Below are 56190 nucleotides of genomic sequence, written 5' to 3'. Positions count from 1 at the left end.
CATCGCCTCGGCCTCGGACAGGTCCTCGGCGTGCACCAGTTGGTCGAGCAGCGCGTTGATGGTCATCCGCAGTTGCATCTTGAGCTGCTGCAACCGCACCGGCAGGCCACCGAAGCCGAGCCCCACCATCAGCTCCTCCGCGTACACCGCCCAGCCCTCGATGAACGGGCCGGATTCGGCCAGTGCCCGGACCCGGGTGCCGCCGACGTAGCGGCGGGCGTGCGCGAGCTGGAGGAAGTGCCCCGGCATCGCCTCGTGCACGGTCAGATTCTTGATCATGTGGTTGTTGTATTCGCGGTAGAACGACTCGACCCGGTGCGCCGGCCAGTCCGCCGGGGTGGGCGCGATGCAGTAGAAGGTGGGCACGTCCGCGGTCTCCAGCGGGCCGGGCGAGTCGCAGTAGGCCACCGCCACACCTCGCGCGAACTCCGGCATCTCCTGGATCACGCACCTGTCGTCGACGAGCGTGACCAGGTCGTGTGCGCGGACGAAGTCGGTGGCGTCGTCCAGGGTCACGCCGGCCAACTCGACGATGGTCGCGTCGTTCGGGTGCTCGGCGGCGAGCAGGTCCAGCGCCTGGCGTACCGCCGCGTCGTCGGCCCGACCACCGACCAGCTCGACGGCCGCCTCGCGGATCTCGGCGGTGACCCGCTCCAGGTTGGCCCAGGCGCGGCGCTGGATCTCGGCGGCGCCCAGCTCGGTGTCCAGGGTGTGCCAGAGGCGGGCCTCCCAGCGGCGCCGGCCCAGTCGCGGGTCACGGCCGGGGCCGGAGTCGGCGGCCAGGCCGGCCCGCAGCCAGGCGACGAACTCCTCAACCGCGGCGATCGCCGCGGTCGCCGCCGGCTCGACCCGGTCGAGTTGGCTGGGCGCCTGGGCGAGCAGCGCCGGCAGCTCGTCGCGGATCAGCGCCGCAGTGCCGGTGAACTGCCCGACCGCCGTCTCCGCGTGGATCCGCGGCATGTCCCGCAGCGTCGCGCGGGCGGTGGCGAGAGCGTCCGGTACGGCGGCGAGCCGGCCAGCGAGTTGGGTCAGCCGGACCTCCGCCGGGGCGTACGGGCGGGCGAGCAGCGGATGCAGCAGTTGGCCGGGGTTGTGGCGCAACGGATCCCACTCGTGCGACCGGATCTCGGTCAGCTCGAAGAGCTCCCGATCCACGAATGAGGTGAGCAGCGCGTGGTCGACCTGCTCGTCGACGTCGAGCGAGTCCGGATCCAGTTCGGACAGCGCGTTGGCCGCGTCGGAGAGCATCGCCCGATCGGCCGTGAGCGCGTCGGCGGAGAGATCCGGCAGCCGGTCGTCGAACCGGTGATCCCCCGCCGAGGTGGCAACCCCCGGCCGTGACTCCAGCAGAGCCTCGACAACCCGCTCAGCCAATACCCCAAACGCTTCCACCGACCCACCCTACCGACAGTGCCCGCTGACCTCGGTTGATCATGGAGTTATTGCCACCCACCTCGGCGTGTCGCGGCAATAACTCCATGATCAACGCGGGTCCGCGGGTGGGGGTGGGGCGGCGGGTGGGGGTTCGGGTTCGGGGTTGGGTTCGGCTTTGCGGATGACCTCGGCGTAGGCGAGGGTGGTGCGGCGGAGGGCTGCTTCGGGGTCGATTCCTGCCTCGCGGGCCGCCGCCACCGCGGCCAGCAGGCTGGCACCGAGTCTCGCTTCGGCGTCCACCTCGGCGTCGGCCACCGGGAGTGGGACCTCGATACCTCGGCGACCGGCGCGATCCAGGATCTGCGCGGCCAGGGCCAGCGCGGGCTGGCTCAGGGCCACACCGTCCACCACCGAACTGCGGGCCTTCTCCGCGCGCTTGATCCGCTCCCAGTTCTCGGTGATCTCCTCCAGCGTGCCCGTCTCCGCCCCGGCGAAGATGTGCGGGTTACGCCTGATCATCTTGTCGACCAGGCCACCCGCCACGTCGTCGATGGTCCACCGCTCGTCCTCGGGCAGCTCCTCGGCGAGCCGCGCGTGCAGGACCACCTGCAACAGGACGTCGCCCAACTCCTCGCGCAGCGCGTCGGTGTCGTCGGCGCTTATCGCGTCGTACGCCTCGTAGCTCTCCTCCAGCAGATAACAAGCGAGGCTGCGGTGCGTCTGGGCCCTCTTCCACGGGTCACCGCCCGGCGAGGCCAATCGGTCCATCACGGCCACCGCGTCGAGCAGCCTGGCGCCCGGTGGGTCCCACGAGCCGTACATCAGCTCCATCTCGGCCAGCCCCGGCTGCCGGGCCAGCCGCAGGCCCAACTCCCGGGCCAGCGCCTCGTCGCCGGCCGGGCCGGCCAGCCACACCACGGTGCCGTGCGTCGCCACCGCATCCAGCAGCGGCTGCGTCGCCGGACCGTCCACAACTGTCACCTCGGCGCCCGCCTGGCGCACGGCCGTGGTCATCTCGCTCTCCGCACCTGTCAACACCGGGTGCCGGCGTACGACGTCCCAGGCCGCGGAGGTCAGCAGGCCGGCCGGGAGCCGGGGTGAGGTGACCAGCAGGACGATCCGTGCCGTCATGCTCAGCTGGCCGTGCCCTCGGTGCCCGGGCCGGTGTCGGGGCCAGCGCCCGGACCGGCGTCCGGGCCAGCGCCCGGACCGGCGTCCGAGTCGGCGGTCGACGGCACGGGCTCCGGGGTGGAGATGTCGGTGACCGGGCCGTCCTCGTTGATGAACGGCAGCGAATAGAAGATCAGCGACTGACCGTTACTCACCACCGACGGCACCCCGACGGCCCGGTAACGCGGGTTGATCGACACGTCGACCCGATCCGCCTCCGCCTCCAGAGCGGTGCTGAGGGCGGTGGCGCTGCGCACGAAGCCACCGTCGCCGAACGCCTTGCGGACGTCGGCCACCGACATGCCGCGGTCGATCGCCCCGGCCTTCGCTAGGGCGTTGTAGACGGCCATCAGCGAGTCGTCACTCAGGTCGGCCGGCGGGAGCTGCTGGTTGAGCACCTGGAGCATGTCGATCCACTCGCCCCAGAGCGTGGCGTACTCGGTGCTGGCCGGCACCCGCAGGTTCTGTTCGAGTTGCTGCGGGGTGATCTCGTCGGGCACCTGCACGTTCTTCGCCGCCACGACCCGCTTGCCCAGATCCAGGCTGACCAGCAGGTCGACCACGTCCTGGCGGGTGATCTTGGAGCGCAACTGCTCCGCTGACGGCGACGCACCCGCCTGGACCGCCTGCTGCCGGACCACCTCGCCGTACTTCGCCTGCACGTCGGCGTAGATCGCGTCGACCCGGTCCAACGAATAGGTGGTGTCACCGACGTACGCGGCGACGTCCGGCGCGGACCTACCGCAGGCAGCGAGGGAAAGGACACCCAGGGCCGCGACGCTGGCGGCGGCGATCACACGGCGAGCACGCATGCCCGTCACTCTCTCATGCCCACGTCCGTGCGGTGACGGCCCCCACCGCACACCGACCTCCGCCGCACATCGCCGCGCCCCGCCCCTGCTGGCTCCCGCCTCACCCCGCCGCGACGGCGAGCGGGGCGGGAGCACCAAGCACATCGGAGAGCAACTGCGCGCACCACTGGAGCAGCGCCTGATCACGCAACGGCTCGCCACCGACCCGACGGGTGCTCGGCCGGGGCACGCTGACCTGGTCGGTCGCCTGCTTGTAGACGGCGTCCGGGTGGTAGCGCTTGAGCCGCATCTGCTTGGAATCCGGCAGGGGCAGCGGGCCGAACCGCACGTGCTTGCCCTGCATGGACACGTCGGTCAGGCCGTACCGGCGGGCCAGCAGACGGAACCGGGCCACCTCCACCAGGTTCTGCACAGGTGCCGGCGGCTCGCCGTACCGGTCGGTCATCTCGGCGATGACCTCGGTCAGCCGCTCGGAGTCGCGTGCCTCGGCCAGCTTGCGGTACATCTCCAGGCGCAGCCGTTCCACGCTCACGTAGTCGTGCGGCAGGTGCGCGTCGATCGGCAGGTCGATCTTGACATCGGGCTCCTCCTCCGACCGCTCACCCTTGAACGCGGAGACCGCCTCGCCGACCATCCGCACGTACAGGTCGAAGCCGACACCCTCGATGTGCCCGGACTGCTCGCCGCCGAGCAGGTTGCCGGCGCCCCGGATCTCCAGGTCCTTCATCGCCACGTACATGCCGGCGCCCAGCTCGGTGTGCTGCGCGATGGTCGCCAGCCGCTCGTGGGCGTGCTCGGTGAGCGGCTTCTCCGGCGGGTAGAGGAAGTACGCGTACGCCCGCTCGCGGCCCCGGCCGACCCGACCCCGGATCTGGTGCAGCTGGGCCAGGCCGAGCAGGTCGGCACGCTCCACGATCAGGGTGTTGGCGTTCGGGATGTCGATGCCCGACTCCACGATCGTGGTGCAGACCAGGACGTCGAACTCCTTCTCCCAGAAGCCGACCATGACCTTCTCCAGGGCGTCCTCACCCATCTGGCCGTGCGCCACCGCTACCCGCGCCTCGGGCACCAACTCCCGCAGCCGCCGTGCGGCCCGGTCGATCGACTCGACCCGGTTGTGCAGGTAGAAGACCTGCCCGTCGCGCAGCAACTCACGGTGGATGGACGCGGCCACCTGCCGGTCGTCCTGCGCGCCGACGAAGGTGAGCACCGGGTGCCGCTCCTCCGGCGGGGTGGCGATCGTGGACATCTCCCGGATGCCGGTGATCGCCATCTCCAGGGTCCGCGGGATCGGGGTGGCCGACATGCTCAGCACGTCGACCGACGCGCGCAGCGTCTTCAGGTGCTCCTTGTGCTCGACACCGAAGCGCTGCTCCTCGTCGACGATCACCAGACCGAGCTGCTTGAACCGGGTGGCCGTCTGCAACAGCCGATGGGTGCCGATCACGATGTCGACGGTGCCGTCGGCGACCATCTCCAGCGTGCGCTCGGTCTCCTTCGGGGTCTGGAACCTCGACAACTGCCGGATCTGCACCGGGAACTGGCTCATCCGCTCGGCGAACGTGTTGTAGTGCTGCTGCACCAGCAACGTCGTCGGCACCAGCACCGCCACCTGCTTGCCGTCCTGAACGGCCTTGAACGCCGCTCGTACCGCGATCTCGGTCTTGCCGTAGCCGACGTCGCCGCAGATCAGCCGGTCCATCGGGACGGTCTGCTCCATGTCCCGCTTGACCTCGTCGATCGCGGCGAGCTGGTCCGGCGTCTCCTGCCAGGGAAAGGCGTCCTCCAGCTCCCGCTGCCACGGGGTGTCCGGGCCGAACGAGTGGCCCTTGGACGCCTTGCGCGCGGCGTACAGCTGGATGAGCTGCGCGGCGATCTCCCGGACCGCCTTGCGGGCCCGCGCCTTGGACTTCTGCCAGTCCGAGCCGCCCATCTTGTGCAGCGTCGGCTGCTCGCCACCCACGTAGCGGGAGAGCTGGTCGAGCTGGTCCGTCGGCACGAACAGGCGGTCGCCGGGCTGGCCCCGCTTGCTGGCCGCGTACTCGATGACCAGGTATTCGCGGCTGGCGCCGTTGACGGTGCGCTGCACCAGCTCGACGTACCGGCCGATGCCGTGCTGCTCGTGCACCACGTGGTCGCCGGCCTTGAGCTCCAGCGGGTCGATGGTGTTGCGTCGCCGGCTCGGCATCTTGCGCATGTCCCGCGTCGAGGTGCCCCGACCACCTGTCACGTCGTTGCCGGTGAGCAGCACGAAGCGGGACGCCTCGTCGACGAACCCACTGGTCAGCGCGCCACAGGTCACCACCAGCTCACCCGGGACGGGCGCGGTCGGCACCTCCTCGGTCAACCGCGCGCCCAGGCCGGCGTCGCGCAGCACCTCCACCGCTCGCTGGGCCGGGCCGTGCCCCTCGAAGACCAGCGCGATCGACCAGCCCTCACCAGCCCAGCGCTTGAGGTCGTCGACCACCCGCGTGGTCTCACCGTGGTAGAGCGGAGCCGGCTGGGCGGACAGGGTCACCGCGATGGCGTCGTCCGGGGTGACGACGGCCTCTTCCGGCGCGTCCTCCCAGGGCTGCCGAGCCTCGGTGGTCTCGGTCTCCACCAGACCGAACGGGGACAGCGTCCACCACGGCTGGCCGAGCTGGCCGGCGGTGGCGCGCACCTCACCGAGGGTGCGGAAGGCAGCGGCGCCGACGTCCACCGGGGCCTGGCCGCCGACCGCGGCGGCGGCCCAACTGGCCTGCAAAAACTCCTCCGAGGTACGCACCAGGTCGTGCGCCCTCGTGCGGATCCGCTCCGGATCGCAGAGCAGCACGTGGGTGCCGGCCGGCATGGCATCCAGCAGCAGCTCCAGCGAGTCGGGGCCGACCAGCACCGGCGCCAGCGACTCCATGCCCTCCACCGGGATGCCCTCGGCCAGCTTGTCCAGGATTTCGGCCAGCTCGGGGTGCTGCTCGGCGAGCGCGGCGGCCCGGTCCCGGACCGCCGGGGTGAGCAGCAGCTCACGGCAGGGCGGTGCCCAGAGCAGCGGAACCTGCTCGATGGTCCGCTGGTCGGCGACGGCGAAGGTGCGGATCTCCTCCACCTCGTCGCCCCAGAACTCGACCCGGGACGGGTGCTCGTCGGTGGGCGGGAAGACATCCAGGATGCCGCCGCGCACCGCGAACTCGCCGCGCTTGGTGACCAGGTCGACCCGGGCGTACGCCATGTCGACCAGACGGTGGGCGACCTCCTCCAGGTCCGCCTCCTCGCCTGCGGCGAGCTGCACCGGCTCCAGGTCACCGAGCCCCTTGAGCTGCGGTTGGAGCAGCGAACGGACCGGGGCTACGACCACCCGCAGCGCCCCGGTGCCGCCGTGCGCGTCGGTCGCCTCCGGGTGCGCCAGCCGGCGCAGCACAGCCAGCCGCCGACCCACAGTGTCCGAGCGTGGGGAGAGCCGCTCGTGCGGCAGCGTCTCCCACGATGGGAAGACCACCACCTGCTCCGCCGGCAGCAGCCCACCCAACGCGGCGGCCAGGTCGTCGGCCTCGCGGGTGGTGGCGGTCACGGCGAGCACCGGCCGCCCCGCACCGTCGTTGTCCGCGGCGACCGCCGCGACGGCGAACGGGCGCAGCGCGGCGGGGGCGGTGATGTCGAGGCCGTCGACCTGGGCGGCACCGGAGCGCGCCAAGTCACGCGCGCGGGTCAGCCCCGGGTCGGCCAGGGCGGCGGAGAACAGACCGGTGAGCAAGGGAAACCTTCCAGGGGAGTGGACGCACACGACGGCGGCCCCGCGTCCAGCCGGACGAGGGGTGCACGACGACAAGCCTATCCCCGCGCACCGACACACAACCCCTTCCGCCGTGGTCCGCGTCGCGTCGCACGCCCACCCGCCCACGCGCCTCCTCCACCCAGGTCCGCGCCACACCCCCACGCCCAACGCTCCCGCGCCTCCACGCAGTTCAACACCTCAGGCGCAGCCCCCGCGTCCAGCCCCGCGCGGGGCGCACGGGGCGCCTCTCGCCCGCCCCAAGATCCGCGCAACTTCTCGGAAATTGCTGCTTCCGGGGCGCGGGAGGCAGCAGTTTCCCCGAAGTTGTGCGGATCTTGACGACGAGCGCACACGTGGCCGCCCGGGGAGCGCACACGTGGCCGCCCCGGGGCGGGGAGGGGCCGCTCGCAGTGCCGTTCCCGCGTGCCGCCTCAAGATCGTGCTCGATCCAGGATCTCAACGCCGTTGCGTTAGGTGAAACGGCTGTTCGTCAACCAGCACTGCCTCGCCGATCATGGAGTTGTGGTGGGTGACAGAACGCCCGTAAAGCCCCCAAGGTCGGCACCACAACTCCATGATCGCCAAGCCGGGCCCCACCCGCTCCCCGATCGGGCACTTCCTGTCCCGGGTTGACCTGCCGGCTAAGCGTGGATCTTGACCGGTGGGTGGTGTCTGTGGTCGGGTTTCGTGATGGGGCAGTGGCGGGCACAGTTCGACGCGCAGGTGAGCTTCGCCAACGGCGGCGGGCTGCGTACCGAGGAGTTCCGGCTGGACATTCCGGCTCCGGAGATCAGCGACGACGACCTGGCGGCGTTGTTCGTCCGGCACCTCGGGCTGCTGATGGTCGCCGAGGTCCGGATCAGCGCGAAGACGATCATCGAAGAGCCACACAAGGGTGGCCGGGGCGTCGCCGTCGAGGAGTCCGGCTCCGATCGCCGGCTTGTCGAGCTGAGCCATGTGATCAGCGATGGGATGATCACGCTGCCTGGCTGGCCGGCACCGCGCATCAGTGACTGGCTGACCTTCGCGGCGTCCCGGGCGAACTACGCGCCGGGCACCGAGTTCCACGTGGCCCGGATCGACATGATCGCCAACACGGGCACGTACCTGGACACCCCCGCCCACCGCTGGGCCGGCGGCGACGACCTGACCGGGGTGCCGCTGGACCGGCTCGCCGACCTACCGGGCGTGGTGGTCCGAGTGCCGGCCGGGACGCGGGCCGTGGACCGGCTGCTGCTGGCCCCGTACGAGGTGGCGGGATGCGCGGTGCTGCTGCACACGGGGTGGGACGTGCACTTCGGCACCGAACGGTACGGCGCGCCGGAGGCGCCCTACCTGACCGGGGACGCCGCCCAGGCGCTGGCCGACGCTGGTGCCGCACTTGTCGGCATCGACTCGATCAACATCGACGACATGAGCCGGGCGGCCGGCGGCGTACGCCCCGCGCACAGCACCCTGCTCGCCGCCGGCATCCCGATCGTGGAGCACCTGACCGGCCTGGACGCGCTCCCGCCGAGCGGGTTCCGGTTCACGGCGGCCCCACCGAGAGTGGCCGGCATGGGCACCTTCCCGGTCCGCGCCTTCGCCCTCCTAACCCCCTGAACCCCCGAAAACCCCAAGCCCCAAGCCCCAAGCCCCAAGCCCCAAGCCCCAAGCCCCAAGCGATCTTGCACTTTCTGTCCCGACACACGTGGCATATGCGCCCAGGTCGGCGACAGAAAGTGCAAGATCGCGGAGGTTGTGTCGGAGCAGACGGACCGAGCGTGAGGTACGCCCCCGCGGGCGCGTGGCTGGGTCGACTGGTCAGGATCCGGCCTGGAGGTGGCGCAGCACCGCGATGACCCTGCGGTGGTCGCTCTCGGACGGGGGCAGGCCGAGCTTGGCGAAGATGCTGGTGATGTGTTTCTCCACAGCCCCCACACTGAGGAACAGCGCCGCGGCGATCGCCACGTTCGACCGCCCCTGGGCCATCAGGGCCAGGACGGTCCGTTCCCGCTCGGAGAGGCGGCCCAACTCCTCGCCACCGCGGGCCGCACCGAGCAGTTGGGTCACCACCTCCGGGTCGAGCACCGTCGCCCCGGCGGCGACCCGGGTGAGCGCGTCGACGAACTCGCCGACCTCGGCCACCCGGTCCTTGAGCAGGTAACCGACGCCCCCGGCACCGCCGGCGAGCAGCTGCGCCGCGTACCGGGTCTCCACGTACTGGGAGAAGAGCAGCACCGGTGTGCCGGGATGGACCGCGCGGACGGCGAGCGCCGCCCGCAGCCCCTCGTCGGTGTACGTGGGCGGCATCCGGATGTCGATCACCGCGATGTCCGGGTGGTGCTCGTCGACGGCGGCCCGCAGCGCCTCCGGATCCGCCACGGCGGCGAGCACCCGGTGCCCCCGGTCGGTGAGCAGGTAGGTGAGCCCGTCGCGCAGGATCCCGGAGTCCTCGGCGAGGACCACTCGCAGCCCGGTCATGGGCGTACCGGGAGGTCCACTGTGACGAGCGTCGGCCCGCCGGGTGGGCTGTCTATGCGCATGGTGCCGTCCACGGTACGGGCCCGGTCACGCAGCCCGGCCAGCCCGCCGCCGGGCAGGGCGTGGGCCGTCGAGCCGATGCTGGCTCCGCCGCCACCGTCGTCGGAGACCCGCACCCGCAGCAGGCCGCCCTCCTGGCGTACCTCGACCGCCGCCCGCCGGGCGGTGGAGTGTTTGGCGACGTTGGTGAGCAACTCGGCGACGCAGTAGTAGACGATCGTCTCCACCGCCGGCGAGGGCCGCTCGCGCAACGCGACCCGCAACTCCACAGGTACGGCGCCCCGGGCCGCCAGGGTGGCCAGCGCCGCCTCCAGCCCGTTGTCGAGCATCGGCGGGTGAATGCCCCGGGCCAGGTCCCGAAGGTCGGTGATAGCGGTCTTCGCGTCCCGGTGCGCGGTCTCCACGAGTGCCCTGGCTTCCGGCCCGGCGCCGTCGGCGAGCTTCTCCTTGACCATGCCCAACTTCATCGCCAGCGCGACGAGTTGCGCCTGGGTGCCGTCGTGCAGGTCGCGTTCGATGCGGCGCAACAGCGCGGCGGCGTCGTCGACGGCCAGGGCGCGGGTCCGTTCGAGGGTGTCGACCCGCTCGTCGAGGCCGCTCGGGCCGAGCAGGCCGCGGATCAGCAGCTCGTCGGAGAACAGTACGGCGCGCAGCAGCCAGGGACCGGCGAGAAGCATCCCGGCACCGATCCCGGCCAGCAGGAACGATCGGGGCCAGGTGTCGAAGAAGAAGTCCCCGAGTTGCAGGGCGGCGCGGTGCGGCCGGCCCGTGCTGTCGGTGTTGACCGGCTGGACGAACTTCCACCAGAGCGGGTGGCTGACCAGGAACACCGGGTAGCAGAGGAAGACCGCGACCACCGCCGCCGCGAGCACTGTCACCGGCAGCTTGACGATCAGATAGGCCATCGCCCGCCACCCCGTGGCATCGCCCAGGCCGGTGCGGACGTACCCCACCGGGCCGGGCCGTCGGCGGACCGGGCGTGGCGCGTCGACCCGCAGCCCGAGCGCCGCCCGGGCGAGAGCGCGGTGCAGCCGGCCCCAACCGCGGGCGCCGAGGACGCCGGAGGACAGCAGGGGCAGGCCGAGCAGCGTCAGCGAGAGCAGGCCGCCGACCACGACAGTGAGAGCGGCGTACGCGAAGCCGACGACCGCCAGCGGCACTGCGACAAGCACGTACCCGACCTGGTGGCGGAGTTGCCGCAGACGCGTCATCTGATCCTCCCGACCTGCCGGACGACACCACGGCGGACGAGACCGTGCCGGTCAACACGACGCCGGACGCCATCGTGCCGGCTGATGTCGCGCCGACTCGTACCGGATCAGCATGCCGGGGCACGAGTCACCCGCCCAGCCGGTCAACCCGTCGTGATCTGTCGGGTTAACCCCACCCGACCGGCGGGAGATCCGCATTCACCCACGCGCCGCGGTTCGACAGGGTCGACGGGGACAGACGTCGTAGCGTCGAGGGGAGCAGGGTCATGAAGCGTTCACTGTGGGCGGTGGTGGTGTCGGTCGGCTCGTTGGTCGCCACACTCGCCGTCGTGCCCATGCCGGCTCGTGCCGGCCAACCAGGTGCGGAACGCCAGGCGATGGTGGCCGCGCTCGACCAACTGGTCGCGGACGGTTTTCCCGGTGCGGTGGCGTACGGCCGGGTGGACGGCCGACGGTGGCAGGTGGCGGCGGGGATGGCCGACCGGGCCACCGGGGCGCGGGCGCGGCCGGACGACCGGTTCCGGATCGCCAGCAACACCAAGGCGTTCGTGTCGACGGTGCTGCTACAGCTGGTGGGCGAGGGTCGGTTGACCCTCGACGATCCGATCGAGCGGTGGCTGCCCGGGGTCGTCCGGGGCAACGGCAACGACGGTTCGAGGATCACCGTCCGGCAGTTGCTCAACCACACGAGCGGCGTCTGGGACCCGACCGGCGAACGGGGCTTCTGGGCGCCGTACCTCGACGACCACGACTGGGACCGGGTCATCGCACCCCGCACGGTGATCGCCCTGGCGGTGGCTCACCGGCCGGACTTCGCCCCGGGCACCTCGTGGGGCTACTCGAACACGAACTACCTGCTGGCCGGTCTGATCATCGAGGCGGTCACCGGCCGGGACGCGGCAATCGAGGTGCGGCGGCGGATCATCGGCCCGCTGGGTCTGCGGCACACCTCGTTCCCGGTCACCGACCCGGAGATCCACGGCCGGCACCTGCACGGCTATGACCTGGCCGGGCGAGACGTGACAACGTTCAGCCCGTCCTACGACTGGACCGCCGGGGCGATGATCTCGACGGCGGCGGACCTGGCGCGGTTCCACCGGGCGCTGTTCGGCGGGCGACTGCTCGCGCCGGCACAGCAGCGCGCGCTGGAGACGCTGGTGCCCACCGACGACGGGCCGGACGGGTACGGGCTGGGCGTGCAACGGATGACGGTCCCCTGCGCCGCGGGCCCGACGTCGGTGTGGACGACCGACGGCGGTGGGCCGGGCTTCACCAGCCTCGCGGCGACCAGCCTGGACAACTCCCGGCAGTTCGTCCTCGCCGGCAACGTCTACGACATCGACGCAGACGTTCGGGGCCTGCCGCCGGTGCCGGCGAGCGCTGGCGCCCTGGCCGCGCTGCGGTCGGTCCTCTGCGCGACCGACTGACACCTGCGGATGCCGGTGCACGCACCTCCCCAGGGGTGCGTGCACCGCGCGCAGGTGCCGTCAGTAACGCACCAAGACCCGGGTGGTCGGATACTCCACCGGCTCCGGTCCGAACTCCTCGCGCAGCCGGCGCAGCCCCAACTCGTACACGTGGGGGAAGATCGCCGGTAGGCCGGCGGACGGTGAGACGACCGCGACCCGGTCGCCCGGACGCGGCTTGGGCGGGTAGCGCAGCGGCACCATGATCAGAAGCTGATCGACCAGCCAAGCGGTTTTCGCCAGATAGACGGCGAACCGCCCGGGCCAGCGCGAGCCTGGTTCGGAGCCGCCGGGTCGCCGCCGGGCCCGCCCCGGCCCCGGATCAGCCACGGGCGGCCCCGGATCGGCCCGGCACGGTGGTTGAGATCACGCCCGAAAACACCACCCCAGGGGCAGTGGATCACCCGGGGGTCTCCAGACATACGGTGGGCGCGGATACCATCCAGTGAGTCGGACAGCGCTGTCCTTCGCATCCACGTGAGGGAGCGCACCGTGACTGACCAGCACGACCACGACGGCCCCGACGCCGCGCTGCGTGCCGACATCCGCCGACTCGGCACCCTGCTCGGTCAGACCCTGGCCCGCCAGGAGGGTCGCCCGCTGCTCGACCTCGTCGAGGAGATCCGCGCCCAGGTCCGCACCGACGCCCCGGCGGCCGCCCAGCGCCTCGGCGGGCTCGACGTGACCACCGGCACCAAGCTGGCCCGCGCCTTCTCCACCTACTTCCACCTGGCCAACATCACCGAGCAGGTGCACCGCGCCCGGGATCTGCGCCGCCGTCGCGCGGTGCAGGGCGGCTGGCTGGACCAGGCGGCCAAGATGATCGCCGAGCGTGGGGTGCCGGCCGAGGAGATCGCCAACGCGGCACGCCGGCTGGCGGTCCGCCCGGTCTTCACCGCCCACCCGACCGAGGCGGCCCGCCGCTCGATCCTGTCCAAGCTGCGGGCGATCGCCGACGAGTTGGACACCGAGACCGCCAACGCGATCCTCTACGGCGCCAGCGACGAGGGCCCGGCCAACCGCCGCCTGGCCGAGTTGCTGGACCTGATGTGGCAGACCGACGAGCTGCGCCTCGACCGGCCGGACCCGACCGACGAGGCCCGCAACGCCATCTACTACCTGCGCGACCTCTACGCCGAGGCCGCCCCGCAGGTGCTCGACGATCTTGCCGACACGCTGCGTACCCTCGGCGTGGAGACCTCGCCCACGGCCCGGCCGCTGAGCTTCGGCACCTGGATCGGCGGCGACCGCGACGGCAACCCGTTCGTCACCCCGGCGGTCACTCGCGAGGTGCTGACCATCCAGCACGAGCACGGCATCGCGGCCACCGAGAAGGCGATGGACCACCTGATCAACGAGGTTTCGGTCTCCCGTCGACTGCGCGGCGTGTCGCTGGACCTCTCCGCCAGCCTCGCCGCCGACCTGGACGCCCTGCCCGAGGTGGCGACGCGGTTCCGGCGGGTCAACGCCGAGGAGCCGTACCGGCTCAAGGCGCGTTGCGTGAAGGCGAAGCTCGCCAACACCCGGCAACGCCTGCGCCAGGGCACCGCGCACGTGCCGGGCCGGGACTACCGGGGCTCCGCCGAGCTGATCGCCGACCTGGACCTGCTGCGCGCCTCGCTGGCCCGCAACTCCGGGCAGCTCACCGCCGTCGGCCGGTTGGCCTCGACCATCCGTACCGTCTCCGCGTTCGGCCTGCACCTGGCCACAATGGACGTCCGGGAGCACGCCGAGGCGCACCACGCGGTGCTCGCCCAGCTCTACGAGGCCGTCGGCGAGGTCTCCGACTATCCGGCGCTGAGCCGACTGGATCGCACCAAGCTACTCGCCGACGAGCTGACCGGGCGGCGACCGCTGTCCACCCTCGACACTCCGCTCTCCGAGCCCGCCCGCAAGACGTTCGACGTGTTCGGCACCATCCGGGAGGCACAGGACCGGTTCGGCACCGAGGTCATCGAGTCGTACATCATCTCGATGACCATGGGCATCGACGACGTGCTGGCCGCGGTGGTGCTGGCCCGCGAGGCCGGCCTGGTGGACGTGCACAGCGGGCGCGCCCGGATCGGGTTCGTGCCGCTGCTGGAGACCCCGGCCGAGCTCAACGCCGGCGGCGAACTCCTCGACGACCTGCTGTCGCTGCCCGCGTACCGGGCGCTGGTGCGGGCTCGCGGCGACGTGCAGGAAGTCATGCTCGGCTACTCCGACTCCAACAAGGAAGCCGGCATCACCACCAGCCAGTGGTCGATCCACCGGGCGCAGCGCGCGCTGCGCGACGTGGCCGCCCGACACGGTGTGCACCTGCGGCTGTTCCATGGCCGGGGCGGCACTGTCGGGCGCGGCGGCGGGCCGACGCACGAGGCGATCCTGGCCCAGCCGTACGGCACGCTGGACGGCGCGATCAAGGTGACCGAGCAGGGTGAGGTGATCTCCGACAAGTACACCCTGCCGTCCCTGGCCCGGGAAAATCTGGAGCTCACCCTCGCCGCGGTGCTCCAGGCCACCCTGCTGCACACCGCGCCCCGACAGCCGGCCGAGATGCTGGAACGCTGGGACGCGACGATGGACAAGGTTTCCGAATCGGCGTTCCGGCGCTACCGATCGCTCGTCGAGGACCCGGACCTGCCGGCGTACTTCTGGGCGTCCACCCCCACCGAGCTGCTCGGCGCGCTCAATATCGGCTCCCGGCCGGCGAAGCGTCCGAACACCGGCGCGGGGCTGTCCGGCCTGCGGGCCATTCCGTGGGTGTTCGGCTGGACGCAGACCCGGCAGATCGTGCCGGGCTGGTTCGGCGTCGGCTCCGGGCTGGCCGCCGCCCGCGAGGCCGGTCTGGCGGACGTGCTCGCCGAGATGCACCGCAACTGGCACTTCTTCCGCACGTTCCTGTCGAACGTCGAGATGATGGTGACCAAGACCGACCTGAGCATCGCCCGCCGGTACGTCGAGACCCTGGTCCCGAAGAAGCTGCACCCGATCTTCGAACAGATCGAGCAGGAGTACGAGCTGACCAAGCGGGAGGTGCTGGCGGTGACCGCCTCACCCGCCCTGCTGGAAAACTCGCCGGTGCTCCAGCGCACCCTCGCCGTCCGTGACACCTACCTGGAGCCGCTGCACCATCTCCAGGTGGCGCTGCTGCGGCAGTACCGGGAGTCCGGTGCCGCCGGGCGGGCGATCGCCACCGCTCCGGGCGGCCGACGCGCACCAAGTGACGGCACCGCCCTGGAACGCGCGCTGCTCACCACTGTCAACGGCATCGCCGCCGGCATGCGCAACACCGGCTGACCAGGCCGAACGCGGAACGGGCCCCGGTCGGTGCGACCGGGGCCCGTTTGCGTGGGTCTGAACGACGGTCAGAAGTCGCCGCCGCCGAAATCCCCACCCCCGAAGTCCCCGCCCCCGAAGTCCCCACCGGCGTAGTCACCGCCGGCGTAGTCACCGCCGTAGTCACCGCCCTGGTCACCGCCGCCGTAGTCACCGCCCTGGTCACCGCCGAAGTCGCCGCCCTGGTCGACGCCGTCGCCGAAGCCCTCCTGGTAGCCGGCGTCGTAGCCGTACCCGGGGTCGGCGAAGGCGGGCGAGAACAGCGCGTCGGCGATCAGGATGCCGCCGAGCACACCGGCGCCGGCGCCCAGCGCGGTCTTCCACCACGGCGTCGAATACCAACCGGCCGGCACCGGTCGACCCTGATACCGCCCACCGGGGTAGTAGTAGGGGGTTTCCCGGCCGGGTTGCGGGCCGGCCCGGAAGGTCTGCCCCTGCACGTCGACCTCGCGCTCCTTGGTGAGCTGCCCCACGCCGCGCGCGGCGGCAAGCGTCGGCACCTCCGGACCCGGATCGATGCCCAGCGCGGTACGCGCCGCCCGGATGTACGCCAGCCCCTCCAGCGCGGTCTCCCGCGCCAGCCCGAACTGGTGCGGCGTACGCGCCTGCTCCAACTGCGAGCCGGCCGCGTTGTACCGCTCACCGGCATCGGCCAGCGCCTGGCGTACCGCCGGGTCGTCGCCGTGCAGGTTCAGCAACTGGCCGCCGAGGCGCTCGTACCACCGTTGCGCCTCCGCGCGGGCATCGCCGAGCGCGGTGCGCTGCCGGGCGTTGGCCTGGGCGCGGACGAGCGCCGCGGCACCCAGCCCGCCGACCACCACCACGGCGAGGCACAACACAAGTTCCATGCCATCGAACGTACCCCCGGCTGTCTCGTCGTACCCGTCTGGCAAGCTCCGGTGATGGACGTCTCGACCCTGCTCGTGGTGATCGTGTGCCTCGGTGCCGGCGGGGCGGTGGGCTGGCTCGCGGCGCGGTCCCGCTCGGCGGCCGACATCGCCCGCCTCGACGCCACACTGGCCGCCACCCGGGAGGGTGAGGGTCGGCTGGAGCAGTCGATGCGGGCGCTGAGCTACGAGGCCACCGCACAGTCCCAGGAGGCGGTGGCCCGGGCGGTCGCGCCGCTGCACGACACCCTGCGCCGCTACGAGCTGCGGGTGGCCGAGCTGGAGCACGACCGGGTCGACGCGTACGCCGAGCTGCGCGAGCAGGTCCGTTCGATGACCGCCGTCTCCGGCGAGCTGCGCACCGAGACCAAGCAACTGGTGGCGGCGTTGCGCGCGCCGCAGGTGCGAGGCCGTTGGGGCGAGCACCAGCTACGCCGGATCGTCGAGGCGGCCGGCATGTTGGAGCACTGCGACTTCTCCGAACAGGTCACCGCCGCCACCGACCAGCAGGTCGTCCGACCGGATCTGGTGGTCCGGCTGCACGGCGGCCGATCGGTCGTGGTGGACGCCAAGGCGCCGTTCGACGCGTACCTGACGGCCATGGAGGCCCGCGACGAGCGCGGCCGGGACACCCACCTCGACGCGCACGCCCGCCACCTGCGGGGGCACGTCGACGCGCTGGCCGCCAAGTCCTACTGGTCGGCGTTCGACAACTCACCCGAGTTCGTGGTGCTGTTCATTCCGGCCGACACGTTCCTCGACGTCGCGCTCCAGCGTGACCCGACGCTGCTGGAGCACGCGTTCACCCGCAACGTGGTGCTGGCCACGCCGGCCACGCTTGTCGCACTGCTCCGGACCGTCGCGTACTCCTGGCGGCAGGAGGCGCTGGCCCGCAACGCGCTCGCGGTGCACACCCTCGCGCGGGAGCTGTACGGTCGGCTCTCCACGCTCGGCGACCACGTGGGCAAGCTCGGGTCGTCGCTGGCCGGGGCGGTGACCGCGTACAACCGGGCGGTCGGGTCGTTGGAGGCCCGGGTGCTGGTCAGCGCGCGCAAGCTCGCCGAGTTGGGCGTCTCGGACGACGAGTTGGCCACGCCCGCGCAGGTCGAGTTGACGCCCCGGCAGCCGCAGGCGCCCGAGCTGGCCGATCCGGCCGACGACGAGGTCACGACCCGTTAGGGCCGGTGTTCAGGACCGGTTGGCGTTCGACACCACGAATGGGGTGCCCTGCTGGCAGGTGCTCATCATGCCGGGTTCGGCCCGGCCGGTGACCTCCACCCGCGCACCCGGGGTCAGCACGTCCCGTGGCCCCCCGAGGAGCAGGTAGCCGTCGAGCAGTACGCAGTTGGGCTCCACCCCGCCCTGCACCACCCCGGACAGGGTGGTGGCCCGGACCCCCGGGGGCGTGCTCGGACCGCCCGGCTTCGGGCGCGAGGGCAAGCCGGTCGGCGCGGGGTCGACGATCGACGGCGTGCCGGTCGGCGCGGGGTCGACGGTCGAGGGCATGCCGGTCGGGTCGGGCGTGGGCTGGCTGGTCACCGGCGGCGTTCCGGTCGGCATCGGCGGGGGGTTGCCGCGTCCGGCGCCCTGGCTGCCGCAGGCGCTCAGCGCCACGCAGACGGTCAGCGCGGGGACGACGAGCCGAAAGGTCCTCATGCCGAATCTGACGTACGCCGGGCCGGGTTCGTTCCCGTGTTCAGCCGCGCGCCGCCGCGGCCTTCATGTCCCGCTTCAGCTCCTGCGGGAGCGAGAACGTGAGCCGCTCGTTGGCGGTGGTGATCTCCTCGACGTCGGCGAAGCCCCGCTCCGCGAGGTAGGCCAGCACCTCCTGGACCAGGTCGTCCGGGACGCTCGCGCCGGAGGTCAGGCCCACCGTGTTGGCCCCCTCCAGCCAGGCGTCGTCGATCTCGTGGGCGAAGTCGACAAGGTGGCCGGCGCGGGCACCCGCGTCCAGGGCGACCTCGACCAGACGGACCGAGTTGGAGGAGTTCGTCGAGCCCACCACGATCACCACGTCGCAGTCGGCGGCGATCTCCTTGACCACGTGCTGCCGGTTGGAGGTGGCGTAGCAGATGTCGTCGCTGGGCGGGGACTGTAGCAGCGGCAGGCGCTGCTTGAGCCGGGCCACAGTCTCCAGCGTCTCGTCGACGGAGAGCGTGGTCTGGGAGAGCCAGACGACCTTCTCCGGATCGCGGACAGTGATCTTGTCGGCGCCGTCCGGGCCATCGACGAGTTGGATGTGCGCGGGGGCCTCACCGGCGGTGCCGATGACCTCTTCGTGCCCCTCGTGACCGATGAGCAGGATGTCGTAGTCCTCGGCGGCGAACCGCTTCGCCTCGTGGTGCACCTTGGTGACAAGCGGGCAGGTCGCGTCGATCGCCTTCAACGAGCGCGCCTTGGCCTGCTCGTAGACCTCGGGGGCGACGCCGTGCGCGGAGAAGATGACGGTGGCTCCCTCCGGCACCTCCTCGTTCTCCTCCACGAAGATCGCGCCCTGCGCCTCCAGGGTCTGCACGACGTGCTTGTTGTGCACGATCTGCTTGCGCACGTAGATCGGGGCACCGTAGAGCTTCAGTGCCTCCTCGACGGTCTGCACCGCGCGGTCGACGCCGGCGCAGTAGCCGCGGGGCTTCGCCAGGAGCACGCGCTTGCCGGTCCGGGGAGTCGCCTCAGCCTCAGTCACCCCCACATCGTACGTGCCGACCCCCTCCAGACCTGTTGATCATGAGGTTATTGCTGCGACACGCCGACACCAGGGGCAATAACCTCATGATCAACGGGACAGGCGGTGGGGGTCCGTAGGGTGGGCGGGTGAGTGAGGGGCGGGTGGGCGGGTGAGCGAGGGGGCGGGGGCGCGGAGCAGCGCGGAGGAGCCTTGGCCGGTGCGGGTGGTCAGCCAGAAGGTGGGGGCGTGGATCGCCAAGCTCGGCTGGGTGTGGGTGGACGGGCAGGTGGCGCAGATCAGCCGCCGACCCGGGGCCAGCACTGTCTTCCTCACCCTGCGTGACCCGTCGGCCGACCTGAGCCTGACCGTCACCACCAACCGGGACGTGCTGGACGCCGGGGCACCGGAGCTGCGCGAGGGCGCCCGGGTGGTGCTGCACGCCAAGCCGGAGTTCTACGCCGCCCGGGGCACCCTGAGCCTGCGCGCCGACGAGATCCGCCAGGTGGGGCTCGGTGAGCTGCTGGCCCGACTGGAGAAACTCAAGAAGCTGCTCGCCGCCGAAGGGCTCTTCGACCGCGCCCGCAAACGCCGACTGCCGTTCCTGCCCGGCCGGATCGGGCTCATCACCGGCCGCGCGTCGGCCGCGGAGCGGGACGTGCTGACAAACGCCCGGCGACGCTGGCCGGCGGTGGAGTTCCGCACGGTGAACGTGGCAATGCAGGGCCCGTCCGCGGTGCCGCAGATCGTCGACGCGCTCAAGGTCCTGGACGCCGACCCGAGCATCGACGTGATCATCATCGCTCGGGGCGGCGGCGGCATCGAGGATCTGCTGCCCTTCTCCGACGAGGCGCTCTGCCGCGCGGTGTTCGGTTGCCGTACCCCGGTGGTCAGCGCGATCGGCCACGAGACCGACGCGCCGCTGATCGACTACGTCGCCGACGTCCGCGCCTCCACCCCGACCGACGCGGCCAAGCGGGTCGTCCCCGACCTCACCGAGGAGGTACGCCTCATCGGCCAGGCCCGGCACCGCCTGGAACGGGCGGTGCGCAACCTGGTGGACCGGGAGACGCACCGACTCGACGGGTTGCGTTCCCGGCCGGTGTTGGCCCGACCGCAGGTGATGGTGGAGCATCGCGCGACCGACCTCACCGCGTTGCGCCAGCGGGCCGGCCGCTGCCTGGAACACCGGCTCGCGGCCGCCGACGACGACCTGCGCCACACCCTCGCCCGGCTGCGTGCGCTCTCCCCCGCCGCCACCCTCGACCGGGGGTACGCGATCGTGCAGCGTGCGGACGGCCACGTCGTCCGCGCGGCGTCCGACGTCGGCAAGGGCGACCCGTTGCGGGTACGACTGGCCGACGGCGAACTGGCCGCCACTGTCGACGGCTGAGTGGCGACGCGGTGACCCGGCGGGCGATGTGCTGAGATGGGTGCGATGACTGACGACACGAAGGCCGGGCCGGACGAGCGGCTCAGTTACGAGCAGGCCCGCGCCGAGCTGGCCTCGGTGGTCGAGCGACTGGAGGCCGGCGGCACATCCCTGGAGGAGTCGCTGGCGCTCTGGGAGCGCGGCGAGGCGCTGGCGGTGATCTGTCAACGCTGGCTCGACGGCGCGCGGGCACGGATCGACGCCGCCCGGCAGGAGCCCGCTTCCTGACCGACCGCCGGTGGGGCGGCCGGAGCCGCCCCACGCGCGTACGTCAGTTGAACAGGCTGTACAGCTCGGCTGGCGCCTCGACGACCTGGTCCGCCGGCGGCTTCTGGGCGGCGGTGGCGGCACCGTAGTCGGAGTACGTCATCTTGATCTCCTGGGCGGCGGTCTGCCCGGCTGCCGGCAACTGCAACGCCAGCTCACTGAGGCGGCCCTGCGCGTCGACCTTCGCGGTGAAGGGAACGGTCTTCGCCTGGGTGCCCAACGCGGCGATCGTGGCGGCGTTCAACGAGCCCGCCTCGGCGGCCTTGGTGACGTCGATGGTGCCCGCGTACGCGCCGGTGCCGGTGCTGCGGACCTCGGTGATGCCCTGGGTCAGCACCGCGCTGCCGGCCGGGTCGACCTTGTCGAAGTCGAAGCCGAGACTGCGGTTGCCCTTGATCCGGGCCTGGTCCAGGTGCTGGTACTTGCCCAGGTTGAGCTGCTTGATGGCGGGCAGGCTGTCGGCGGTGGGGCCGGTCAACTCCAGCTTCACCCAGCTGTCCGGCTTGTAGTGGATCACGTCGAGCTTCATGGCGAGGTCGGACGAGGGGCCGCCGATGGCGAACTTCATCGACGCGCTCTGGCTCGGCTGGTGCACCTGACCCTCGGCCGTCGAGCCGGCGCCAGCGAGAGTGAACCGGAAGTTGCCGCTGCTGATCTCCTTGGTGGAGTCGAGCAGGGCCTGCTTGGCGTCGCCCGCCGCCGGAGCGCCGGACGCGCTCGCCGTGCCGGACGCGGTCACCGTCGGGGTGGCGGTCGATCCGGCGGTGCCGGTCGAACCGTCGCCGCAGGCGGCCAGCGCGGGCGTGATCAGGGCAGCGGCTAGCAGGCCGGCGCCGAGTCGTCGGACAGTCATACGTGTCTCCCAAGAGGGTCACCCGACGGCCTGGACGGCGCCGGAAACCGGGCGACGCGGCAGCACCGTCGGCCGCGCCGCGCGATCCGGGCCGAGCAGCGCGCCCGGATCACTCCCTCTCTGTTCCCTGTTGACGGGTCGGACAATCACCCTTCTGTCCGATTGCCCTCTCCGGCCGCCATCGGGGGCCGGCGTTCCCGGTCGTCGCGGCCCAGGACGGGCCGGTCAGCGCAGCGATCCGGCCAGCTCGCGGAGTTCGTTGTCCCGGGCGTCGCCGATGACGATCACCGTGCGGGTCGGCTCCAGCAGGACCAACGCCTGCTGGTTGCCCCGGGCCGTGTAGAGCTGCCAGGTCCGCCCGGCCAGCTCGGTCGGACCCCGGGGCTGACCCTGGTCGGTCAGCTCGGCGGGGAGCAGCCGCTCCGCCGGCACACTGCTCTGCAACAGTTGGAGGCCCCGCCCCTCCGGTGTGAGATAGCCGATACGCAGGTTCGCGCCGCCGTCGACGCTCTGGTAGCGGGCGCTGACCGTCGACCATTCGGAGCTGAGCCCCTCCGGCTGGCTCACCGGAAACACGTTCGCCGACCGGGCCTGCTCGATGGCCGGGGCCGGATCGACTGTCGTGGCCTGGTCACCACCGAGGAAGCCCCGGTAGAACGCCAGCAGCAGCGCGATCGGGACGAGCAGCACCAGCAACGAGATCGCCATGTCCTTCGGCGACCGTTCGGATTTGGCGGGCCGCACTCCCGGCGGTGGCGTCGGCTCATCGCCGGCGGGGTCACCACCGGGGCCGGCTGGGACGTCGGCCGGCGGCTGACCGTCGGGCGGCGTGCGGTCGGCGGGTACGCGGTCGGCTGGCTGTGCGGGCTCCACCCCTCCATCTTCGCAGCCGCCCGACCGGCGGTATCCAGGCCATCACCGCCCCGCGCCAACCCCGGGTCGGCCATCGTGTGAGGATCAGCGACAGAGCCGGCAGTGGGGACCGCCCCGCCGCCGGTCGTCCCCGCACCGTCGCGAGGAGGAGCAGCCGTCATGACCAACACCAGGACGCGGATCCCACAGGATCTCGACCGAAACCTCGCCCTCGACCTGGTCCGGGTCACCGAGGCCGCCGCGATGGCCGCCGGCCGGTGGGTGGGCCGGGGCGACAAGGAGGGCGGCGACGGAGCCGCCGTCGACGCCATGCGCAAGCTGATCAACTCGATCCAGATGCGCGGCGTGGTGGTGATCGGCGAGGGCGAGAAGGACAACGCCCCGATGCTCTTCAACGGCGAACACGTCGGCGACGGCACCGGCCCCGAGGTGGACGTCGCCGTCGACCCGGTCGACGGCACCACCCTGATGAGCAAGGGCATGCCGAACGCCGTCGCCGTGCTCGCCGTCTCCGAGCGGGGTGCGATGTTCGACCCCAGCGCCGTCTTCTACATGGAGAAGCTCGCCGTCGGTCCGGCGTACGCCGATGTGATCGACATCAACGCCGGGGTGGCCGAAAATCTGCGCCGGATCGCGAAGGTCAAGGGCACCGACGTGTCCGAGGTGACGGTCTGCGTGCTGGACCGCAGCCGCCACGACGACCTGGTCACCCAGATCCGCCGCACCGGGGCGGGCATCCGGTTCATCTCCGACGGCGACATCGCGGGGACCATCGCGGCCGCCCGGGGCGAGTCCGAGGTCGACGTGCTGATGGGCATCGGCGGCACCCCGGAGGGCATCATCTCCGCCTGCGCCCTGAAGTGCATGGGCGGTGCGATGCAGGCCAAGCTGTGGCCCCGCGACGAGCAGGAGCGGGAGAAGGCGCTCGCCGCCGGGCACGACCTGGACCGGGTGCTGGGCACCGACGACCTGGTCACCGGTGACAACTGCTTCTTCGTGGCGACCGGGGTCACCTCCGGAGATCTGCTGCGCGGGGTGCGGTACCGGGCCGGCGGCGCGTACACCCAGTCGATAGTGATGCGGTCGAAGAGCGGCACGATCCGGGTGATCGACTCGTACCACCGGCTGGAGAAGCTGGCGCTCTACTCCGCCGTCGACTTCGACGGTCGGCCCCTGGCCGAACAGGAGTGACCACCGCCGGCGCCGCGACACCGCAGGCTATCTCCGCGACCCGCCGGATCACCGGCGTCACGCTGGCGTCGGTCTCCGGGGTCACGGTGGCGGTGCAGTCCCGGATCAACGGCGAGTTGGGGGTACGCCTGGCCGACGGCTTCGCCGCCGCGGTCGTCTCGTTCGGCATCGGCCTGCTGGTGCTCCTGGTGCTGGTGCCCGCCACCCCCGGCGGGCGGCGGGGGCTGGCCGCGACGCGGCGTGCCCTGGCGACGGGAACGCTGCGACAGTGGCAGTGCCTCGGCGGGATGTGCGGGGCTTTCCTCGTGGCCACCCAGGGGCTCACCATCGGCACGCTCGGCGTGGCGGTCTTCACCGTGGCGGTGGTGGCCGGCCAGACCGGCAGCAGCCTCGCCGTGGACCGGGCCGGGATCGGGCCGACGGGCCGGCAGCCGGTCACCCGGCAGCGGCTCGCCGGCGCGGTGCTCACCGTGCTCGCGGTCGGGCTGGCGGTGGCCGACCGGCTCGGCGATCCGGGCACGCTGGCGCTTGCCCTGCTGCCCCTGCTCGCCGGGCTGGGCATCGCCTGGCAGCAGGCGGTCAACGGACGGGTCCGGGCGGCGGCCGAGAGCGCGTTGACCGCCACCCTCGTCAACTTCGCCGTCGGCACTGTCACCCTGCTCGTCGCGTTCGCCATCGACATCGCGGTACGCGGTTGGCCGACCGGCCACCTGCCGAGCGAGCCGTGGCTCTACCTCGGCGGCCCGATCGGCATCGTGTTCATCGCGATCGCCGCCGCGATCGTGCGGTTCACCGGTGTGCTGCTGCTCGGCCTGGCCACCATCGCCGGCCAGATCGTGGGGGCGGTCCTGCTGGACCTGGTACTGCCCACCGAGGCCTCCCACCCCGGCCTGAACACGCTGCTCGGCGCCGCACTGACCATGGTGGCGGTGCTGATCGCCGCGCTGGCGCCACCGGCCCCCCGCACCGACCTACCCGCGCCCTGAACGCCCCCGCGCGCCGACCTACCCGCGCTGGCGGCTCCGCGGAACGCTCAGCCCGGTGGGAGCTGCGACGGGTAGGGCGGCCGGAGCTGCACCGGCGCGGGCGAATCAGGCTCCACCGGCGGGCGCGAAGGGTAGGGCGCGTGCGGGTAGGGCGGATCAGACGCCGCCACCTGCGGGAGCGAAGGGTAGGTCGCCGGCTTCAGGACGTGGTCGTTGACCAGCAGCAGCACCAGGGCGAGCACTGTGGTGGGGTGGCAGAGCCAGGGCAGGGTCGTCGGTGCGCCGTCCTGCCGTGCCGCGGGACGCGTCATTCACCAAGGGTCGGGGCGAGGCGTCCCGATCCGGACACGGATCGGTTCGGGTCCGATACCGACGGTCAGCCGGCGTCGGAGGAGTGCCCGGGGAAGAGGTGGGCGTTCGGGTCGATGGCCACCGCCGCGTTGTTGACCGCCGTCGCCGCCTCGCCGAAGCCGGTGGCGATCAGGCGCACCTTGCCCGGGTATTCGGTGATGTCACCCGCCGCGAAGACCCGGGGCAGGTTCGTCGCCATCGCGCTGTCCACCACGATGTGCCGGCGGTCCAGCCGCAGCCCCCACTCGGCGAGGGGGCCCAGGTCGGCGGTGAAGCCGAGCGCGGCGACCACGGTGTCCACAGGCAGCGTCTCGGTGGCGCCACCGCGCACTGTCACCTCGGCCGCGGTTACCCTGCCGTCCCCGATCAGCCGGCTCACCTCGGCGTTGACCACCACCCGCACCGGCAGGGAGAGCACCCGGGCGACGGTCGAGGCGTGCGCCCGGAATTTTTCCCGGCGGTGCACGAGGGTCACCGAACGGGCCAGCGGTTGCAGCGCCAACGCCCAGTCGAAGGCGGAGTCGCCGCCACCGACGATCAGCACGTCGTGGTCGGCCAGCTCGGTCGGCTCGGTGACGAAGTAGACGATCCCGGTGCCGGGAGCGCCGTCGGCGCACGGCAGCGGTCGAGGGCTGAAGCTGCCGAGCCCGCCGGTGACCACCACCGCCCCGCACCCGAGTTGCTCGCCGCCGGCCAGGCCGAGCACCGGAAGACCATCGGCGTACGACAGTTTCTCGGCACGCGTGTCGAGCAGGTACTGAGGCTTGAACGGGGCGGCCTGTGCCACCAGGTTGGCCACCAGGTCGCGGCCCTTGACCGCGGGAAAGCCGGCCACGTCGAGGATCAACTTTTCCGGGTACATGGCGGTGACCTGGCCACCGGGCTCGGGCAGCGCGTCGATGACCGCCACCGACAACCCTCGGAACCCGGCGTAGTACGCGGCGAAGAGACCGGCCGGACCGGCCCCGATCACTGCGACATCGACCTTCCGCATGGCGTACCGTCGCTTTCCGCTTACGGATCAACGCGTGCTGATCTCGACCGTAGGCGGGTGGTGGCGGTCCGGCAAGCACGTCCCAGGGGCGCGCCGGGGATTGGTCAGGGCAGGCTGAGCGTGGACCCGAAGTGGTCCGGCCCGTCCACTGCCGGCCGTCGACGACGGAACAGGATCGCCGCGACCACCCCGCCGAGCAGCCCGAACAGGTGGCCCTGCCAGGAGATCCGCTCGTCGGTGGGGAGGATGCCGACAAGTTGCCAGCCGTAGAGCAGGCCGACCAGCAGGAAGACCGCGAAGTTCCACCAGCTGCGTTCGACGATGCCCCGGGTGAGCAGGATGCCCAGGTAGCCGAAGATGACGCCGCTGGCGCCGACCACCACCGAGTTGGGCGAGCCGGTGAACCAGACGCCGAGCCCGCTCACCAGGATGATGACGAGGGTCGACCAGAGGAAGCGGCGGGCGCCGGCGGCCAGCACGAACGTGCCCAGCAGGATCAGCGGGATGCTGTTGCTGTAGAGGTGGTCGAAGCCGTGGTGCAGGAACGGGGAGAAGAAGACCCCGTCCAGCCCTTCGATGCGTTGCGGGATGATGCCGGCGTTGGCGTCCAGGCCGAACGCGAGCCCCTGGTCGACGGCCTCGATGAGGAAGAGGAACGGGACCACCGCGCACATGGCGACGAACGCCCGGCCGAGGGCGGCGTAGAACGCCTCGGTGCCGAACCGGAAGGGGTCGCCGCTTGACGGGTGCAGGCTCACCTGACAACTGCTATCAGCAAAAGCGGCCGGCCGCCACTCACGTCCCGTCCGGAGTACGCGCGGAGGCGGGGCGGGTGGAGAGCCACCCGCCCCGCCCGCGGAAGCCGTCAGTAGTGGTTGTTGTTCTGGAAGTAGGTCCAGGCGCCGCAGGGCGTCTGGTACTTGCCCTTGACGTAGCCCAGCCCCCACTTGATCTGGGTGGCCGGGTTGGTCTGCCAGTCCGACGCGATGGCGCTCATCTTGTTGCCCGGGTACGCCTGGGGGATGCCGTACGCGCCGGACGAGGAGTTGCGGGCCTTGTGGTTCCAGCCGCTCTCCTTGGTCCAGAGCTTCTCCAGGCAGGGGAACTCGGCGATGCCGAAGCCCGCGCCGATCATCAGGGCGCAGCCGGTCTTGCGGTTGCCGCTGTACTCCTCGCAGGACGCCGGGATCGGCCCGTCGTACGGCTTGGCGGGTGCGTTGGCGGCCTCGCGCTCGCGCTTGCGGGACGCCGCGGCGGCCTCGGCCTTGCGGGCTCGCTCGGCGGCCTCCTTGGCGGCCTGTGCCGCACGCAGCTTGGCCTGGTATTCGGCGGCCCGCTGCTTGGAGAACTGCACCTGGTGGGCGGCCTGCCGCTCGCGCTGGTACGCGAGGTCGGCCCGGTCGACCTCAAGGCTGGCCTGCTCGACCAACCCCTGCTGCTGGGTTTCCCGGTCCTGGCCCAGGTAGAAGCCACCGGCAACGCCCACGGAGAGCAGCGCCACAGCAGCCGTACGGGCACCCAACCGGCTCCACAGCCGACTCACGAAGTGGTCCCTTCGTCGGGGGCATGGACGCGGCACGGCGCAGGTCACAGGTGGACCGTCAACCGTGCCACGAGCGCCCCGACCGTTTGCCGGTCGCGCCGACGCACCGATCGCCGCCGATGTCCTCCGTCGTGTGACGAACGATCACCGACGATCCCCTTGGTGCGTGGGCGCTCGTGGGACACGATTGCGCACAGTGAGGCTGATGGGAAACCAACCACGCTGTTTGTGACTTCTGCCACACTAATTATGCGGACAAAAGCCGCAAAAGCACCCTCAGATCGGAATGTCCTCCAGGAGATCGGTGACCATCGCGGCGATCGGCGACCGCTCCGACCGGCTGAGTGTCACGTGGGCGAAGAGCGGATGGCCCTTGAGCGCCTCGATGACAGCCGTCACCCCGTCGTGCCGACCGACCCGCAGGTTGTCCCGCTGGGCCACGTCGTGCGTGAGCACCACCCGGGAGCCCTGCCCGATCCGGGACAGCACTGTCAACAGCACGCCGCGCTCCAGCGACTGGGCCTCGTCCACGATCACGTAGGCGTCGTGCAGGCTGCGCCCCCGGATGTGGGTCAGCGGCAGCACCTCCAGGATGCCCCGCGAGGTGACCTCCTCCAGCACGTTCTCGTGCACCACCGCGCCGAGCGTGTCGAAGACCGCCTGGGCCCACGGCGACATCTTCTCCGTCTCCGACCCGGGCAGGTAGCCCAACTCCTGGCCACCGACGGCGTACAGCGGGCGGAACACGATCACCTTCTTGTGCCGGCGACGCTCCATCACCGCCTCCAGCCCCGCGCAGAGCGCCAACGCCGACTTGCCGGTGCCGGCCCGGCCGCCGAGCGAGACGATGCCGATGCTCTCGTCGAGCAGCAGGTCAAGGGCGATGCGCTGCTCGGCGGAGCGGCCGTGCAGGCCGAACGCCTCCCGGTCGCCCCGGACCAACCGGACCGACTTGTCCGGCAACACCCGGCCGAGCGCGGAGCCCCGCCCCGAGTGCAACACCAGGCCGGTGTGGCAGGGCAGACCGGCCGCCTCGTCGAGGTCGAGCGTCTCGCCGGCGTACAGCGACCCGATCTGCTCCTCGCTGAGCTGCATCTCGGACATGCCCGTCCAGGTCGGGTCGCTGGCCTGGCCGTGGCGGTACTCGTCGGCGCGCAGGCCCACCGAGGCCGCCTTGACCCGCAGCGGCATGTCCTTGCTGACCAGTGTCACCTCCCGCCCCTCGGCGGCGAGGTTGAGCGCGACGGAGAGGATCCGGGCGTCGTTGCTCTCGGTTCGGAAACCGGGCGGGAGCACGCCGTCGTCGGTGTGGTTGAGCTCCACCCGCAGGGTGCCACCGGCGTCGTTGGCGGGCACGGGGCGGTCGAGTCGGCCATGCCGGACCCGTAGGTCGTCCAACATTCGCAGCGACTGCCGGGCGAACCAGCCCAGCTCCGGATGGTGCCGCTTGCCTTCCAGCTCGGTGATGACCACCAGAGGCAGCACCACCTCGTGTTCCGCGAACCGGTGGAACGCCGCCGGATCGGAGAGCAGCACTGAAGTGTCCAGGACAAAGGCCTGGCCGGCTGGTCGTGGCTCCTTCGGGTCGGCCGGCGCGGCGGCCGCCGTGCGGCGGCTCCTGGTGGCGCGGCGGGTCGTGGCAGTCGCGGCCGGGGTCTGGTCGGCACCGGCGGTGGTACGGCGAGTCGTCACAGGCCTGCTCCGACGGATGGGCACCCGCCACCCGTGTTCCGCCTCCTCCGGTGCCCGGGGACACGGGGTCGGATGCGGAACCCCGTGCGCGAGGTCGCAGATCCGGGCGGACCGGCTGGCTCGGGAGAACCCCGCGCCATGCCTAGACGCTAGCCGCGCCGAACCCTTCCGGCTAGGGCCTGTGTCAAAGTCCTGGGTCGAGCCGAGGCGGAGTCCAGGGGCTTTGACACATGGCCCCAGCGTGCGGGGAACTCCCAGGACTGGCGCGTCGCCGGGCGCCTCATCGAGAGGGGCGACGGGCGCGGCGGAACCGGCCGGGATGCATGCCCCCTGCGCGCACCCCGGCCGGTTGGGGTCACCGTCACCGGTCTGACGTGACCCCGACGGTGCGTGTCCGCCGCGGACGACGCACCGCGTCGGTGCTGCCGGTCGGCGGGCCTGCGCCCGCCGGCCGACCTCAACCGGTACGTCGAACGAGCGTGCCGGTCGGGTGCCGCCCGGTGATCGGGGCGGCCGGAGCGCTGAACGACGAGCCGGTGTACGTGGTGCCGGGGCGGGCGACGGTGCTGGCCGAGCGGACCACGCCCGCCGGGGAGACCGACAGGGCGGAGGCGATCGCGGCCTGGGCGTCGCGGCGACGCCGGTTCCAGGCGCCCCGGTCACCGTCGAAGTAGCCCTGCCGGTAGCCGAAGCGGTAGCCGATGCGGTAGCTGAGCTGCCCGTGCAACCGACCGGCCGCGTAGCTGGTCGCACCGAGCACCAGGACGAGGAACACCGCGAGGAACGGGCTCATCGGGCAGCACCGGCCCAGCGTGGACGCCAGGTCATCGCTCCTCCGGCTCGATCGTTGTGGGATCCGCGACGAGCAGCCGGTCCAGGTCGTCGGTGCTGACCTCCTCGACCAGCTCGACACTGATCCGGCAGCCGTCCAGCACGATCTCGGCCACCGAGGAGCGGCGGATCTCGCCGCCGGCGTCGTAGACCCGGACGCTCAGTTCCGGGCAGCCGAGATGGGTACGCCAGGCGTTCCACTCGGCGCGGTCGCCGACGCTCAGCGACAGGTAGCGGCAGCCTCGGGCGAGGTAGAGGCGCCAGGGGGCGGTCAGCCCCGCGGCGACCCCCTCGGCGATCAGCCCGAAGGCCTGGGCGCGGGTGGCGAGCTCGGTCACCACACCCCCTTGGCGTCGGGGGCATGACGCATGTGAGCACCAATCGTCTCATGCACGTGACACACCGTAGATTGTCCCATGGGCGTGACAGTATCAGCTTTTCGTCCGCTTACGTTCGCCACTACGGGCATCTATTCTGCCCGCGTGGCACCCCTCAACAGTGGCACTGAATCGTTTACCGGAAATCCGAAGATCCCGTCACGTAGGCGTGACAGTAGCGAGCCGGGGCGCGCGCCCGACGCCGCGTGGCCGTACCGTCACGGGGTGACCGAGACGGCCAATGCGCGGAAGATCGCCTTCGCCACCTTCGTCCGCCGCGCCCTCGACGAGGCACGGGCGACCCGAGCCTGGAGTGGCACCGAGGTGTCCCGACGCACCGGCGTCTCCCGGCAGACCATCAACCGGTGGGTCCGGGGCGACTGGGCCAGTGACCCGGAGGCCGAACGGGTTGTCGCCTTCTGCGAGGGCCTGGGGCTCAACCCGGCCGCGGCCTTCGCCGCACTCGGCTGGGACCGCACCGCGAGCGGCCCCCGCAGCGGCCAACCCGCCCCTCCGATGGACCCCGACGTGGAGGCCCTGCTGCGCCGCCTGGTCGATCCGAACGTTTCGGACGCGGAGAAGTTCCACATCCGAGAAACCATTAGATACCTCGCATACCGCCCAACGTTGCCGGTCGATGTCCGAAATAGAGGCAATCAAGCAGGGTAGTTCCTCAGATGGCGAAAGAACGCCTGGTCGGGTTCATTCGTTTGCCTCCAGGGCCGGAACGGGCACGCTAGCGTCCCTATTCGTACTGCTTGGGCTCGTCATCGGCGGGGGGACGGGACAAGGCCGAACCCAGCCCTGCGGGACAAAAGGAGGGGTCTGTCCATGACCCTGAAGTGGTTGGCAGTCGTGGTCGCGACGGTGTCGATGACACTCTGGGCGACCGGTAACACAGTGACCCTCGCGGTCGACGGCGGGCAGCTGCCGCTGCTCGTCAACCTCTTCGTGCTCATCACCGCCGGCACCGCGGTCGTCCTGGCCGTGGTCGCCGAGCTGCACGAACGCATGAACGACCGGATCAGCGCACTCACCGAGTTCCTGGTGGCACGGCTCAACGAGATCGAGACCCACACCGGCGATCGCAACACCGGGTTCGTGGAGGGTTACCTGTTGAGCCACGGCCAGGAGGCAGCGGTGGTGCCGTTCGGTCGGCGTGGACGAGGAGCCGCCGAACGCTGATCGCTTACCGCACAACGGGTCCGCTCGGCCAGGAATGAGCCTGCATCGCCGGGGTACGCTGACGCGCGTGCCGTCGTTGAATCTGGGCAATCACCAGCCGAGAACCCCGTTGAACGCCGACCAGGCCTGGCGGACCACCGCCAGCCGGGCGGCCGGGACAGTGCTCTTCTTCGACTTCGACGGCACGCTCGCGCCCGTCGACGACGATCCGACAGCGGTCCGCCCGGCGCCCAAGGCGCTGACCGCGATCGAGGCGCTGGCCCCGGTCGTGCAGCGGGTCGCGATCGTCTCCGCCCGACCCGTCGAGTTCCTGCGGGATCAGCTCGGCGGGCTCACCGGCGTGGACCTCTACGGCCTGTACGGGCTGGAGCACAGCCACTCCGGCGGGGAGACCGTCACCGAGCCGGCCGCGCTGCCCTGGGTGCCGACAATGGCGGAGCTGGCCGACCTGGCCCGAGCGGAGCTGCCGCCCGGCACGCTCGTGGAATACAAGCGGCTCTCCGTGGCACTGCACTGGCGGACCGCCCCACAGCTCGGCGCGACGGTGCAGCAGTGGGGGCAGGCGCAGGCCGACCGGCTGGGCCTGCGGGTGCAGGCCGGGCGGATGGTGCTGGAGCTCAAACCGCCTGTCGACAGCGACAAGGGCATGGTGATCGGCGAGGCGATCAAGGGTGCCACCGGTGCCTGGTATTTCGGTGACGACGTCTCGGACATCAAGGCCTTCGCCGCACTGCGCGCCCGCGCCGCCGCCGACCCGGACTTCCTCGGCGTCTGCGTGGCAGTCGCCAACCCGGAGACCGGCCACGAGGTCGCCAGCGCCGCCGACCTCACTATCGAGTCCCCGGCCGCCCTCGGTGACTTTCTCACCGAGGCACTGACCCACCTACCCTGACCCGGGCCGGTCGGCAGACCGCCGGGTCAGGCGCCGTAGCGGCGTTGCCTGGTCGCGTACGAGCGCAGTGCGCGCAGGAAGTCGATGTGCCGGAAGTCCGGCCAGTTGAGTTCGCAGAAGTAGAACTCCGAGTGCGCGGACTGCCACAGCATGAAGCCGGACAGCCGCTGCTCCCCGCTGGTGCGGATGACCAGGTCGGGATCGGGCTGGCCACGGGTGTAGAGGTGCTCGGCGATGTGCTCGACGTCCAGCACCTCGGCCAACTCCTCGATCGTGCCGCCGGAGGCGGCATGCTCCAACAGCAGCGAGCGGACCGCGTCGGTGATCTCCCGGCGACCGCCGTAGCCCACCGCGATGTTGACCTCCGCGCCTCCGGTGCGCTCGCGGGTGCGTTCCTCGGCGCCCTTCAGCGCCGCCGCGGTCTGCGCCGGGAGCAGGTCGAGAGCCCCGACGATGCGCAACCGCCAGGGATTGCCCTCCTCCGCCAGCTCCACCACCAGGTCCTCGATGATCTGGAGGAGGGGGTCCAGCTCACTGGCCGGGCGGCGCAGGTTGTCGGTGGCCAGCAGGTAGAGGGTGACGTGCCCGATGCCGGCCTGGTCACACCAGCCGAGGACATGCTTGATCTTTGCCGCCCCGACCCGGTGGCCGTCGTTCGGGTCGACGAAGCCCATCTCCCTCGCCCATCGGCGGTTGCCGTCACACATCACCCCGACGTGCCGGGGCACCGGCTTACCCGCGAGCTTCGCCGTGAGCCGGCGCTCGTACACGGAGTAGATAAGGTCCCGCAGCGTCATCACCTAGCAGCGTAGCGACCCTTCGGCCAGATCACCGCCTCGGAGCCCCATCCCCGCCGGGCAGACCGATGCCGATCATCGCCAGCGTACGGGCGGTGAGGCGTCCGTCACCCAGCCCCAACTCGACCACGTCGTAGAACACCCGGTCGTCCCGGCGGGCGGCCCGCACCGCCGCGTCCACCACTCGACCACGCCGCGCCAACCAGGCGGCGACCGAGCTGTGCCGCAGGTGGGTGCCGAGACGGCGGCGCAACCCGTGGGCGTAACGGACGGCCGCCGCCTCGGGTGCCTGGGCCGCTGCCGCACCGGCGAGCGCACCGGAGAGCAGCGCGTAGAAGATGCCCTCGCCGGTGAACGGATTGATCAGTGACAGCGCGTCCCCGGCCAGCAACGTGCGGCCACGCCCCGGTGCCGGCCGATGGGTGGACAGCGGCAGGTGGTGGGCGCGCAACGCGGTCACCGTCCCCAGATCGGTGCCGGGCAGCAGCGCGGCCAGCCGGTCCAGCAGGTACGCCCGGCTCAGCGGCTCACCGCGCAGCACCTCCCCGTACCCGACGTTCGCCCGTCCGTCGCCGATCGGAAACGACCAGGCGTACGCCGGCCAGCGCGCCTTCGAGGTGACGATGAGCTGCTCGGACGGGCCGGGCAGAGCCGGGGCGTACCCCCGGATGGCCAGCGCCAGGTGCCGGTCGGGATTCTGCGGGTGGCCGAGCGCCCGACGCACCACCGAGCCGGCGCCGTCGGCACCCACCACCACCCGACCGGACACCTCCCCGTCTAGCACCACCCGGTCGGCGCGCGGCTCGACCCCGCGCACCGTGTGCCGGCGCAACTGCGCGCCGGCCGCCACGGCAGCCGCCACGAGTCGCGCGTCGAAGACCTCCCTGGGCACTGTGTACGCGGGTCGGGGCAGCGCACGAGCCACGGCACCGCCACCCGGCGCGATCATGCGCAACGCGGGCAGCGGCGCGTAGCCGGCCACCGCCTCGGGCACCCCCAACTCGGAGAGCACGTCCACCGAGTGCGCGGCGATCCCGTCGCCACACGCCTTGTCCCGGGGAAAGTCGGCCCGGTCCAGCAGCAGCACGCTGGCGCCCGCCCGGCACGCCGCCAACGCGGCTGCTGCTCCGGCCGGCCCCGCTCCCACCACCACCACGTCGAACTCGTCGCTCACCGCGCGCCTCCCTCCCCCTCGGCGGCACGGCCCGTTCGCCACCCGCCCGCGCCGTCGGCGTCGGTCGTTGTGACCGACACCACCCGCCATCCTGCCCGCTGGCCGCTCGCCCCGGCCGATGCCGCACGGCCCGAATTTCCCGGCCCGCCGACCGCCCACCCAGGGCGACGCCGCACGGCCCGAATCCCGGCCCGCCGTCCGCCCACCCCAGCGCGACGCCGCACGGCCGGAATCCCGTCGACGCACCGTGGACCTCGGCGGCGTCAGATCCAGCCGTTGGTCCTGGCGCTGAGGGCGGCCTCGATCCGGTTACGGGTACCGGTCTTGCCGATGGCGGACGACAGGTAGTTGCGCACAGTGCTCTCGGACAGGTGCAGGCGGGCGGCGATGTCGGCGATCGTCGCACCGTCCACGGCGGCCGCCAGCACGTGCCGCTCCCGCTCGGTGAGCGGGTTCGGGCCGGCCGACAGGGCCGCCGCCGCGAGTGTCGGATCGATCACCCGCTCACCGGCCAGCACCCGTCGGACGGCCACCGCGAGTTCCTCCACCGGGCCGTCCTTGACCAGGAAGCCAGCCGCACCGGCCTCCATCGCCTGACGCAGGTAGCCGGGCCGACCGAACGTGGTGAGGATCAGCACCCGGCAGTCCGGCAACTGCTCCCGCAGCGTCGCTGCGGTGTCCAGGCTACTGCCGTCGGGCATCTCGATGTCCAGCAGCGCCACGTCCGGACGGCTGCTCCGGGCCGCCTCCAACGCCTCGGCGACGGTCCGGGCCTCCGCCACCACCTCGATGTCGGGTTCGAGGTTCAGCAGCAGGGCCAACGCCCCGCGCATCATGCCCTGGTCCTCGGCGAGCAGCAGCCGGATCATTCGGTCACCGTCGCTACCGTGCGGGTGGGAACCCGGACGGTGAGCAGCAGACCACCACCGTGCGCCGGATCGACCCGCAGGGTGCCGCCGGTCCGCTCAAGCCGCTCGGAGAGACCCCGCAGGCCGTTTCCGAACCGCGGTCGGCCGCCCACCCCGTTGTCCCGGATGGTCAGCACCGACCCGTCGGCATCGGTGTCGACCTCGATGTCGCAACGCGACGCCCCGCTGTGTCGCAGCACGTTCGTCACCCCCTCCCGGAGGACCCAACCGAACGCGTCGTCGGTGTCGACGTCGAGATTCCCCGTTCCAAGGACCGTGACGGTGATGCCGACGTCGGCCAGGACGCTCCGGGCGTTGTCCAACTCCCGGGCGAAGCTGTGCTCGCGGTAGCCCGTGACCGCCTCCCGCACCTCGGTGAGGGCGGTGCGTCCGATCCGCTCGATGTCGGCCGCCTCCGCCGCCGCCCGGAGTGGATCCGTCGGGGCGAGCCGACGGACCACCTCCGCCTTCACCACAACCACCGACAGCGTGTGGCCGAGCAGGTCGTGCAGATCCTTGGCGAACCGGAGCCGTTCCCGTTCCACCACCGAACGGGCCAGCTCGCGCTGGGTGCTGCGCAACTCGTCAACCAGGCGGGCCACCCGAGCGAACGCCAGCGTCATGGCACCGGCGAGCAGCGTGATCAGTGCGATCTGGGTGGTGCCGTCGGCGGGCAGGCGTCGCGCCGCCCCGATCACCAGCACGGCCGCGACACTGCCGCCGACCCAGGTGAAGGCCCAGCTCACCCGGAGCAGTCCCACGGTGCCCGCGGAGCACACGTAGATCAGCAGGGCCAGCCATCCGGTCGCGGCGTCGCCGTACGCGGCGGCGAGCGCAACCCCGAGCAGCGCCAGCAGTGCCAGCCCGGCGTGGTGCACGGCCGGCCGCACGACCAGTGCGGCCACCGGCACCGCCACCAGCGCGAGGTAGAGCAACGCGAAGACGGCCAGCCCGACCATGGCCACCGGCACGGGGTGCACCTCCCCCCGCGCGACAGTGGCAGCCGGTGGGAGCAGCAACCACAGCCACAGGGTGTGGGCTGCCATCAGCATGAGCCCACGACGCCGCAGCCTGCGGTCGACGGGACGTGTCATCTCGCTGGCACCAGGCACAACGGACACGCTAGTGCCGGTCAACCGCGTACTGCCGCGCGCCGGTATGCCCACGCCGCGACGATGCCCCGCACGGATCCGAATGAGGTGGTGAGTCCCGCGAGACGTACGGCGATGTCGCCCATACCCAGCACGCTACGAAGGCGCGAACGCCCCCGGCAGAGCCGCCGGTACCGACGGTGGGGTGAGGTGGGGTGGGTCGGCTCGGGGTCAGGGTGGGGTGGGGTTGTCTGTGGGTTGGGTTGCTCGGCGCAGGCCGTACAGGGCCAGTGCGGCGGCGGCGAGCAGGGGTGCGCCGTCGCGGACCAGGCCGTCCACACCCAGCAGCCACCAGCACAGCGGCAGGTCCACGGCGAGCACGACCACTGTGACGCCGACCAGCAGGCCCCGTGCCCAGTCCTTGCCGCGCATCAGGAACGCGGTGCAGAACAGCACCGCGTAGCTGGCCGCGATGCCGGCACCGAACCAGAACAGTACGGCCGGCAGCGCGGACAGCCGACCGTCCAGGATGGCGCCACCGGCCACCAGTGCCGGCACCAGCATCAGCGGGCTGTAGGTGAACGCCGCCACCCGGCTGGTCAGCAGCCAGGCACTGGCCTCCGGCCGCCGTGGCGGGGTTTCCCGCCAGGACAGGCCGGCCCGGTCGAGGACCAGTCGTGGCCGGTGCCGGACGAGATGCCCGGCCAGCGCCGACGAGCGGTACAGCAGCCAGACCACCGCCACACAGAGCGCGGTGAGCACGGCGAAGCCGAGCAGGCCGGGCAGCGGCGGCACCCCCTGCCGGGGCACGATCAACCGGCCGACGGCGAAGATCGTGGTGACCGCGAGGATCAGCCCGAACGGGCGAGCCACGGTGCGGCCCCGGCGGACATGCCCGATCAGCAGCAGGAAACCGAACGAGCGCAGCATCGCCCAGCCGGTCCGCACGGCCAACCCGAAGCCCTGCTCCGGGGCGTACCACCAATTGAGCAGCTCGACCACGACGGTGGCCGCCGCCGTCGTCGCGAGCAGGAAGGTCAGCACCCGGACGGCGGACGGCCGCCGGACCTCGGTCTCGGCGGCCGTCGTCATGGAATCCGGTGTTGCCCGCGAAGGGTCTCGTTCACACCTACCGCTGCGGTTGCGCGGCGTCCAGGCGGGCGCGCAGCGCGTCCAACTCGGCCCAGAGCACGCCGGGCAGTTTGTCACCGAACTTCTCGAACCACTCGGTGATCATCGGCAGCTCGTTGCGCCACTCGTCCGGGTCGACCTTGAGCGCGATCCGGACGTCCTCCGGGGTCATGTCCAGGCCCTCGACGTCCAGCGACTCGGGCGTCGGCACCATGCCCACCGGGGTCTCCACCGCGTCGGCAGTGCCCTCGATCCGCTCGACGACCCACTTGAGCACCCGGGAGTTCTCCCCGAAGCCCGGCCAGAGGAACGCGCCGTCCGGGTCCTTGCGGAACCAGTTGACGTAGTAGATCTTCGGCAGCTTGGCCTCGTCGCCGTCGGTGCCCTTGCCCATCTCGATCCAGTGCCGGAAGTAGTCGCCCGCGTGGTAGCCGATGAACGGCAGCATCGCCATCGGGTCCCGGCGGACCACACCGACGGCGCCGGACGCGGCAGCGGTGGTCTCCGAGGAGAGCGTGGCACCCATGTAGACGCCGTGCACCCAGTCACGGGCCTCGGTCACCAACGGGATGGTGTCCTTACGACGGCCACCGAAGAGGATGGCGTCGATCGGCACCCCGTTGGGGTCGAAGTACTCGTCGGCGAGGATCGGGCACTGGGTGATCGGGGTGCAGAACCGGCTGTTCGCGTGCGAGGACAGGCCCTCGCTCTCCGGCGTCCAGTCGTTGCCCTTCCAGTCGATCAGGTGCGCCGGCGGCTCGCCCATGCCCTCCCACCAGACGTCACCGTCGTCGGTGAGGCCCACGTTGGTGAAGACGGAGTTGCCCCGGTCCAGGGTGCGCATGGCGTTGGCGTTCGTCTTCCAGTCGGTGCCGGGCGCGACACCGAACAGGCCGTACTCCGGGTTGACCGCGTAGAGGCGGCCGTCCGGGCCGAACCGCATCCAGGCGATGTCGTCGCCGATGGTCTCGACCTTCCAGCCCGGAATGGTGGGCTCCACCATGGCCAGGTTGGTCTTGCCGCAGGCCGAGGGGAACGCGCCGGCGATGTGGTGGACCTTGCCCTCCGGCGAGGTGATCTTGAGGATCAGCATGTGCTCGGCGAGCCAGCCCTCGTCCCGGCCCATCACGCTGGCGATCCGCAGCGAGTAGCACTTCTTGCCGAGCAGCGAGTTGCCGCCGTAACCGGAGCCGTACGACCAGATCTCCCGGGTCTCCGGGAAGTGCGAGATGTACTTGGTCTCGTTGCACGGCCAGGCGACGTCCTGCTGCCCAGGGGCGAGCGGAGCGCCGATCGAGTGCAACGCGTGCACGAAGTCCGCGTCGTCGCCCATCGCCTCCAGGACGCGGGTGCCCATCCGGGTCATGATGCGCATCGACGCGACAACGTAGGGGCTGTCGGTGATCTCGACACCGAACATCGGGCTCTCGGCCTCGACCGGGCCCATGACGAACGGGATGACGTACATGGTGCGTCCGCGCATCGAGCCGCGGTACAGCTCGGTCATCGTCCGCTTCATCTCCGGCGGCGCCATCCAGTTGTTGGTGGGGCCGGCGTCCGCCTCGTCGACGGAACAGATGAAGGTGCGTTCCTCGACCCGGGCGACGTCCGTCGGGTCGGTACGCGCGTAGAACGAGTTGGGCTTCTTCTCCGGGTTCAGCCGGATCAGCGTGCCGGCCTCAACCAGCTCGTCGGTGAGGCGGCGCCACTCCTCGTCGGACCCGTCCACCCAGACGACCCGGTCGGGGGTGGTCAGTTCCGCGACCTCACGGACCCAGGCGAGCAGTTTCGGATGGGACGTCGGGGCCTGATCAATACCCCGCACTACAGCCGGAGCAACCATGACACATCTCCTTGTGGTCGACGCTGACCGATCTATGGGATGCACGAGACTCAGCGGCGCGATGCGTCGCCTTCGTGGAAACCTGGGATTGGCCTCAGCGTAAACCGGGCAGCCTTCCGAGTCAGTGGGACTGGTTGTGAAGAACTGCACAAGCTACGGCCACGCTGCGGTATCACGAGCTGATACCCGCTTTCCTGCGCAGTTTCACGCAAATCTTGTTGTGCACCCCGGCGGACGCTTGTTGCGGTCGGGCCGTGACCTGCCCCGCCGACCGGTGCGTGGATTCCCGTTCCGGGGCGCGTCAGTCCTCCCAATTGGTTACGCTGCGTACAACGGTTCCGCACACGGTGATCGGCTGTTCCTGGTGACCACGCCCGCTCGCCGTTGCTACCCCTCTGACTGGTCGACAGCCGGTAGGCTCGCCCCGTGGCCGCCACGATGACCGGGGAGCAACCGGGTCCCCGGCAGACCCCACGGGGTCTGGTCGGCAGGCTGCTGGACCGTTTCGGTCACCTCGTCCGCGAGATGAGCAAGTTCGCCACAGTGGGTGGCGCCGCCTTCCTCGTCGACTTCGCGCTCTTCAACTATCTGACGAGCACGCGTGGCGTCGAGGAGCTGACGGCGAAGACGATCTCCACCATCATCGCGGCCTCCGTCGCCTTCGTCGGCAACCGGTTCTGGACCTGGCGGCACCGGCAGCGCAGCAACCCGGCCCGCGAGTACGCGCTGTTCTTCTTCTTCAACGTCGTCGGCCTCGGCATCGCGGTGGCCTGCCTCGCGATCAGCCGGTACGGGCTCGGCAGCATCTGGCCCGAGGTGTTCGAGACACGCCTGGCCGACAACGTCGCCAGCTACGTCGTCGGCACGGGCCTCGGCACGCTGTTCCGATTCTGGTCGTACCGGCGGTTCGTCTTCGTCGAAGCGGGAACCCGGACCGTTCCGCAGGTAAGACCCGACCCCGATCGCAGGGCGTGACCTGCCGCTCACCCCGTTCGGCCGGTGATCGCCGGCCGCACCGACTGCCCTAAGGTGTTTCGCATGCGTCTTGTCCGTCTGCTGCCTGAGCGCTGGCAGAAGTTCATCCACGAGGCGCTCAAGTTCGGCATCGTTGGCGGCGTCAACACCGTCATCAATTACGCCGTGTTCAATGCCCTCGCACTGACCGTTTTCGTCAATGGTCAATTGAAGGCGAACGTGATCGCGACCCTCGTCGCCACGATCACGTCGTATCTGATGAATCGGCACTGGACGTACCGGGATCGCCCGAAGTCGGCGCTGCGCCGGGAGTACGTCCTGTTCTTCCTGTTCAACGGGGTTGGCCTGCTGATCGAGCTGGGTGCCGTGGCGGCGGCCAAGTACGGCCTCGGCGTGCACGGCCTGCTCGCACTGAACGTGGCCAAGACCGCCGGCGTCCTGCTGGGCACGCTCTTCCGGTTCTGGTCCTACCGGACCTTCGTCTTCCAGCCGGTCGTACCAGCCGAAGGCGAGACGAAACCCGAACCCACCTGGCACGACATCCCGCGGGACGAGTGGGACACCCTGGCCGAGATGGACCCGGTCGCCGAGCTTGCCGAGACCGTGTCGGAGCTGGAGGAGGAGGCGAAGTCCGCGGACCGCGCCGACCCACCGCCCGGCGCCCCCACCCAGGGCCGGCCCACCCGGTTGAGCGTCAGCCCCGCTGCCGACCTGGACGCGGAGCTCGCCGCGGAGTTGCACGTCAGCACTCGCCGCGCGCCCCGCCGGTGACGACACCCGACGCCCGCTCCGGCACCGGGCAACCCGCCGAGCTGTTCTTCGAGGATCTCGTTCCGGGGCTCACCGTCGACCTCGGCGTGGTGACAGTGGATGGCGACGAGATGGTCGCCTTCGCCCGCCGCTTCGATCCGCAGTGGTACCACGTCGACCCCGACCTGGCCGGGGCCAGCCGGCACGGCGGGCTGATCGCCAGCGGCTTCTACACGGTCAGCCTGTTCATGCGGGCGTACGTCGACCATCTGCTGTCCCGGGCCGCCGCGGACGCGTCCCCCGGCCTGGAGGAGCTGCGCTGGCTCGCCCCCGTGCGCGCTGGCGACCGGCTCGCTGTCCGGGTCGACGTGATGGGCGCGCGACCGTCGACGGCACGCCCGGGGCTCGGCACCGTCAGCCTCACCGGCACCATGCTGCGCCTCGGCCCGGACGACAGGCCCGAGCAGGAGGTGCTGCGCACCCGCTTCCGGGGCTGGTTCGCCCTGCGACAAGCCGAGGCCGACCCCGCCGAGGCCGACCCTGTCGCGGCCGACCCCGCCGAGGCCGACCCTGTCGCGGCCGACTCCACCGAAGCCAGAGCCGAAGCCGGCGCAGTCGCCTCCGGCCCGGCCGGAGGCGGCACAGCCGGTCACGACGCAGCCGGAGGCGGCCCAGCCAGTGGCAGCCCCGCCAGTCCGGGCGCAGCCGAAGGCGGTCCAGCCGGTCGGGGCGCGGCCGAAGGCGATCAGCCTGCGGGTGGGCCACCCGACGCCGGTCCGGCCGAGACCAGCCCGCCGGGGCCCGCACGTCCCGGAAACGGTCCACCCCGGGCCGAACCACACGCCTGACCCGCCCCGACACTGCCCGGGGCGGGTCACGACCTCGGTCGACCCGGGGTCAGGTCGTGGTGTCGCGCAGCGGCTTGCCGTCCTGCATGTCGGCGAGGATGTCGCGCATCTCCCCGTCGCCGAGCGAGTGCTTGTCGTGCTGTGCCTCGACCAGCTCGTACAGGGTGGTCTGCACCCTTCCGACACCCGGCACGTCGGCGAGCACCGACTGGCCGCGTTCGCCGGCCGACTCGATGGTGAGCGTGCCGCAGCCGAGCAGGCGCTCGACGAAGCGCTGGTTCATCGAGTGGTCGTTGACCCGGGTGAGCGGAAGGTCCCGCCGGTCCCGGGAGAAGACACCCTGCTGGATCAGCACACGCTCGTTGGTGAACAGGTAGTGCGTGGTACGCCAGACCAGGAACGGCCACAGGCTGAGCCAGAGCACCCCGACCAGGGCGATCACGCCGATCACGGCCAGCGCGACCGAGCCGCCGCCGCTCTCGGGCAGCAGGAGCAGCCCCACCACCACCGCGGCGATGGCCAGCACCAGCACCGCGATCGGCCGGATCAACGCCTTCCAGTGCGGGTGCAGGTGCAGCACGACATGCTCGTCCTCGGTGAGCACGTCTTCAGGAAACGCCACGGGAACCTCCAACGCGATTTTCTGGACGCGCAGACGGTAAACCCCCCAGCCCCACAACGACATCCGCCACGCGGTCCCACCCCGTTCCCCGCGATCTTGCAGTTTGGGTCGCCGTTACGGACCGAAACTGCAAGATCGCGTGGGCGTGGGGGTGTTAGCGGAGGTGGAGGACGTCGCCCGCGGTCAGGGTTCGGACGCCGGTGGGGGTGGTGAGCATCAGCTGGCCGTCCGGGTCCACTCCGGTGGCCTCACCGGTCAGGGAGTCGCCGTCGGGGAGCAGCACGCGCACCTCGCGGCCGACAGTCGCGCACGCCTCCAGGTAGGCGTCGCGCAGGCCGCTGGCCACCGCGTCGCCGCCCGCCGAACGCCAACGGTCGTACCAGTCGGCCACCGAGCGCAGCAGCGCCCGCAGCAGCGGGTCCCGATCGGTGGCCGCCGCACCGGCCAACTGCAACGAGGTGGCCGGCAGCCCGGTCGGGTTCACCGGCAGTTCCACGGCGCGCAGCGTCACGTTGAGCCCGATGCCGAGCACAATGGCCGGCGGTTGGTCCGGCGCACGCCCGGGTACCGCCTCGGCCAGCACGCCCGCGCACTTCGCGTCGCCGATCAGCAGGTCGTTGGGCCACTTCAGGGTGGCCTCCAGCTCGGCCAGCCGGGCCACCGCCTCGACAAGCGCCACGCCGGCCAGCAACGGCAGCCACCCGTACCCCGTGGGCGTCGCCGGCAGCCAACCGCGCTCCGGCACGGCCTCGCCGGGCCGCAGCAGCACGCTCGTCGCGATGCCCGCCCGCGGCGGCGACTGCCACACCCGGCCGCGCCGGCCACGGCCCGCGGTCTGCCGCTCGGCGACCACGACCAGGCCCTCCGGCTCGCCGGCCCGGGCGGCCTCGGCCACGTCGGCGTTCGTGGAGCCGGTCTCGGCGCGCAGCTCCAGCCGGGCCCACGGCCCGTTCGGCGCGACCAACGCGCGGCGCAGCCGGGCCGCCGACAGCGGCGGCCGGTCCAGATCGGTGTACGGGGAGCCCGACATTCCGCCAGCCTACGGCGGTGGCGGTGCCGACACTGAGGGGTACGGCACGCCGGCGCCGACCTGAACCATCGTTATATTCCCTGGGTGACTACCGAGACCGGGACCAACATCCACAGCACCGCGGGCAAGCTGGCGGACCTGGAGCGCCGGGTCGACGAGGCGGTGCACGCCGGGTCGGCCCGTGCCGTGGAGAAGCAGCACGCGCGCGGCAAGAAGACCGCCCGCGAGCGGATCGAGATGCTGCTCGACGAGGGCTCCTTCGTCGAACTCGACGAGTTGGCCCGGCACCGGTCCACGGCCTTCGGGCTGGAGCGCAACCGCCCGTACGGCGACGGTGTGGTCACCGGCTACGGCACTGTCGACGGCCGGCAGGTGTGCGTGTTCGCGCAGGACTTCACGGTCTTCGGCGGCTCCCTCGGTGAGGTCTTCGGCGAGAAGATCGTCAAGGTGATGGACCTGGCCATGAAGATCGGCTGCCCGGTCGTGGGCATCAACGACTCCGGCGGCGCCCGGATCCAGGAGGGCGTGGTCTCGCTCGGCCTCTACGGCGAGATCTTCTTCCGCAACGTGCGGGCGTCCGGCGTCATCCCGCAGATCTCGTTGGTGATGGGGCCCTGCGCGGGCGGCGCTGTCTACTCTCCGGCGGTCACCGACTTCACAGTGATGGTCGACCAGACCTCGCACATGTTCATCACCGGCCCCGACGTGATCAAGACGGTGACCGGCGAGGACGTCGGCATGGAGGAGCTGGGCGGGGCGCGCACGCACAACACCCGCAGCGGTAACGCGCACTACCTCGCCAGCGACGAGGACGACGCGATCGACTACGTCAAGGCACTGCTGTCGTACCTGCCGTCGAACAACCTCGACGAGCCGGTGGTCTTCGAGACGCCGGCCTCGGTGGAGGTCAGTGACGAGGACCGGGAACTGGACACGCTGATCCCGGACTCGGCCAACCAGCCGTACGACATGCACACGGTGCTCGAGCACGTCCTCGACGACGGGGAGTTCCTGGAGGTCCAGCCGCTCTACGCGCAGAACATCGTGGTCGGCTACGGCCGGGTCGAGGGGCGTCCGGTCGGTGTGGTGGCCAACCAGCCCATGCACTTCGCCGGCACCCTGGACATCGCCGCCTCGGAGAAGGCCGCCCGGTTCGTGCGCACCTGCGACGCGTTCAACATCCCGGTGCTGACCTTCGTGGACGTGCCCGGCTTCCTGCCCGGCACCGGCCAGGAGTGGGACGGCATCATCCGCCGGGGCGCCAAGCTCATCTACGCGTACGCCGAGGCCACCGTCCCCAAGGTCACCGTGATCACCCGCAAGGCGTACGGCGGCGCGTACGACGTGATGGGCTCCAAGCACCTCGGCGCCGACCTGAACTTCGCCTGGCCGACCGCCCAGATCGCGGTGATGGGGGCACAGGGCGCGGTGAACATCCTCTACCGCTCCGAGCTGGCCGGCGCGGACGACCCGGCGGCGGTCCGCGCGGAGAAGATCGCCGAGTACGAGGACACCCTGGCCAACCCGTACGTGGCGGCGGAGCGCGGTTACATCGACTCGGTGATCGCGCCGCACGAGACGCGTACCCAGATCGTCCGGGCGCTGCGCGTCCTGCGCACCAAGCGGGAGACCCTGCCGCCCAAGAAGCACGGCAACATCCCGCTCTGAGGCGCACGCGGTCTCCTGCTCCGCGCAACTTCGGGGAAGTTGCTGCCCCCGGGCCCCGCGAGGCAGCAACAACCCTGAAGTTGTGCGGATCATCGACCCGGTCCGGGTCAGCAGGCCGGGTTGGCGGCCACGCACATTCGGGCCGCCGCCGCCACGGCCAGCCGCACGAGTTCCGCTTCGGTGCCGTCGTAGCCGAGGCGGAGCACCGAGACGAGGTCGCCGACCCGGACGACGGCCAGCCGAAGTGGCTCAGGGTCGTCGCCGTACTTCTGCCCGGTCTTCACGTCCTGGGCGGCGGTGAGCGAGTCCCGCAGGATGGCGGCGTCGTCCCCGGCGAAACCCCGCTGCGTCACCGCCCACCGGTGCACGGCCGATACCGTGCTGATGACCCCTGCCGTGTCCATCGGCCCGACGCTTCGCCATTCGGCGCACGGGGCGATCAGGTCGTCCAGACCGGCGAAGAGCTGGGTGGCCGCCTCGGGTACCAATCTGAAGAGCTCCTGCGTGGCCTCGCCCTCGCCCCGCGTCTGGATGGCCGGAGCGCGCCTGGGCACGAAGGTCTGCGAGCGGGACAGGATCGACGGCTGCCAGCCCTCCGACAACCCCTGGCTCGTCCGGCAGTAGCCAAGATTGTCCTCCAGCCTGATCATCTCACCCAGCCCCGACTGGCTGAGCCGCACGTCGACCGGCCGTGGCAGGTCGCTCGGCTGCAACAGCGCGTCGGTGGTGATCTCGTGCCGGGTCGGGGAGGCGGCCGGCGGAGCCGGTGCCGAGGACTGCCGCGGTGCGGCGACCGCCACGGCCGAGGCCCCGACGAGGCTCAGCACGACGGTGGCCACGACGATCCTGCGCTGGCTGCGGCGACGGGCCCGGGACCGAATCTCCTCCGGTGCCGGCCACTGGACATCCCGCAGGTCCCGACGGATCTGCTCGACGAACGACGGGTCAGCACGCATCTGTGGTCTCCCCCAGATCAGAGACGGCAAGCAGGCCGGCGAGCGCGGCACGCCCACGGGAGAGGCGGGCCTTGACGGTGCCAACCGGGGCCGCGGTTTCCCGCGCCACGTCGGCGACCGGCATGCCGACCAGGTAGTAGAGGGCGATGGCGACGCGTTGCTCCTCGGGCAGCCGGCGTAGGGCGGCGACCACCTCGACGGTTTCGGTAGTCGGCCCGGGAACTGTCTCGGTGGCGCCGTGCCGCAGGTACGCGCGGGCACGACTGCGTAGGCTGCGCCAACGGCTGACCGCGACCCGGCTGGCCACCACCCGCACCCACGCCTCCGGGTCGTCGTACTCGCGGACCGTCGACCAGCGCTGCCACGCCCGGATGTACGCCTCCTGCACGGCGTCCTGAGCCTCGATCCGGTCGCCGGTCAGGGCGTAGACGAACCCGAGCAGCCGTTGTCGGCTCCCCCGGTAGAACTCGTCGAACCCGTCGATGTCCGGCACCCGTCCACCTCCCCGTGTCGGTCGCAGTGAACACGCGCCGGGTCGGGTGGTCGGTTGCCGGGATCAGGGAATCATCTTCTCCAGTTCGGCGAGCGGGAACGCACCGGCCGCGACCCGCTCCCGGACCGCCCGGCGAACGGCCCGCTGCACTGCCACGTTTACCGGTGTGTGCACGCCGTGCAGCCGGCCGAGCAGCGCGATCTCGCCGTTGAGGTGGTCGACCTCGGTCGAGCCGGTGCCCCGGGCCAGGCTCTGCCAGGTGGAGCCACCGGAGCGAGCCTCGCCGTCGACCGGGCGCTGCCGCACCAGGTCACCGCGTTCGGCCTTCTCCTCCTGCGGCGAGGTGTGCGTGATGCCGGCGGCGGCGAGCGCGGCCACACCCTCGGCGCGTACCCGCTCGACCAACGCGTCCGGGATGTCCTGACCGAGCAGCGCCTGTAGGCCGTTGCCGAGGTTGCTGAGCAGCTTGCCGTACTTCCAGCGCAGCACGTCCTCGCGGACCGGTGCGGCGAACCCGGCGGCGCTCAGATCGGCGGCGATCGCCCGGTCGGTGTCGTCGACACCCGCGGGGTACCGCCCGATGTGGAGCATCCCCGGGTGCGGGTAGCCGTTGGCCACCACCACGCCCGGGTCCAGGTGGGTGGCCGGCAACCAGACGCAGACCGGGTGCACGTCGACGAAGAGCCGCAGTGCGGCCCGCTCGTTCGCCACCCCGTTCTGGGCGGTCACCAGCGGCAGCCGCTCGCCCGCCGTACCGCCACCGACCACCGGCGCGTCCACCCAGGCGGCCAGCGCGCCGGCGGTGTCCTGCGACTTGACGGTGAGGATCAGCACCGTGTCCGCCGGCAGCGGCTGCTCACCCGGCCCGTCCACGGCGTCGAGCCGGGCGGTGACCTCCCCGTCGGGCTGCCGCAGGGTCAACCCGCGCGCCCGGATCGCGGCCAGGTGGGCGCCACGGGCCACCACTGTCACGTCCCGGTCGGCCTGGGCCAGCCGTACGCCGATGGTCCCGCCGACCGCACCCGCCCCGATGATCACGTATCGCATCGCCCCATTCTGCCCGCCGCGCGTTTCCCGCCGTCGATCATGGAGTTGTGGTGCCTGGATGCGGGGGTATCGCGGCTTTCGCGGCCCACCACAACTCCTTGATCGACCCGGGCGGAGGCGGGGTTGAGGCGGGTTAGAGCGTCAGGCCGGCGTCGGTGAGGATCGGGCCGGTCAGCAGGAGGGCGCCGGCTACCAGGGCGGCCAGGTTCACCACGGCGAAGACGGCCACCCAGAAGAGCGGCGGGAACGGGGTGAGCCCGGCGAGTTGGTCGGCGTCGGAGGCGGGCATCCGGCCCCGCGACCGCAGCCGTTGCAGCTCCACCACCGGCCGCAGCCCGCCGAGCAGCAGGAACCACACCCCGGCGTACGCGAACGCGGCCTGGACCTGGGGCGTGGCGTACCACGAGACGGCGAACACCAGTGCGCCGGTGACCAGCAGCGATACCACGCCGAAGGCGTTGCGGATCATGACGAGCATGGCCAGCAGCAGCGCCACCGCCACCCAGAGCAGCAGGGTGATCCGGTTGCCGCCGAGCAGCCAGGCACCGGCCAGCCCGACCAGCGGCGGGGCGACGTATCCGGCGAGCAGGGTGAGGATCATGCCGGGCCCGGTGGGACGGCCGGCGGAGAGCGTCAGCCCCGACGTGTCCGAGTGCAGCCGGATGCCGCGCAGCTTGCGGCCGGTGAGCAGGGCGACAAGGGCGTGCCCGCCCTCGTGCGCGATGGTGACGGCGTTGCGGGCGACCCGCCACGGCAGCCGGGTGGACACCACCACCAGCGCGACGGCAGCGGTGATCAGCACCAGCAGCGGGGGCGGGTCCGGCTGCGCGCCGAACAGCGTGTCCCACGTCTCGCCCAGTCCGTCGATCGACATCATGGGGCGCGAGCCTACCGGCGGCGTTCCGTGTCGCTCCCGGAGCACCGCCTCGTATCCTGGGAAACTGATCGGGTGGCGAGTCGAGCGGGAGGTGAACGCGGGTGAGCGCAGCGCCCCTGGAGCCGCACATCGGCCTGTGGACCGAGGCCGACTACTTCGCCTTGGGCGAAACGCCTGACCGGATCGAACTGCTCGACGGGAGCCTTCTGGTGAGCCCTGCCCCGAGCCGACGGCACCAGCGGGTGTCGCGCCGGCTGGCGAACAGCATCGAAGCAGCGGCAGACCTCCTCGGGCTGTCGGTCTTCGAAGCGATCAACGTCCGGCTCGGCATCGATCGAGTCGTCATTCCGGACCTCGTTGTGACCGATGTTGATGACGACGGCACCTTCCTCGACCCCGACCGGGTGGTGCTCGTCGGCGAAATCGTCTCGCCCGGCAACGCCGCCGCCGACCGGCTGGTCAAGATGCAGCTCTACGCCATCGCGCGAATCCCCTGGTATCTGCTGGTCGAGCAGGACGGCGACGGTCACTCGCTGCGGCTCTACCGGCTCGACGGCGAGCACTACGTCGAGGACCAGGTGGCCAAGGCCGGCGAGACGCTGAGCGTCGTCGAGCCGTTCCGCTGGCAGCTCGACCCGGCCACGCTGGGCTGATCCGTTCGACCCTCGCAATCGGGGCGACACATGCCCGTCGATGAAGCTTTTTTCAGCCGCCCTTGTGATCTAGGGCACTTAACTCCAAAGATGGTTGTCGATAGAGCGACGTCCTTGGAGGCACTCATGGCCCGTACCTCGTCATCGCTGCGCCGCGCGCTCGCGGCCGGCCTCACCGTCCTCGCCACCGCGGCGGCGGCCCTGGTCGCGACCGCCGGACCGGCGGCTGCCGCCACCACACCCGGCATCGACGTGTCCCGCTACCAGGGCACCATCAACTGGACAAGCGTCCGCAACGCGGGGATCCAGTTCGCCTTCATCAAGGCGACCGAGGGCACCACCTACAAGGACCCGAACTTCAACGCCAACTACGTCAACTCGTACAACGCCGGGGTGATCCGCGGGGCGTACCACTTCGCCCGGCCCAACATCTCCGCCGGCTCGACCCAGGCCAACTACCTGGCCTCCAACGGCGGCGCCTGGTCCGCGGACAGCCGCACCCTGCCGGCGGCGCTGGACATCGAGGCCAACCCCTACAGCGGCGGCTACTGCTACGGCCTGAGCACCACCGGGATGCGCAACTGGGTGCAGGACTTCCTGAACACCTACCGGTCGCGCACCGGCCGGTACGCCGTCATCTACACCACCACGAGCTGGTGGAACCAGTGCACCGGCAGTTGGACCGGCCCGTGGGCGAACCACCCGCTCTGGCTGGCCCGCTGGGCCAGCGCACCCGGCGCCCTGCCGGCCGGCGCGTCGGTGTGGAGCTTCTGGCAGTACACAAGCACCGGCGTCGTCTCCGGAATCAGCGGCAACGTGGACCGCAACTACTGGAACGGCGACCGCAGTCGACTGATCGCGCTTGCCAACAACACCTGACCGGGTCGTTGGCGGCAGCGGGATCGACTGTCACCACACGGTCGACAATCGGTCCGGCTGCCGCCACACCACCGGTCAGGCCCTCCGCCGGCTCAACGCCGGCACCACGGCCTCCTCGCGGGCCAGCGCGCCCCGGCGGGTCAGCCGCCAGGCAGCCACCCCGAAGCCGGCAACCGCCACGACGCCGAGCAGTGCGATGAGCGCCGGAATCCCCATGGTGACCAGCAGCAGGATCGCGTCGCCGAGCGCCACGAGCATCCACAGTGCCAGCCGAGGCCGAGTGTCCCTCCGTCGGTAACCCATGTCGTGCCTCCCTCCGTCGTCGACTGTCAATTACCCAGGACGACGGAGGGTCATGCGAATGAGTTTCAGTCCTGTCGGTCGGGCACGAAACCCTTGGCGATCCGGTCGAAGTTCGGCAGGTTGGCCTGCCAGTCCTTCTCCGCGATCTCCCACCGCAGGGCGTAGCCCCGGTTACTGGCCGTCACGAACCCACGGTTGCGGACATGGATTCGTGTGCCGTCGCGGGTCTCCAGCCACTCCCAGTCGGAGCAGGTCTTCCAGAAGTCGCAGCGCACGATGCCGAGCTTCTGATAGTTCTTCACGATGTCCTTGCGGCCCGGCTCGATCCGCACCCAGTTTGCGTAGGCGTCCTTCTCCGGCCTCGGCGTCCACTGCACGAGCAACTCACCCGGGCCGTTGGGCTCGTCGAAGACGACAGTGTCGCTGCCGGCCTCTTCGCGCACCCAGTCGTCGGGGATCGGCAGGGTGAAGCCGGCCGGGTCCCGGTGCAGCTTCCAGCCCGCCGGCAACGCGTTCGGGTCGACCGACGGCGAGGCCGACGGCGTCGCGCTGGGGGCACCGGTGGTGGGCGCCGGCGCAGCGGAACTCGGCGCCGCTGCCGACGTCCCGCCACCCCCGGTCGGCTCGGTCTGCGGGCTCGTGTCGTCGCCCTTGGTGAGCATCGGCACCACCACCACGAGGCCGATCAGCAGCAGGGCGACCACCGCCCCGATCAGCAGGTTGCGTCGGGTGTTGTTCGGCTTCGTGCCGTCGAACGGCGGCACCGACGCGCGACCCGCCGGACCGATCGGCGGCATGAGCGACGTCGGCGTCGTCGGCCTGCGCTGTTCCGGAGCCACCGGCGGACCGTCGACCGCCGTCGGGTCGTCGTCGTTCGTCGTACCGTCGGCGGCGCTCGTCGTACCCTCGCCGGTCGTGTCGGCTGTGACCTTCGCGGTCGGGTCGGCATCGGACGGGCGGTCGATCGGCGCGGTCGGCTCGGCCGGCACCGCCGCCGTCGGGTCGGCAGTCACCGGCGCGGTCGGGTCGCCGTGCGCGCCGGAGGGAACGACTGCCGTCGGCGTGGCATCGACGGCGGAGGTCGTGGCGGCTGCGGAGGTAGCGGAGGCCGGCGGCGACACCGGCCGGTCGACACTCTCGGCCGGTCGCGGCGCGGGGACGTGCGGCGGGCGCGGCTCGCGCGGGCCGTTCGGCCCCGGCCGGCGTACGCCATCAAGCAGCGAGATCCCGCGCGCCCGCTTGCCACCGGCGCGGCGCAGCAGACGTTCCGCCACCTCGGCGGTGATCCGCTCGTTCGGATCCTTCCGCAGCAGCCCGTTCAGCACAGCCTTGAGCGGACCGGCGTTCTTCGGCGGCGGAATCGGCTCGGTCGCCAGCGCGGCCAGGGTGCCGATCGCCGACGGCCGCGCGTACGGCGACTTGCCCTCGACGGCCGCGTAGAGCGTCGCGCCCAACGACCACAGGTCGGCCTCCGGGCCGGCGGTGCCGTCCCGGGCACGCTCCGGCGAGATGTACGCGGGTGAGCCGAGCACCATGCCGGTGCGGGTCACGTTGGGGTCACCGGGGATCGTGGCGAGACCGAAATCGGTCAGCACCACCCGGCCGTCCTCGCCCAGCAACACGTTGCCGGGCTTGACGTCGCGGTGCATCACGCCCGCCTTGTGCGCGGCACTCAGCGCACCCAGCACGCCGAGGCCGATCTCCACAGTGCGGGCCACCGAGACGGGGCCATCCTCGGCGAGAGTGTCCTGCAACGACTTCGACGCCACGTACTCCATGACGATCCACGGATCGCCGTCGGTGCGCAGCACGTCGAAGATGCGGACGACGTTGGCGTGGTTGAGCCGGGCGATGGCCCGCGCCTCCCGCAGCGAACGCTCGCGCATCTCGCGGCGCTCCTCGTCGGTGAGACCTGGCGGCGGCACCAACTCCTTGATGGCGACGTCCCGGTGCAGCACCTCGTCGCGTGCCTTCCACACCCGGCCCATGCCGCCTTGGCCGAGCGGCGACAGGAGCCGGTATCGGTCAGCGACGAGTTGGGGAAGCGCGTTCGACATCGCTGAGACGGTACCCGGACCGGCTGACGCTCACACCGCCGGCACGCCACTGTGCGCTTCGCGTAACTTCGCGCCGCGTACCCTGGCGTCATGTCTGCCGAAGAGCCGCTGTTCCGGGTCGTTCGCGGCGTGCCCACCGCGGAGGAGTTGGCCGCCCTGGTCGGAGCGATCATCACCCGCTCCCACCCCGCCGCCGCTCCCGCGCCGACCGCCACGTCCGCCTGGGCGCGCAGCGGTCGGCCAGTCGCCTCCGGCGGGTGGCGCACCTCCGGCCTGCCCCGCGGCTGACCCGACCCGCCGGGCGGGGGCTGTCAGGGGCACGGGGAGCGGTTACCCTCACTCAGGGAGACGATGCCGTGACACTTAGGGAGGACCCGTGATCCCTCAGGAGGACCGGCCAGCGCCCTGGCTGCGCGGCTACGGCGGCATCGAGGCCGACATCAGCCAGCTCAGAGAGTTCGCCGACCGGCTCGCCGCCGAGGTCGAGAGCAACTACGCGCCGCACCTGTCGTACATCGCCGACGACATGTCCGCGAAACTGCCCAACCCGTGCGACGCCTTCATCGAGCTGGTCACGTTCCTGCACGCGCACCACGAGACGCAGCAGGCCACCGCCGACATCGTGTACGCCGTCCGCGGCGCCACCGGCCACCTGGCCGCCGCCGCCGACCAGGTCGCCAGCCGATACGCCGACAGTGACGCCTTCACCGCCGCACGAGTGGTGGACGTGCGGCAGGCCCTCGCCGACCCCACCAGCATGCTGCCCGGCGGTCCGACACCGATGCTGACCGACCCGACCCGCGCCGACAGCGGTGCCGAAGGACCGGTGGTGCTGCCATGATCGACCGGGGCACCGGCCGCACCTCCGGCCTCACCGACTGGCACCTCATGGACGTCAACAGCATGTGGGCCTGCCTACAGGACCACGACACCACCAACCACTGGAAGCAGGTCGCCGGCTGGCGCAAGGTCTGCGACCTCGCGCAAACCCACCTCAGGCGCCTCCAGGAATACCGGCGCGGGCTCGCCGAGGCATGGCCCCCCGAGACCAGTGCCGCCTCCAGCACGTACCTGGCCGAGCTCGACGAGCTGATCGACAAGGTCCAGCGCACCCACAACGCCGCCGCCGCGAACTACACCGCGCTCGCCGCCGCCACCCAGGCCATCGGCACCACCCGCGCCGCGCTCCGCAAGATCCACGAGGAGTACGCGACCAAGTCCCAACAAAAGCAGGCGTACGAGTCGATGGCCGCCGACCCGAAAGCGATAATGGGCAACCGGATCGCCGAGGCACCTGTTACTGACGCGGATCTGGAACGACTGAATACTCAGGCACGGACGGCCATGTTCAACCTCAGCGGGGAACTCCAACAAGCCCAAGCAACCCTCCAAAAACCACCAGCAGCACCAAGGAGCACGCGGCAGCCGGACGATCCGGATGTGTATAGCGGTTATCAAGCACCCGTGATTCCGCCCATCGTGCCGGTGCCGATATCCGCTCCCTCTGCGACTCAGCGGCCGAGCGCAAGCGCTGAGCGGGTGGGTCCGGTACCCGTAGTGCCGGGCGTGGGCCCGGTTCTCGGAGGAGTCACAGCGGGAGTCTCTCCCCCACCGACTGCTACCGCCACTCCCCCGATTCAGACATCAGCAACAGTCGGCCTGCCGGCCGCCGGGCCTGGCCCCACACCTGGGTTTGCCCCTGTCCCTAACCTAGGCTCGCCAACAGCACCCGCCTTGCGGCCGGGCCAGCCAGGGCCACTCCCAACGCCAGTCAATGGCGGCGCTGATGGCAGCGCAACGCGATCCGCGCCGCCCGCCCGCCCGGCCCCTTCTGCAGGAGGATTGATCGGAGGTGTCCCAGGATTGAGTACAGGTCAACCCACAGGTAACGCCGGCACCCCCAGAAGGGTCAATCCGGTCGGCGGCGTCATTGGAGGCGGCGGTGCAGGGACAGCGCCCAGTGGTTCAGCAGGAAGCCGACCAGGCGGGGGGCGCAGCATCAATGGAAGCTCAGGCGGTTTCCCGATCGGCGGTGCGCCCAGCTTGCAAGCGAGCGCGGGTCGCCCAGGAATGCGGTCAGAGCCTGAACAGAAATTTCATCGATGGGATCCGGATAACCCTTGGGAAACCGACAAAGGCGTACCTCCGGTGGTACAGCCTCCGGACCGGGATGATCCAATCGATCCTGGCCCCGCAATCGGTTTTAGCAGGTGATCGGGCAGCTCCTGGCGGGAGCCCTTAGGGTAGCGCTGGTCGGACTAACACTGCCTGCGAGCATTGCCACTCCATCACAAGATGGGGACCTTATACGAGGCGACCAATGGCATCTTCCATTCCTTCACATTGATGCAGTACACCTGATTAGCCAAGGGGAAGGGGTGATCGTCGCGGTACCAGACACCGGAGTCGACGCCCACCCTGATCTACGCGTGAATCTGCTCGACGGCACAGACGTCATTTCCGGAGGAAGCGGCGATGGACGCCGAGATCGAGATAGTCATGGAACCTCGATGGCGGGCCTGATTGCCGCGCATGGAAAGGAAAATAAACAGGGCGCTCTTGGCATCGCCCCTGAGGCGAAGATTCTTCCAATCCTTGACACCCCGCCGGGCGGCATAGGCGATCCGGATGCACTCGCCTCCGGTGTAGAATTCGCAATTGCGAAAGGTGCTGACGTTATTAGCATCTCAGCGGTTGCGGGTGCCAGCGTGCGCCTTCAGCAAGCAATTAAGGCCGCTCAGGATGCTGACATCTTAGTGATAGCCGCAGCGGGTAATCGACCCTCCGACACCGGCGTGCGTTATCCAGCCAGCGAAGAAGGCGTGATCGCCGTTGGCGGCATCGGTCGTGATGGACTGCACGCCGCCGTCTCGGTGACCGGGTCGAAGATCGACGTCGTAGCTCCCGCTGTTGACATCTACAGCACCAGCTACGACGGAAAGTACTCGAAGGGCACTGGCACATCGAGCGCCACGGCGATCGTGGCGGGGGCGGCGGCGTTGATCCGGTCCAAGTACCCGTACCTGCCGGCGCGGGAGGTGGCGCACCGGCTCACGGCGACGGCTGTCGATAAGGGCCCGCCTGGGCGTGACGACGAGTACGGCTACGGCGTGATCGATCTTGTGGCAGCGCTGACGGCGGACGTACCGCCGCTGGGGTTTGAATCTGTGAGCGCGCCGGCCGATGCTGGCCCGACAACGTTTGGTGCTCAACCGGGTGATGACGGCGACGGCGCGACGGCGCGTGGCCTGGTCACCCTTGGCGTGATCTTGGCTGCGGGGGTCGGATGGGCGGTGGTGGCACGGCGGCGTCGGCGCGGCGATGATCCGCCACCCAGGATTAGTCGCTGATTGGCCCACGGCGCGGCGGTCGACTCGGGTTCCTGCAAGTCGCGGTGTCCGGGGCGGTAGAACACCGCAGTTTCAAGAAACCCGAGTCGATCACGCT

At 71.1% G+C, this 56190-nt stretch carries 54 protein-coding genes (1 of these 54 cut by a window edge); 20 read left to right on the top strand and 34 right to left on the bottom strand.

Annotated features, from left to right (window positions below):
- The 4 genes from AB0A95_RS12055 to mfd form a co-directional block, all read right to left on the bottom strand.
- On the bottom strand, positions 1-1392 hold the 5' portion of the coding sequence (locus AB0A95_RS12055) for a DUF885 domain-containing protein (RefSeq protein WP_357555695.1). Its footprint begins 228 nt before the window's first position; only the first 1392 of its 1620 coding nucleotides appear in the window; its start codon is at positions 1390-1392; the stop codon falls past the left edge of the window.
- A gap of 90 nt (positions 1393-1482) precedes the next feature.
- On the bottom strand, positions 1483-2505 hold the full coding sequence (locus tag AB0A95_RS12050) for a nucleoside triphosphate pyrophosphohydrolase (protein ID WP_357555694.1): 1023 nt from the start codon (positions 2503-2505) through the stop codon (positions 1483-1485).
- Positions 2506-2507: 2 nt separating this feature from the next.
- Positions 2508-3356, bottom strand: a complete 849-nt coding sequence (locus tag AB0A95_RS12045; protein WP_357555693.1) for a hypothetical protein — start codon at positions 3354-3356, stop codon at positions 2508-2510.
- Positions 3357-3456: 100 nt separating this feature from the next.
- Positions 3457-7086: a transcription-repair coupling factor gene (gene mfd, locus AB0A95_RS12040; protein ID WP_357555692.1), complete on the bottom strand. Its 3630-nt coding sequence runs from the start codon at positions 7084-7086 to the stop codon at positions 3457-3459.
- A 711-nt stretch (positions 7087-7797) separates the two neighbouring features.
- Here mfd and AB0A95_RS12035 point away from each other — a divergent pair.
- On the top strand, positions 7798-8709 hold the full coding sequence (locus AB0A95_RS12035) for a cyclase family protein (RefSeq protein ID WP_357555691.1): 912 nt from the start codon (positions 7798-7800) through the stop codon (positions 8707-8709).
- 201 nt (positions 8710-8910) lie between these two features.
- Here AB0A95_RS12035 and AB0A95_RS12030 read toward each other — a convergent pair whose 3' ends face one another.
- Together AB0A95_RS12030 and AB0A95_RS12025 are read right to left on the bottom strand one after the other, a co-directional pair.
- Positions 8911-9561 (bottom strand): response regulator transcription factor, encoded by a 651-nt coding sequence (locus tag AB0A95_RS12030; protein WP_357555751.1) that lies wholly within the window; start codon positions 9559-9561, stop codon positions 8911-8913.
- Positions 9562-9566: 5 nt separating this feature from the next.
- A complete protein-coding gene (locus tag AB0A95_RS12025) occupies positions 9567-10841 on the bottom strand; it encodes a sensor domain-containing protein (RefSeq protein ID WP_357555690.1) in 1275 nt (424 codons plus the stop codon).
- 266 nt (positions 10842-11107) lie between these two features.
- On the opposite strand from AB0A95_RS12025, the gene AB0A95_RS12020 reads away from it, so the two are divergent.
- A complete protein-coding gene (locus AB0A95_RS12020; protein WP_357555689.1) occupies positions 11108-12268 on the top strand; it encodes a serine hydrolase domain-containing protein in 1161 nt (386 codons plus the stop codon).
- 60 nt (positions 12269-12328) lie between these two features.
- On the opposite strand, the gene AB0A95_RS12015 is transcribed toward AB0A95_RS12020, so the two are convergent.
- A complete protein-coding gene (locus tag AB0A95_RS12015) occupies positions 12329-12511 on the bottom strand; it encodes a hypothetical protein (RefSeq protein ID WP_357555688.1) in 183 nt (60 codons plus the stop codon).
- Positions 12512-12799: 288 nt separating this feature from the next.
- Here AB0A95_RS12015 and ppc point away from each other — a divergent pair, with 288 nt between their 5' ends.
- The gene (gene ppc, locus AB0A95_RS12010) at positions 12800-15586 is read left to right on the top strand and encodes a phosphoenolpyruvate carboxylase (RefSeq protein ID WP_357555687.1); all 2787 of its coding nucleotides are present in this window, start codon (positions 12800-12802) and stop codon (positions 15584-15586) included.
- A 68-nt stretch (positions 15587-15654) separates the two neighbouring features.
- Here ppc and AB0A95_RS12005 read toward each other — a convergent pair whose 3' ends face one another.
- Positions 15655-16473 carry a hypothetical protein gene (locus tag AB0A95_RS12005; protein ID WP_357555686.1) on the bottom strand — a complete coding sequence of 273 codons (819 nt, stop codon included), beginning with the start codon at positions 16471-16473 and terminating at the stop codon, positions 15655-15657.
- A gap of 54 nt (positions 16474-16527) precedes the next feature.
- On the opposite strand from AB0A95_RS12005, the gene AB0A95_RS12000 reads away from it, so the two are divergent.
- Complete coding sequence (locus AB0A95_RS12000) at positions 16528-17691, top strand: DNA recombination protein RmuC (RefSeq protein WP_357555685.1); 1164 nt, start codon at positions 16528-16530, stop codon at positions 17689-17691.
- Between the two features lie 9 nt (positions 17692-17700).
- Here AB0A95_RS12000 and AB0A95_RS11995 read toward each other — a convergent pair whose 3' ends face one another.
- Both AB0A95_RS11995 and AB0A95_RS11990 read right to left on the bottom strand, forming a co-directional pair.
- Positions 17701-18168 (bottom strand): hypothetical protein, encoded by a 468-nt coding sequence (locus AB0A95_RS11995; protein WP_357555684.1) that lies wholly within the window; start codon positions 18166-18168, stop codon positions 17701-17703.
- Between the two features lie 40 nt (positions 18169-18208).
- Positions 18209-19195 (bottom strand): 4-hydroxy-3-methylbut-2-enyl diphosphate reductase, encoded by a 987-nt coding sequence (locus AB0A95_RS11990; RefSeq protein ID WP_357555683.1) that lies wholly within the window; start codon positions 19193-19195, stop codon positions 18209-18211.
- A 151-nt stretch (positions 19196-19346) separates the two neighbouring features.
- Between AB0A95_RS11990 and xseA the strand changes: the two genes are divergently transcribed.
- Positions 19347-20567, top strand: coding sequence for an exodeoxyribonuclease VII large subunit (xseA, locus tag AB0A95_RS11985; protein ID WP_357555682.1), 1221 nt, complete (start codon positions 19347-19349; stop codon positions 20565-20567).
- Between the two features lie 45 nt (positions 20568-20612).
- Positions 20613-20834, top strand: coding sequence for an exodeoxyribonuclease VII small subunit (locus AB0A95_RS11980; protein ID WP_030328827.1), 222 nt, complete (start codon positions 20613-20615; stop codon positions 20832-20834).
- Positions 20835-20877: 43 nt separating this feature from the next.
- Here AB0A95_RS11980 and AB0A95_RS11975 read toward each other — a convergent pair whose 3' ends face one another.
- Both AB0A95_RS11975 and AB0A95_RS11970 read right to left on the bottom strand, forming a co-directional pair.
- Positions 20878-21726: a hypothetical protein gene (locus tag AB0A95_RS11975; RefSeq protein ID WP_357555681.1), complete on the bottom strand. Its 849-nt coding sequence runs from the start codon at positions 21724-21726 to the stop codon at positions 20878-20880.
- A gap of 225 nt (positions 21727-21951) precedes the next feature.
- Entirely contained in the window at positions 21952-22599 is a 648-nt protein-coding gene (locus AB0A95_RS11970) for a DUF4245 domain-containing protein (protein ID WP_357555680.1), read from the bottom strand.
- A gap of 159 nt (positions 22600-22758) precedes the next feature.
- Between AB0A95_RS11970 and glpX the strand changes: the two genes are divergently transcribed.
- Both glpX and AB0A95_RS11960 read left to right on the top strand, forming a co-directional pair.
- Entirely contained in the window at positions 22759-23790 is a 1032-nt protein-coding gene (gene glpX, locus AB0A95_RS11965) for a class II fructose-bisphosphatase (RefSeq protein ID WP_357555679.1), read from the top strand.
- Between the two features lie 29 nt (positions 23791-23819).
- The gene (locus AB0A95_RS11960) at positions 23820-24776 is read left to right on the top strand and encodes a DMT family transporter (RefSeq protein WP_357555750.1); all 957 of its coding nucleotides are present in this window, start codon (positions 23820-23822) and stop codon (positions 24774-24776) included.
- Positions 24777-24823: 47 nt separating this feature from the next.
- Here AB0A95_RS11960 and AB0A95_RS11955 read toward each other — a convergent pair whose 3' ends face one another.
- From AB0A95_RS11955 to AB0A95_RS11925, 7 genes are all read right to left on the bottom strand, one after another.
- Positions 24824-25087, bottom strand: a complete 264-nt coding sequence (locus AB0A95_RS11955) for a hypothetical protein (RefSeq protein ID WP_357555678.1) — start codon at positions 25085-25087, stop codon at positions 24824-24826.
- Between the two features lie 65 nt (positions 25088-25152).
- Positions 25153-26121: an NAD(P)/FAD-dependent oxidoreductase gene (locus AB0A95_RS11950; protein WP_357555677.1), complete on the bottom strand. Its 969-nt coding sequence runs from the start codon at positions 26119-26121 to the stop codon at positions 25153-25155.
- A 104-nt stretch (positions 26122-26225) separates the two neighbouring features.
- Complete coding sequence (locus AB0A95_RS11945; RefSeq protein ID WP_357555676.1) at positions 26226-26879, bottom strand: rhomboid family intramembrane serine protease; 654 nt, start codon at positions 26877-26879, stop codon at positions 26226-26228.
- 107 nt (positions 26880-26986) lie between these two features.
- Positions 26987-27664, bottom strand: coding sequence for a lytic transglycosylase domain-containing protein (locus AB0A95_RS11940; RefSeq protein WP_357555675.1), 678 nt, complete (start codon positions 27662-27664; stop codon positions 26987-26989).
- A 276-nt stretch (positions 27665-27940) separates the two neighbouring features.
- The gene (locus AB0A95_RS11935) at positions 27941-29356 is read right to left on the bottom strand and encodes a PhoH family protein (RefSeq protein ID WP_357555674.1); all 1416 of its coding nucleotides are present in this window, start codon (positions 29354-29356) and stop codon (positions 27941-27943) included.
- A gap of 457 nt (positions 29357-29813) precedes the next feature.
- A complete protein-coding gene (locus AB0A95_RS11930; RefSeq protein ID WP_357076516.1) occupies positions 29814-30149 on the bottom strand; it encodes a hypothetical protein in 336 nt (111 codons plus the stop codon).
- Positions 30150-30180: 31 nt separating this feature from the next.
- Positions 30181-30525 (bottom strand): hypothetical protein, encoded by a 345-nt coding sequence (locus AB0A95_RS11925; RefSeq protein WP_354995764.1) that lies wholly within the window; start codon positions 30523-30525, stop codon positions 30181-30183.
- A 264-nt stretch (positions 30526-30789) separates the two neighbouring features.
- On the opposite strand from AB0A95_RS11925, the gene AB0A95_RS11920 reads away from it, so the two are divergent.
- The 3 genes from AB0A95_RS11920 to otsB all read left to right on the top strand — a co-directional run bounded on the left by AB0A95_RS11920 (position 30790) and on the right by otsB (position 32641).
- Positions 30790-31233, top strand: a complete 444-nt coding sequence (locus tag AB0A95_RS11920) for an XRE family transcriptional regulator (RefSeq protein ID WP_357076513.1) — start codon at positions 30790-30792, stop codon at positions 31231-31233.
- A 162-nt stretch (positions 31234-31395) separates the two neighbouring features.
- Positions 31396-31749 carry a hypothetical protein gene (locus AB0A95_RS11915; protein ID WP_357076510.1) on the top strand — a complete coding sequence of 118 codons (354 nt, stop codon included), beginning with the start codon at positions 31396-31398 and terminating at the stop codon, positions 31747-31749.
- 67 nt (positions 31750-31816) lie between these two features.
- A complete protein-coding gene (gene otsB, locus AB0A95_RS11910) occupies positions 31817-32641 on the top strand; it encodes a trehalose-phosphatase (protein WP_357555673.1) in 825 nt (274 codons plus the stop codon).
- 26 nt (positions 32642-32667) lie between these two features.
- Here otsB and AB0A95_RS11905 read toward each other — a convergent pair whose 3' ends face one another.
- The 6 genes from AB0A95_RS11905 to AB0A95_RS11880 all read right to left on the bottom strand — a co-directional run bounded on the left by AB0A95_RS11905 (position 32668) and on the right by AB0A95_RS11880 (position 39585).
- Positions 32668-33438: an isoprenyl transferase gene (locus AB0A95_RS11905; RefSeq protein WP_357555672.1), complete on the bottom strand. Its 771-nt coding sequence runs from the start codon at positions 33436-33438 to the stop codon at positions 32668-32670.
- A gap of 31 nt (positions 33439-33469) precedes the next feature.
- Positions 33470-34612, bottom strand: coding sequence for a geranylgeranyl reductase family protein (locus tag AB0A95_RS11900; protein ID WP_357555671.1), 1143 nt, complete (start codon positions 34610-34612; stop codon positions 33470-33472).
- Between the two features lie 263 nt (positions 34613-34875).
- Entirely contained in the window at positions 34876-35481 is a 606-nt protein-coding gene (locus AB0A95_RS11895) for a response regulator transcription factor (protein ID WP_357555670.1), read from the bottom strand.
- Complete coding sequence (locus tag AB0A95_RS11890) at positions 35478-36566, bottom strand: histidine kinase (protein WP_357555669.1); 1089 nt, start codon at positions 36564-36566, stop codon at positions 35478-35480. Before AB0A95_RS11890 ends, AB0A95_RS11895 begins: the two co-directional genes overlap by 4 nt.
- 276 nt (positions 36567-36842) lie before the next feature.
- Complete coding sequence (locus AB0A95_RS11885; protein ID WP_357555668.1) at positions 36843-37703, bottom strand: hypothetical protein; 861 nt, start codon at positions 37701-37703, stop codon at positions 36843-36845.
- Positions 37704-37740: 37 nt separating this feature from the next.
- Entirely contained in the window at positions 37741-39585 is a 1845-nt protein-coding gene (locus tag AB0A95_RS11880; protein ID WP_357555667.1) for a phosphoenolpyruvate carboxykinase (GTP), read from the bottom strand.
- A 438-nt stretch (positions 39586-40023) separates the two neighbouring features.
- On the opposite strand from AB0A95_RS11880, the gene AB0A95_RS11875 reads away from it, so the two are divergent.
- The 3 genes from AB0A95_RS11875 to AB0A95_RS11865 all read left to right on the top strand — a co-directional run bounded on the left by AB0A95_RS11875 (position 40024) and on the right by AB0A95_RS11865 (position 42158).
- On the top strand, positions 40024-40560 hold the full coding sequence (locus AB0A95_RS11875; RefSeq protein WP_357555749.1) for a GtrA family protein: 537 nt from the start codon (positions 40024-40026) through the stop codon (positions 40558-40560).
- A gap of 63 nt (positions 40561-40623) precedes the next feature.
- A complete protein-coding gene (locus AB0A95_RS11870; protein ID WP_357555666.1) occupies positions 40624-41331 on the top strand; it encodes a GtrA family protein in 708 nt (235 codons plus the stop codon).
- Positions 41328-42158, top strand: a complete 831-nt coding sequence (locus AB0A95_RS11865) for a MaoC/PaaZ C-terminal domain-containing protein (protein ID WP_357555665.1) — start codon at positions 41328-41330, stop codon at positions 42156-42158. Before AB0A95_RS11870 ends, AB0A95_RS11865 begins: the two co-directional genes overlap by 4 nt.
- 49 nt (positions 42159-42207) lie before the next feature.
- On the opposite strand, the gene AB0A95_RS11860 is transcribed toward AB0A95_RS11865, so the two are convergent.
- Together AB0A95_RS11860 and AB0A95_RS11855 are read right to left on the bottom strand one after the other, a co-directional pair.
- Positions 42208-42780 (bottom strand): PH domain-containing protein, encoded by a 573-nt coding sequence (locus AB0A95_RS11860; RefSeq protein WP_357555664.1) that lies wholly within the window; start codon positions 42778-42780, stop codon positions 42208-42210.
- Between the two features lie 154 nt (positions 42781-42934).
- Positions 42935-43810 (bottom strand): biotin--[acetyl-CoA-carboxylase] ligase, encoded by an 876-nt coding sequence (locus tag AB0A95_RS11855; RefSeq protein WP_357555663.1) that lies wholly within the window; start codon positions 43808-43810, stop codon positions 42935-42937.
- 84 nt (positions 43811-43894) lie between these two features.
- Between AB0A95_RS11855 and AB0A95_RS11850 the strand changes: the two genes are divergently transcribed.
- Complete coding sequence (locus AB0A95_RS11850; protein ID WP_357555662.1) at positions 43895-45478, top strand: acyl-CoA carboxylase subunit beta; 1584 nt, start codon at positions 43895-43897, stop codon at positions 45476-45478.
- Positions 45479-45585: 107 nt separating this feature from the next.
- On the opposite strand, the gene AB0A95_RS11845 is transcribed toward AB0A95_RS11850, so the two are convergent.
- The 4 genes from AB0A95_RS11845 to AB0A95_RS11830 all read right to left on the bottom strand — a co-directional run bounded on the left by AB0A95_RS11845 (position 45586) and on the right by AB0A95_RS11830 (position 48851).
- Positions 45586-46434, bottom strand: a complete 849-nt coding sequence (locus tag AB0A95_RS11845; protein WP_357555661.1) for a hypothetical protein — start codon at positions 46432-46434, stop codon at positions 45586-45588.
- A complete protein-coding gene (locus AB0A95_RS11840; protein WP_357555660.1) occupies positions 46424-46927 on the bottom strand; it encodes a sigma-70 family RNA polymerase sigma factor in 504 nt (167 codons plus the stop codon). Before AB0A95_RS11840 ends, AB0A95_RS11845 begins: the two co-directional genes overlap by 11 nt.
- Before the next feature lie 63 nt (positions 46928-46990).
- Positions 46991-47974, bottom strand: a complete 984-nt coding sequence (locus AB0A95_RS11835; protein ID WP_357555659.1) for a 2-dehydropantoate 2-reductase N-terminal domain-containing protein — start codon at positions 47972-47974, stop codon at positions 46991-46993.
- 133 nt (positions 47975-48107) lie between these two features.
- On the bottom strand, positions 48108-48851 hold the full coding sequence (locus AB0A95_RS11830) for a M50 family metallopeptidase (protein ID WP_357555658.1): 744 nt from the start codon (positions 48849-48851) through the stop codon (positions 48108-48110).
- 101 nt (positions 48852-48952) lie between these two features.
- On the opposite strand from AB0A95_RS11830, the gene AB0A95_RS11825 reads away from it, so the two are divergent.
- Positions 48953-49504, top strand: coding sequence for a Uma2 family endonuclease (locus AB0A95_RS11825; protein ID WP_357555657.1), 552 nt, complete (start codon positions 48953-48955; stop codon positions 49502-49504).
- 126 nt (positions 49505-49630) lie between these two features.
- Positions 49631-50383, top strand: a complete 753-nt coding sequence (locus tag AB0A95_RS11820; protein ID WP_204946130.1) for a GH25 family lysozyme — start codon at positions 49631-49633, stop codon at positions 50381-50383.
- 75 nt (positions 50384-50458) lie between these two features.
- On the opposite strand, the gene AB0A95_RS11815 is transcribed toward AB0A95_RS11820, so the two are convergent.
- On the bottom strand, positions 50459-50686 hold the full coding sequence (locus AB0A95_RS11815) for a hypothetical protein (RefSeq protein WP_357555656.1): 228 nt from the start codon (positions 50684-50686) through the stop codon (positions 50459-50461).
- 65 nt (positions 50687-50751) lie between these two features.
- Positions 50752-52743 carry a protein kinase gene (locus AB0A95_RS11810; RefSeq protein WP_357555655.1) on the bottom strand — a complete coding sequence of 664 codons (1992 nt, stop codon included), beginning with the start codon at positions 52741-52743 and terminating at the stop codon, positions 50752-50754.
- Between the two features lie 90 nt (positions 52744-52833).
- On the opposite strand from AB0A95_RS11810, the gene AB0A95_RS11805 reads away from it, so the two are divergent.
- Entirely contained in the window at positions 52834-53031 is a 198-nt protein-coding gene (locus AB0A95_RS11805) for an acyl-CoA carboxylase subunit epsilon (RefSeq protein WP_357555654.1), read from the top strand.
- Positions 53032-53119: 88 nt separating this feature from the next.
- Entirely contained in the window at positions 53120-53584 is a 465-nt protein-coding gene (locus AB0A95_RS11800) for a hypothetical protein (protein ID WP_357555653.1), read from the top strand.
- A gap of 74 nt (positions 53585-53658) precedes the next feature.
- On the opposite strand, the gene AB0A95_RS11795 is transcribed toward AB0A95_RS11800, so the two are convergent.
- Entirely contained in the window at positions 53659-54123 is a 465-nt protein-coding gene (locus AB0A95_RS11795; RefSeq protein WP_357555652.1) for a hypothetical protein, read from the bottom strand.
- An 833-nt stretch (positions 54124-54956) separates the two neighbouring features.
- Here AB0A95_RS11795 and AB0A95_RS11790 point away from each other — a divergent pair.
- Positions 54957-56093 carry a S8 family serine peptidase gene (locus tag AB0A95_RS11790; protein WP_357555748.1) on the top strand — a complete coding sequence of 379 codons (1137 nt, stop codon included), beginning with the start codon at positions 54957-54959 and terminating at the stop codon, positions 56091-56093.
- Positions 56094-56190 lie beyond the last annotated feature (97 nt).

Source organism: Micromonospora sp. NPDC049230, assembly GCF_040647875.1.
Lineage (GTDB): Bacteria > Actinomycetota > Actinomycetes > Mycobacteriales > Micromonosporaceae > Micromonospora.
This window is presented reverse-complemented; position numbering and strand designations above follow the sequence as displayed.

Excerpts from the sequence above, each read along its gene's own strand:
- AB0A95_RS11810 (WP_357555655.1), bottom strand. The coding sequence starts at position 52,743 with ATGTCGAACGCGCTTCCCCAACTCGTCGCTGACCGATACCGGCTCCTG.
- AB0A95_RS11805 (WP_357555654.1), top strand. The coding sequence starts at position 52,834 with ATGTCTGCCGAAGAGCCGCTGTTCCGGGTCGTTCGCGGCGTGCCCACC.
- AB0A95_RS11830 (WP_357555658.1), bottom strand. The coding sequence starts at position 48,851 with ATGATGTCGATCGACGGACTGGGCGAGACGTGGGACACGCTGTTCGGC.
- AB0A95_RS11915 (WP_357076510.1), top strand. The coding sequence starts at position 31,396 with ATGACCCTGAAGTGGTTGGCAGTCGTGGTCGCGACGGTGTCGATGACA.
- AB0A95_RS11880 (WP_357555667.1), bottom strand. The coding sequence starts at position 39,585 with ATGGTTGCTCCGGCTGTAGTGCGGGGTATTGATCAGGCCCCGACGTCC.
- AB0A95_RS11905 (WP_357555672.1), bottom strand. The coding sequence starts at position 33,438 with ATGACGCTGCGGGACCTTATCTACTCCGTGTACGAGCGCCGGCTCACG.
- AB0A95_RS11930 (WP_357076516.1), bottom strand. The coding sequence starts at position 30,149 with ATGAGCCCGTTCCTCGCGGTGTTCCTCGTCCTGGTGCTCGGTGCGACC.
- glpX (WP_357555679.1), top strand. The coding sequence starts at position 22,759 with ATGACCAACACCAGGACGCGGATCCCACAGGATCTCGACCGAAACCTC.
- AB0A95_RS11975 (WP_357555681.1), bottom strand. The coding sequence starts at position 21,726 with ATGACTGTCCGACGACTCGGCGCCGGCCTGCTAGCCGCTGCCCTGATC.
- AB0A95_RS11845 (WP_357555661.1), bottom strand. The coding sequence starts at position 46,434 with ATGCGTGCTGACCCGTCGTTCGTCGAGCAGATCCGTCGGGACCTGCGG.
- AB0A95_RS11835 (WP_357555659.1), bottom strand. The coding sequence starts at position 47,974 with ATGCGATACGTGATCATCGGGGCGGGTGCGGTCGGCGGGACCATCGGC.
- AB0A95_RS11995 (WP_357555684.1), bottom strand. The coding sequence starts at position 18,168 with ATGAGGACCTTTCGGCTCGTCGTCCCCGCGCTGACCGTCTGCGTGGCG.
- AB0A95_RS11950 (WP_357555677.1), bottom strand. The coding sequence starts at position 26,121 with ATGCGGAAGGTCGATGTCGCAGTGATCGGGGCCGGTCCGGCCGGTCTC.
- AB0A95_RS12035 (WP_357555691.1), top strand. The coding sequence starts at position 7,798 with ATGGGGCAGTGGCGGGCACAGTTCGACGCGCAGGTGAGCTTCGCCAAC.
- AB0A95_RS12000 (WP_357555685.1), top strand. The coding sequence starts at position 16,528 with ATGGACGTCTCGACCCTGCTCGTGGTGATCGTGTGCCTCGGTGCCGGC.
- AB0A95_RS12045 (WP_357555693.1), bottom strand. The coding sequence starts at position 3,356 with ATGCGTGCTCGCCGTGTGATCGCCGCCGCCAGCGTCGCGGCCCTGGGT.
- AB0A95_RS11890 (WP_357555669.1), bottom strand. The coding sequence starts at position 36,566 with ATGGCAGCCCACACCCTGTGGCTGTGGTTGCTGCTCCCACCGGCTGCC.
- AB0A95_RS11895 (WP_357555670.1), bottom strand. The coding sequence starts at position 35,481 with ATGATCCGGCTGCTGCTCGCCGAGGACCAGGGCATGATGCGCGGGGCG.
- AB0A95_RS11815 (WP_357555656.1), bottom strand. The coding sequence starts at position 50,686 with ATGGGTTACCGACGGAGGGACACTCGGCCTCGGCTGGCACTGTGGATG.
- AB0A95_RS12020 (WP_357555689.1), top strand. The coding sequence starts at position 11,108 with ATGAAGCGTTCACTGTGGGCGGTGGTGGTGTCGGTCGGCTCGTTGGTC.
- AB0A95_RS11955 (WP_357555678.1), bottom strand. The coding sequence starts at position 25,087 with ATGACGCGTCCCGCGGCACGGCAGGACGGCGCACCGACGACCCTGCCC.
- AB0A95_RS11885 (WP_357555668.1), bottom strand. The coding sequence starts at position 37,703 with ATGACGACGGCCGCCGAGACCGAGGTCCGGCGGCCGTCCGCCGTCCGG.
- AB0A95_RS12050 (WP_357555694.1), bottom strand. The coding sequence starts at position 2,505 with ATGACGGCACGGATCGTCCTGCTGGTCACCTCACCCCGGCTCCCGGCC.
- AB0A95_RS11855 (WP_357555663.1), bottom strand. The coding sequence starts at position 43,810 with ATGTCGGGCTCCCCGTACACCGATCTGGACCGGCCGCCGCTGTCGGCG.
- AB0A95_RS12015 (WP_357555688.1), bottom strand. The coding sequence starts at position 12,511 with ATGGTGCCGCTGCGCTACCCGCCCAAGCCGCGTCCGGGCGACCGGGTC.
- AB0A95_RS11820 (WP_204946130.1), top strand. The coding sequence starts at position 49,631 with ATGGCCCGTACCTCGTCATCGCTGCGCCGCGCGCTCGCGGCCGGCCTC.
- AB0A95_RS11980 (WP_030328827.1), top strand. The coding sequence starts at position 20,613 with ATGACTGACGACACGAAGGCCGGGCCGGACGAGCGGCTCAGTTACGAG.
- AB0A95_RS11870 (WP_357555666.1), top strand. The coding sequence starts at position 40,624 with ATGCGTCTTGTCCGTCTGCTGCCTGAGCGCTGGCAGAAGTTCATCCAC.
- AB0A95_RS11875 (WP_357555749.1), top strand. The coding sequence starts at position 40,024 with ATGACCGGGGAGCAACCGGGTCCCCGGCAGACCCCACGGGGTCTGGTC.
- AB0A95_RS12005 (WP_357555686.1), bottom strand. The coding sequence starts at position 16,473 with ATGGAACTTGTGTTGTGCCTCGCCGTGGTGGTGGTCGGCGGGCTGGGT.
- AB0A95_RS12025 (WP_357555690.1), bottom strand. The coding sequence starts at position 10,841 with ATGACGCGTCTGCGGCAACTCCGCCACCAGGTCGGGTACGTGCTTGTC.